General features: G+C 37.6%; 36 protein-coding genes and 1 tRNA gene. All 37 read left to right on the top strand.

Annotation, left to right across the window (positions count from 1 at the left end; genetic code table 11):
* Positions 1–848: ADP-ribosylglycohydrolase family protein (locus tag J7K93_12225; protein MCD6117776.1), on the top strand; the 848-nt coding region annotated here is incomplete at its 5' end.
* A 25-nt stretch (positions 849–873) separates the two neighbouring features.
* Positions 874–1,068, top strand: coding sequence for a hypothetical protein (locus J7K93_12230; protein ID MCD6117777.1), 195 nt, complete (start codon positions 874–876; stop codon positions 1,066–1,068).
* Between the two features lie 88 nt (positions 1,069–1,156).
* Positions 1,157–3,175 carry an ADP-ribosylglycohydrolase family protein gene (locus J7K93_12235; protein MCD6117778.1) on the top strand — a complete coding sequence of 673 codons (2,019 nt, stop codon included), beginning with the start codon at positions 1,157–1,159 and terminating at the stop codon, positions 3,173–3,175.
* Positions 3,176–3,228: 53 nt separating this feature from the next.
* Entirely contained in the window at positions 3,229–5,463 is a 2,235-nt protein-coding gene (locus tag J7K93_12240; GenBank protein MCD6117779.1) for a hypothetical protein, read from the top strand.
* The gene (locus tag J7K93_12245; protein MCD6117780.1) at positions 5,435–6,250 is read left to right on the top strand and encodes an SUMF1/EgtB/PvdO family nonheme iron enzyme; all 816 of its coding nucleotides are present in this window, start codon (positions 5,435–5,437) and stop codon (positions 6,248–6,250) included. Before J7K93_12240 ends, J7K93_12245 begins: the two co-directional genes overlap by 29 nt.
* 276 nt (positions 6,251–6,526) lie before the next feature.
* On the top strand, positions 6,527–7,483 hold the full coding sequence (locus J7K93_12250; GenBank protein ID MCD6117781.1) for a sugar-binding transcriptional regulator: 957 nt from the start codon (positions 6,527–6,529) through the stop codon (positions 7,481–7,483).
* Between the two features lie 194 nt (positions 7,484–7,677).
* The gene (locus tag J7K93_12255; protein ID MCD6117782.1) at positions 7,678–10,419 is read left to right on the top strand and encodes a hypothetical protein; all 2,742 of its coding nucleotides are present in this window, start codon (positions 7,678–7,680) and stop codon (positions 10,417–10,419) included.
* Between the two features lie 35 nt (positions 10,420–10,454).
* Complete coding sequence (gene deoC / locus J7K93_12260; GenBank protein MCD6117783.1) at positions 10,455–11,843, top strand: deoxyribose-phosphate aldolase; 1,389 nt, start codon at positions 10,455–10,457, stop codon at positions 11,841–11,843.
* A 9-nt stretch (positions 11,844–11,852) separates the two neighbouring features.
* On the top strand, positions 11,853–12,500 hold the full coding sequence (locus tag J7K93_12265) for a hypothetical protein (protein MCD6117784.1): 648 nt from the start codon (positions 11,853–11,855) through the stop codon (positions 12,498–12,500).
* Between the two features lie 253 nt (positions 12,501–12,753).
* Positions 12,754–13,065, top strand: coding sequence for a BMC domain-containing protein (locus J7K93_12270; GenBank protein MCD6117785.1), 312 nt, complete (start codon positions 12,754–12,756; stop codon positions 13,063–13,065).
* A 34-nt stretch (positions 13,066–13,099) separates the two neighbouring features.
* Positions 13,100–13,399, top strand: coding sequence for a EutN/CcmL family microcompartment protein (locus J7K93_12275; protein ID MCD6117786.1), 300 nt, complete (start codon positions 13,100–13,102; stop codon positions 13,397–13,399).
* A gap of 93 nt (positions 13,400–13,492) precedes the next feature.
* Positions 13,493–14,947 carry an aldehyde dehydrogenase EutE gene (locus J7K93_12280; protein MCD6117787.1) on the top strand — a complete coding sequence of 485 codons (1,455 nt, stop codon included), beginning with the start codon at positions 13,493–13,495 and terminating at the stop codon, positions 14,945–14,947.
* Entirely contained in the window at positions 14,947–15,594 is a 648-nt protein-coding gene (locus J7K93_12285; protein MCD6117788.1) for a BMC domain-containing protein, read from the top strand. The genes J7K93_12280 and J7K93_12285 overlap by 1 nt, the downstream gene beginning before the upstream one ends.
* Positions 15,557–15,841: an ethanolamine utilization protein EutN gene (locus J7K93_12290; protein MCD6117789.1), complete on the top strand. Its 285-nt coding sequence runs from the start codon at positions 15,557–15,559 to the stop codon at positions 15,839–15,841. Before J7K93_12285 ends, J7K93_12290 begins: the two co-directional genes overlap by 38 nt.
* Complete coding sequence (locus tag J7K93_12295; GenBank protein ID MCD6117790.1) at positions 15,838–16,119, top strand: EutN/CcmL family microcompartment protein; 282 nt, start codon at positions 15,838–15,840, stop codon at positions 16,117–16,119. Before J7K93_12290 ends, J7K93_12295 begins: the two co-directional genes overlap by 4 nt.
* A gap of 215 nt (positions 16,120–16,334) precedes the next feature.
* Positions 16,335–19,292 (top strand): carboxypeptidase-like regulatory domain-containing protein, encoded by a 2,958-nt coding sequence (locus tag J7K93_12300; GenBank protein ID MCD6117791.1) that lies wholly within the window; start codon positions 16,335–16,337, stop codon positions 19,290–19,292.
* A 65-nt stretch (positions 19,293–19,357) separates the two neighbouring features.
* Positions 19,358–21,355: a hypothetical protein gene (locus J7K93_12305; GenBank protein MCD6117792.1), complete on the top strand. Its 1,998-nt coding sequence runs from the start codon at positions 19,358–19,360 to the stop codon at positions 21,353–21,355.
* A 50-nt stretch (positions 21,356–21,405) separates the two neighbouring features.
* On the top strand, positions 21,406–22,428 hold the full coding sequence (locus tag J7K93_12310) for a PorV/PorQ family protein (GenBank protein MCD6117793.1): 1,023 nt from the start codon (positions 21,406–21,408) through the stop codon (positions 22,426–22,428).
* A 215-nt stretch (positions 22,429–22,643) separates the two neighbouring features.
* Complete coding sequence (locus tag J7K93_12315) at positions 22,644–23,645, top strand: multidrug DMT transporter permease (protein MCD6117794.1); 1,002 nt, start codon at positions 22,644–22,646, stop codon at positions 23,643–23,645.
* A gap of 66 nt (positions 23,646–23,711) precedes the next feature.
* Complete coding sequence (locus J7K93_12320; GenBank protein MCD6117795.1) at positions 23,712–24,971, top strand: DUF4185 domain-containing protein; 1,260 nt, start codon at positions 23,712–23,714, stop codon at positions 24,969–24,971.
* A gap of 63 nt (positions 24,972–25,034) precedes the next feature.
* A complete protein-coding gene (locus J7K93_12325) occupies positions 25,035–26,033 on the top strand; it encodes a hypothetical protein (protein ID MCD6117796.1) in 999 nt (332 codons plus the stop codon).
* A gap of 54 nt (positions 26,034–26,087) precedes the next feature.
* Complete coding sequence (gene rbsK, locus J7K93_12330; protein ID MCD6117797.1) at positions 26,088–27,008, top strand: ribokinase; 921 nt, start codon at positions 26,088–26,090, stop codon at positions 27,006–27,008.
* Between the two features lie 62 nt (positions 27,009–27,070).
* The gene (locus J7K93_12335; GenBank protein ID MCD6117798.1) at positions 27,071–29,356 is read left to right on the top strand and encodes a hypothetical protein; all 2,286 of its coding nucleotides are present in this window, start codon (positions 27,071–27,073) and stop codon (positions 29,354–29,356) included.
* Positions 29,328–30,143: a formylglycine-generating enzyme family protein gene (locus J7K93_12340; GenBank protein MCD6117799.1), complete on the top strand. Its 816-nt coding sequence runs from the start codon at positions 29,328–29,330 to the stop codon at positions 30,141–30,143. Before J7K93_12335 ends, J7K93_12340 begins: the two co-directional genes overlap by 29 nt.
* A gap of 221 nt (positions 30,144–30,364) precedes the next feature.
* A complete protein-coding gene (locus J7K93_12345; GenBank protein MCD6117800.1) occupies positions 30,365–33,811 on the top strand; it encodes a fused MFS/spermidine synthase in 3,447 nt (1,148 codons plus the stop codon).
* 45 nt (positions 33,812–33,856) lie between these two features.
* Positions 33,857–33,935, top strand: a tRNA-Met gene (locus tag J7K93_12350).
* Positions 33,936–34,243: 308 nt separating this feature from the next.
* Complete coding sequence (locus J7K93_12355; GenBank protein MCD6117801.1) at positions 34,244–36,670, top strand: PAS domain S-box protein; 2,427 nt, start codon at positions 34,244–34,246, stop codon at positions 36,668–36,670.
* 5 nt (positions 36,671–36,675) lie between these two features.
* Positions 36,676–38,022, top strand: a complete 1,347-nt coding sequence (locus tag J7K93_12360) for a sigma-54-dependent Fis family transcriptional regulator (protein MCD6117802.1) — start codon at positions 36,676–36,678, stop codon at positions 38,020–38,022.
* 308 nt (positions 38,023–38,330) lie between these two features.
* Positions 38,331–38,696 carry a response regulator gene (locus J7K93_12365; GenBank protein ID MCD6117803.1) on the top strand — a complete coding sequence of 122 codons (366 nt, stop codon included), beginning with the start codon at positions 38,331–38,333 and terminating at the stop codon, positions 38,694–38,696.
* Between the two features lie 42 nt (positions 38,697–38,738).
* A complete protein-coding gene (locus tag J7K93_12370; GenBank protein ID MCD6117804.1) occupies positions 38,739–39,104 on the top strand; it encodes a response regulator in 366 nt (121 codons plus the stop codon).
* Positions 39,105–39,143: 39 nt separating this feature from the next.
* Entirely contained in the window at positions 39,144–41,198 is a 2,055-nt protein-coding gene (locus J7K93_12375) for a PAS domain S-box protein (GenBank protein MCD6117805.1), read from the top strand.
* Positions 41,199–41,562: 364 nt separating this feature from the next.
* Complete coding sequence (locus J7K93_12380; GenBank protein MCD6117806.1) at positions 41,563–42,762, top strand: HD domain-containing protein; 1,200 nt, start codon at positions 41,563–41,565, stop codon at positions 42,760–42,762.
* Positions 42,763–42,785: 23 nt separating this feature from the next.
* The gene (locus J7K93_12385; protein MCD6117807.1) at positions 42,786–43,622 is read left to right on the top strand and encodes a response regulator; all 837 of its coding nucleotides are present in this window, start codon (positions 42,786–42,788) and stop codon (positions 43,620–43,622) included.
* 12 nt (positions 43,623–43,634) lie between these two features.
* Positions 43,635–43,952: a hypothetical protein gene (locus J7K93_12390; GenBank protein MCD6117808.1), complete on the top strand. Its 318-nt coding sequence runs from the start codon at positions 43,635–43,637 to the stop codon at positions 43,950–43,952.
* Positions 43,945–44,619 (top strand): response regulator, encoded by a 675-nt coding sequence (locus J7K93_12395; GenBank protein MCD6117809.1) that lies wholly within the window; start codon positions 43,945–43,947, stop codon positions 44,617–44,619. Before J7K93_12390 ends, J7K93_12395 begins: the two co-directional genes overlap by 8 nt.
* Before the next feature lie 2 nt (positions 44,620–44,621).
* Entirely contained in the window at positions 44,622–45,866 is a 1,245-nt protein-coding gene (locus tag J7K93_12400) for a PAS domain S-box protein (protein ID MCD6117810.1), read from the top strand.
* Positions 45,867–45,876: 10 nt separating this feature from the next.
* The coding region (locus J7K93_12405; GenBank protein MCD6117811.1) for a sigma-54-dependent Fis family transcriptional regulator at positions 45,877–47,054 on the top strand (1,178 nt) is incomplete at its 3' end.

Consider the following 47,054-nt stretch of genomic DNA (forward strand, 5'->3'; position numbering starts at 1 on the left):
AATGGGGCGATACTGATATCTGTTGCGCCTTGTCTGATTTCAATATCGATGCCAAAATGAACGGGGCGTACATTGCCATGGGTCTGCTGTACGGCGAAGGCGATTTTAAGAAATCCATGGAAATCAGCACGCGCTGCGGAGGCGACTCTGACTGCAATCCATCAAACTGTTCGGGAGTGATGGGAATTATCCTCGGCTATGACCGTATTCCGGCTGAGTGGACCCGGTATATTGATGACATCTCGGATTCGACTTTTATCTATACCGATTACTCATTCAATAAAGCAGTAGAGAGAACCCTGCACTATGCGAAAGAATTGATTATTAAAAACGGCGGCAGAATTGAAGACGGGAACTGTTATATCAAGATTCAGAAACCCAAAGCAGCAAAGTATGAGAAATCCTTCCCCAATATGAAGCCCAAATTTAAAGTGACCATTGAAGATGAAAACTGCTGGAAATGGAAGGGAAACTGGAAGGTAATCAAAGAGCCCATTGAGTGGGGTTATAAAGAACCGCAGATGCAGGCCTCGGAGAAAGGTTCTGAAGTAGATTTTACATTTGAAGGTACCGGTGCGGTGATTATGGGGAGGTTTGATAAAGACTGCGGTAAAGCTGATGTGTATGTGGACGGTGAATTCGCGAGAACTATTGACAACTACTATTATGTGATGAAATGGGGTGCGGGAGACGGCTGGCTTAACGGCGCACATCTCTTTCATGTAATTAATCTGGATCACGGTTCCCATACGATCAAAATGATCATTAATGGAGAAAAGAACGAAAAATCTTCAGGCACGAAACTGAAAATCGCGAGGGCAATTGTTTATGATCAAATAAATAAATGAGATGTAAAATGGAAATAAGATACATGTGATTTTGTTTTTACTGGTTCCTTCCATATTTGCGCAGGACAGGGAAAAAGTAATTCTGTATTGTGATTTGGGAGATGATATAGATGAAAGTAAAAAACCCAACAGCAGTATTGGTATGTATATAAATGAAGATGAATTTATAAAAAGAATTATGAAAAGGTATTTGAATCAGAATTTTTATCGAAATAATTGATTAGAATGCACTGGATTTATTACTGCCAGGGGCCCTTATCTTTGAAAGTAAATAGCGGATGTAATAAAATAAAAAACAGGAGACTATTATGAAGAATCAACATAATTTGAGATTCAGAAGTACGTTTCATATGAATTATAGTTTTTTGTTTCAATTTTGGCAAAAAGTGCTGTTTGTTTTCATTCTGCTGTTTGTGGCAGTAACATCAGTGTCTAATGTCCAAGCGCAAAATTCTGTTGTTAAGGAGCGGCGTTTAAAGGTTAGTGATTACCGTAACAAGATGATGGCCGGCTGGCTCGGCCAGATGGCAGGTGTTGGCTGGGGGGCTCCCACAGAGTTTCGTTATCAAAGCCGTATTATTCCGGAAGGTGAGGTACCTGCGTGGCAGCCCAAAATGGTAAATGTGTGGGACCAGGACGACCTTTATGTTGAAATGACATTCCTGTGTTCCCTTGAAATGTATGGTTTTGATGTATCAATGCGCCAGGCTGGTATTGACTTTGCCAACAGTAAGTATCAACTATGGCATGCAAATAATGCCGGCCGTATTAATTTACGTAACGGCATTGCACCGCCCGATTGCGGCCATCCGGAATTCAATAAACATGCGGATGACATTGATTATCAGATTGAAGCCGATTATTCAGGCTTGATCGCACCGGGACTGCCCAACACTGTTATAGCTCTTGGTGAGAAGTTTGGGCGTTTGATGAATTACGGAGACGGACTGTATGGCGGCCAGTTTGTGGGAGGGATGTATGCCGAAGCTTTTTTCGAGAATGATCCCTTAAAAATAGTTAAAGCAGGGCTTAAATGTATTCCATCAGGCAGTCAATATGCAGAGGCGGTTAGAGATGTGATAAACTGGCACCAGAAGAATCCTGATGACTGGCAGAAAACCTGGCAGCTTATTAATGAAAAATATCACGATAATCCGGACTATCGGCGATTTTCCTGCGCAGGGAAGGAGAGTAAATTTGATATTGATGCCAAACTCAACGGAGCATATGTTGTTATGGGATTGCTTTATGGAAATTGCGATCTTGATCAAACTACCATTATATCGATGAGATGTGGTCAGGATTCCGACTGTAATCCCTCAAGCGCTGCCGGCGTAATTTTTACTACCGTTGGTTATGATAAACTTCCGAAGCGTTTTATATCAGGGTTGGAACGGGATAAGAAGTTCAGTTATACGGAATATAATTTCCCCATGTTAATTGATGTTTGTGAGAAACTGGCCAGAGAGACTGTATTACGGGCCGGTGGACGTATTGAGAAGAATGATGATGGAGAAGAAATATTCGTCATTCCGGTTATGGAGGTCAAACCCGGCAGCCTTGAACAGTGTTGGGAACCCGGCCCAATTGCAGGCACACGTTTTACCAGTAAAGAACTCCCTCAGTTACAATGGAGATGGTTTTTCAGACTGGCTTTGTGGCTGTTACTTGTTCTGGCCGTATTCGCATTAAAGGAAAACCGTAACCTGAAGGCTTTTTGGATTGTTGTTCCACTGATAACAGTGTTGGTTTTGAGAGCAATTTTTAGTCAACTCATACCGTCCGACTTTTTTAAAGAGGGTATTGATCCGGTTCTAATCGTTAGCTTTTCAATAGGAATAGGTCTGTTGTTTTTACTTGGAGAAAAAATTGCACGATTCAAATGGATTGTTCCTTTTGGCTTGGCTATTGTGGTTTTTGCTGCAGCGGGACTCATTGGGACAATGGACACTTGTAAAGGTTTTTATGATGGAGCAGCAAAGACATTTTTTGCAACTTATTTTTCCTGGGCAGCGACACTGCTGTTGGGGGTAACATTCACATCTTTTCTTTGCCGTAAACGGTATAGTAATAAACGTTTTCTTCTTTTTATGCTGATGTGGACCATAATCTTAAAAATCATTTTAGATACAGCCGTTGCCGCCAGTACATGGGGTTTTGCTATTTTATCTGCATATTTTATTTGGATACTTATTCTTAGTTTTGTGATGGGTATTGTACAGTATCTGTTTATGCTGCCTTTCTGGATACTGGCATTCAAAAATAAGATTTATAATCAACGATTTCGAAATTATCTCAAGTTGCCGGAAGATAATCAGTCAAAATAATATGTTTTTTTGAGTATTATTAATGGAGCTTTTTTTAGACCGGAGAAATTAAAATGAATAATAAGTTATATCTGGTTTGTTTAGGAATTTTAATAGGAATACACACCCTTTCATTCGGTGCTGATGTGAGAATTAAGGCAATCCCCAATGAATCGACACCCAGAACAATTATACTTGAAAATGATAGTTTGTCCATGACCATTTCACTGGATTGGAAGCTGAGTGTTAAGTCCTTAAAATTCAAAAAGAAAAATATTGAACTGATACAATCAAATACGCCCATGCCTCTTATTGGTATTGAAAACCAATGGACTCTTTTTAATGTAGGATTTGGTATACGGAACGTTTCAATTCAACGAAATAAAGAGTTTTCTACTGTACTTATTCATGCATACTCCAATTATCTGGAAAATCCCTTCCACATTTTCGTACAACTCAGCATTGGTGAGACTCCGGAGATCAAAGCGAAGATATGGTTGGTGGATCATTTTAAAAAGGGCTTTTCAGACATTTACAGAGGTGGTAAAACAACTGTTGTTCCTGGAATTCCGTGGCTGTCTTTTATCTCGCCTAATCCTGGCGGAGTAAGGAGAATATTATACCCGACAGGAGATGGGTATTTACTCACAAGTGTGTCTGAAAAGCTGATGGGAAATTATCACCCTGTGCATGAATGGGAGCGTCCTCCGGAGCCCGGGCCTGTGAGGTTGCACTTTATTGAAGGAGGACCTGAGATACCAACGACTGTTGAATTCCCCAAACTTGATATGGGTGTTTTTGTCTATCGAGAGAAATCGGATATTCCATGGCACTTTGGCTCTATAGAAAAAGCTCTCTGGCCGTCACACATAATGCAAGTAGCCAAAGGCGATACAATACATATATTTGAAGGTATTCTTGGAATTTTTGAAGGTGATTGGCATAAATCATATACCTGGCTAAAAAACCGCATTAGAAATAAATTTGATTTTACATATTACAAAAGGCCAGGTTACAAGAAATTCCGAAAGGATTTTCTGGCATATTTCTCGTTTGCCTATAATCATATGATTTATGATCCTTGGGAAAACCGTTTTACACCTGAAAGATTCCTGAATAAAGCAAAGCGTGAATTCGGCGGAATTGATCAATACTGGTTCTGGCATTCCTACCCGAGAGTCGGCGTAGATCCAAGAGATCAATTTGACCTTTATTATGATCTGCCGGGAGGTATAAAAGGATTTAAAAATTTTGTTGCCACTTTCCATTCAATGGGGACCCATGTATTTTTACCTTACAACCCATGGGATGTAATTCGGAAACGAAAAGATATGTATAAAAAACAGGCTGAAATCCTGGGCGCTGTTGATGCTGATGGGCTGCATTTGGATACTATGGATAAAGCGAGTCTTTCTCTTCGCACCGAGATTGATAAGTACAACCCTGAAGCACAGTTTGTCACTGAGGGCAGGCCGTCCATTGAAGGTTTGCAATTTACAACAGAAAGTTTTGACCATCCGGGCCATTCCCGCACTATGCCTGTTGTAGATCTTTTACGGTTTATTATTCCTGAACATCAGGTATTTAAGATTGTGAGGTGGGACCGCAACCGCAGGCCGCTGATTTATAACGCCCTATTCAATGCCACCGGATATGCGGTATGGGAAGATGTTTTTGGAGAGATGAATTTACCGCCGTGGGACGAAAATATTTTGATCAGCCGATACAATCGCATTATGCACGATTTTGTCCGTGCAGTCACCTCGAATAATGTAATGCCCCTCATTCCAACTTTGCGAAAGGATCTTTTTGTAAATGGATTTTTTACTAATGAAATGTACCTTTACACACTGTATCAAACACAACGTGACAGCGTATCTCATTTCTTTGATAACCGTATGATTGGTCCTTTGTTTTGCGTAAACTTACCTGACGATTGGCATATTGTTGATGTGTGGAACAAACGGCCTGTTGAAATTCGAAAGATCAAAGGGAAAAAATGTGCTTTTTTACCACAGGAAATGCCTGAAGAAGCAGGTTGCTTTGTGGCAATGCCCAAGAGGATACAGGTATCGCAAAAGAATGGAAAATGGATTGCCCAAATACCAGGAGGTACATCAGGTACACTTGAATTAATCGGCATTGATATTACAAAAAGAAACATTAAAGGTCCTGAAGTAACTGCCGATAGTCTGCTTATATTTGATCTGAATAGTGTTAAAAAAAGTACTGATGGGTATGTAATGATCCAATATCGCAATGACAATAAGGAGGTGAAGGATGTTGCGCTGGTCAAAGTTGGTTATTAATAGCAATCTTTTGATTGCCCTTTTGTTTTTCTACACTCTCCCGTTAAAGAGCCAGAATGCACCAAAAGAGATGGTGCTTGTACCAAGAACAAAATTTCATTTTATTCAGGTCAATCGATGGCGTGAGGGGCTGCAATTATTACCTTATAAAGAAGGCCCTATTGGTGATGCCTATGTTGACGAATATGAAATTCAAATTGATTCATTTTATATTGATAAATATGAAGTGACAAATAAAGAATACAAAGAATTTCTTGATAAGTCAGGTTACAAACCAAAATGGCCGATGAATTTTCTTAAACATTGGAAAAATGGTAAAATTCCGAAAGGAAAAGAAAATTATCCAGTTGTTTATGTTGACTATTGGGATGCAGAGGCTTACGCAAAATGGGCGGGCAAAGACCTTCCCACTGAAGCACAATGGCAATATGCTGCTCAGGGTACAGATGGGCGCATTTTCCCATGGGGGGATAAATGGAATCCGAAAAAGGCCAACGTGAATTCGAATGGTACGAAACCCGTTGGTTCCTATCCAAAAGGAGCAAGTCCGTTTGGTGTGTTGGATATGGCAGGTAATGTGGCGGAGATGACTGATAGTTTCCAAGATGATGGCTGGCACTGGTTTTCTTATATTCGGGGAGGCAGTTGGTTTCAATCATTCGGAAGCTTATGGTACATGGAAAATGGCGTTGTGACCAACCGGCAGCGATTAAAATTTTGGTGGTTAAATCCTGGATTTAACCGTTCATCAGCTATTGGATTTCGTTGTGTTAAAAAAATGAGATAATATCTAAGGCTAAATCCAGGTAATAAATGTTATAGTTAGTGAAAAAGGATTAATTGTATTATATCTCCCGTCTTTATGGTTACATCTATTATAAGGCAACGACTAATTTATGAAAAAGTTCAATTCCTCTAAAGTTACTTTATTTATGAGTCAATGCGCTCAATGCGCGGGGGCCGGAATATTAATTTTTTGCTTGACAAATGGAAAAGTATTTTTTATATTATTCCTGTTGTGAACAGAATTTCAACTTACAAGAACAAATGATCGCTAATAAAAATGCCATACGTAACAAAAGAAGATGAAGAACTAATAGAAATCTCCCGACTTTATTATGATCACAATTTTAGTCAGTTAGAGATTGCAAAAAAGTTGGGTATTTCACGGCCAGCTGTTTCTCGTTTGTTGCAAAAAGCCCGAGACAAAGGAATAGTTAAAATAAAAATATGCGATCCATCTGATCATGGGACAAAACTTGAAAATAGAATTAAGGATAAATTCAAATTAAGAAAAGTAATTATAGTGCCTAATGAAGGTGTGGACACAAAAGTGATTAAGCGGCGTTTAGGTGAAGCAGCAGCAAAATATTTGGATTCTTTATTAACTGAAAATATTATTCTTGGAGTGTCATGGGGTACAACCATGAGAGAAGTTATTAAGTATTTGAAACCGCGGCCAATAAAAGGAATGATTGTTGTCCAATTGAACGGAGGTGTTGCAAAAGCAGTATATGATACTCATTCCAGTGAGATTGCAATGAAGATTGGGGAGAACTACCATGCAATACCTTTTCTGATGACATTGCCTGCAATATTTGATGATAGTTCTCTAAAAAAGGCTATTATGAATGATAAAAATATTTCTCACCAATTGAAGTTGGCTAGTCAAGTTTCGGTAGCGATGTTTACAGTGGGTGCTTTTAATCGTGAATCCGTTTTAGTGTTGGCAGATTATTTTGAACCTAATGAAGTTAATTATTTGCTAAAAAAAAGAGCAGTTGGTGATATCTGTTCTAGGATTATTGATGAAAATGGAAAAATTTGTTGGAAAGAGTTAAATGACAGAACCATTGGAATTGAAATCGAAGAGTTACGAAAAAAAGAATTTTCTATTGCAGTTGCTGGAGGTAAGGAAAAATTAAAGGCCATTTATGCAGCGTTACTTGGAAAATATTTTAATGTGCTAATCACAGATGAATGGGTTGCTACTGAAATATTAAAATTATCGAGCAATTAATAAATATTCTTAGTCACAGGAGAAATATAAATAAGAGGTTATTGTTTATTTGTTAAATTAAAAGAAAAAGGTATAATTTTTTTTAAATTAGAATGAACAAATGTTTTTGAGTGCTGAACATATGTAATGGATATAATTTTGAAATTGTAAAATTAATTTAAGAATCGAGATTTATTGTTCGTGAGGTGGCCAAGATGAAAAAGTTAGTATTAATAATTTCAGCTATTTCTATTATAACTAATTCATTAAATGCTGTACAGAAAAAAGATAGAAGCAATTTATTTAGTTCTGATAAGATACGGTCATTTACTGGAAAAGATCTACAAACAATTGCATTTCCTATTGGTGGAGTAGCAACTGGGAATATTCTATTAGGTGGCAGAGGCGACATTCATGGACTTGAAATTTTCAATAAACCGGCTAAGAGTTCGACCACCGGATTCGGAAATTTTTTCTCCATATGGGTTAAGAAAAAGGGAGAGAAGCCTGTAGCAAAAATATTAGAACGACAATTACTCCCTCCTTATACGGGTTGGATGGGAGTCCCAAGGAATCAATTTGGCGGAGTTTCCAGATTTAAAGAAGTTATATTTAAGGGGGAATATCCTTTTGCATATCTTACTTACAAAGATGAGACCATTCCTATAAAAATAAATCTTGAAGCTTATAATCCATTTATCCCTCTTTCTCCGAAGAGAAGTGGTATTCCTGCTGCAATATTTAACTGGAAACTCAAAAATCCAACAAATTCTTCTATAAAGGTTTCAATCGCGTTTACTATGCAGAATCCAATACAATCGGGGAATAAGAAAGATTTTGATTTTTACAATAATTTAGACATTGGAGACGACATAAATGAATATATCGATGATGGGGTAAATAGAGGAATATACATGTATTCTAACAGTAACAAAGAAAAGGATCTGGAATTTGGGAGCCTTGCTTTTGCTACAACTAATGAAGATGTTGATGTTCAAACAAGGTGGTATAGGGGTATCTGGTTTGATAAGGCACATATTTTCTGGGGTGATTTCACAGACGATGGACGTATCAGGAATTATACTGAAAAGGCCAGCTCAAAAAATAATAACACATTCTATTGGAATCCAAAATCTGATGTCGCAACTGTTTTAGTATCAATTGAATTAAGGCCGAATGAAGAAAAAACAGTTCCTTTCTATTTTAGTTGGTTTTTTCCGAATAGAAAAGAAATCTATTCTATTGGTGCAACAGAATCATCAATATTTAGAAATTACTATACTACCCAATTTAAGGATGCGTGGGATGTTCTTAGATATCTAACTCAAAATATTAAAAATTTATATAAGGATACTAAAACTTTTCATGATATTCTTTTTAGTTCTTCCTATCCATCGTATGTGATTGATGCTATAACTTCTCAAATGTCATCACTTAAAACGAATCTTGTAACGCGTGATGAAAAGGGACAATTTTATGGATGGGAAGGGTTGACAGATAACGCAGGGTGTTGTTTTGGGAGCTGTACACACGTATGGAATTATGCACAAACTTTAGCTTATCTATTCCCTTCTCTCGAAAGAAGTATGCATGAGATAACATTACTCCATGATACATTTAATAATGGTTATCAACCGTATCGTACTATATTCCCGCCTGAAAATAGGTGGTTTCATTTTCGTCCTGCAGCTGACGGGCAAATGGGAAATATTATCACAACATATAGAGAATGGAAACTTTCGGGTGATACTGATTGGCTAAAAAGTATTTGGCAAAAGGTTAAAGCCTCACTTGAGTATGCATGGAAAGGTGTTGGAAAGGTTGAGGAGAATTTGGAATGGCAGAAAAATGGTGCTGCATTGCCATGGGACCCAAACAAAGATGGTGTTATGGAGGGGCAGCAGCATAATACGTATGATGTCGATTTTTATGGACCAAATACCATGGTTGGTGCAACTTACTTAGGTGCATTAAAAGCAGCTTCGGAGATGGCAAAAGCTGTGGGTGAAGATGATAAGTCAAAGGAATACATCAAGCTTTTCCAAAAAGGTTCTAAAAAATATGATAGACTTCTGTGGAATGGGGAATATTATTCTCAGAAGGTTGATGTTCTTGATGGACTTAAGGTCCCAAAGGAGTGGCAAACTCCTAATACGGATGGAGAGATTATACCAAAGTATCAATATGAAAAGGGTTGCTTATCGGATCAGTTAATGGGCCAGTACCTGGCTTTTACGACTGGCCTTGGTTATTTATTCAATAAAGCCCATGTTGATCAAGCTATGGAATCGATTTTTAAATACAATTTTCGAACTGATTTTAATAATTTCTCAAATGTTCAACGCATATATGCTCTGAATGATGAGAAAGGACTTCTTCTTTGCACATGGCCTAAAGGTAACCGACCTGTACTTCCTTTTATCTATTCTGACGAAGTTTGGACCGGTATAGAGTATCAGGTAGCGAGTTCGTTGATTTACACGGGGCATATCGAGGATGGATTGACAATAATTAAGGCCGCTCGTGACAGATATAGTGGTTTTAATAGAAATCCATGGGATGAAATAGAATGTGGACACAATTATGCGAGAGCAATGTCGAGCTGGGCGATAATGCTTGCTCTTTCAGGTTATCAATATGATGGTGTTAATCACGTTATTTCATTCTCACCTAAAGTCAATAAAAATGATTTCAAGACATTCTGGTCATCAGGTAAGGGTTGGGGTGGTTTCACCATTAAAGACCACACTGTTACTGTAAAAGTGGAGTATGGAAGCCTAAAAATATTGAAATTGGGAATTTCAAAGGATTATAATTTCAAATCAATAACAAGTGTTAATGGAATATCCAAAAATGTGCGAATAAGTTTAAAAAAGAAAAATTGTCTATTATATGTCTCTTTTGAAAATCTTGTAGAACTGAAAAGGGGCGATCATTTATCAATTGTGTTTAAATAATACTCAATTAATGCTGATGAATAGGTTCAAGGAATATGTCTGAAAAAACAACATTATCAATTGCCATCGGATCGGATCATGCAGGCTTCTCATTAAAGGAAGTGCTGAAATCATATCTTATAGCGAATGGCTATGAGTTATTTGATTGTGGTACTTATAATAAAGATTCCGTCGATTATCCAAAATATGCATATGCTGTTGCTAAAAGGATATCCGATGGTAAGGCTCAATTTGGAATTATTGTTGATGGATCCGGTATTGGATCTGCTGTGGTAGCAAATAAAGTACACGGTATTCGTGCTGCGATGTGTTATGATCTTTCCACTGCAAAGAGTGCGCGTGAGCACAATGATGCGAATGTATTAACATTAGGTGCAGGATTGATCAGCTCAACATTGGCTAAACAAATTGTTGATGTTTTTTTGTCAAGCAAATGTACTGTTGAACGCTATTTGAGTAGAGTGAAGATGGTAGATGATTTAAACGCATGCATTAAACAGAATTGTAATTTTGAGGACACTGTAAGTCTTCAAAAAAAGGAGACAAATTCATTGGATTTAACAGATCAAGATATTGAGCGCGTTGCGGATAAAATTAAAGATTTTTTAGAGGCTCAGAAAATTAGTCTATACAATAGCGCAAATGTTGCTTTTAAGCAAAGTGTAGATAATGACCATGATACTGTACGCAAATTTATTAACTTGGGTGTTGAGAGGATATCAAATAGTCCTGGGATAACAAATATTCCACGAGACATTGCTAAGTATATTGATCATACTTTACTAAACCCTGATGCAACGATTGATGATATTTTGAAATTATGTTCAGAAGCAAAGGAATTTGAATTTGCTTCGGTTTGTATAAATCCAACATATGTCCCACTGGCTGCAAAGGAATTGGCAGGAACACATGTCCATGTATGTGCAGTTGTTGGGTTTCCGCATGGAAATCATATGCCTGAGATAAAAGCTCATGAGACACGTCGAGCTATTCGTGATGGTGCTAAAGAAATTGATATGGTTATTAATATTGGAGCATTAAAGAATGGTAATGAAGAATTATTATACAAAGATATCAGGATGGTTGCTGAAGCTTGTGAAGATGGAGGTGCTTTGAGCAAAGTTATTATCGAAGCAGCATTGCTGACTGACGAAGAAAAAATAATTGCTTGTAAAGTAGCTAAACGTGCGCGAGCAAATTTTGTAAAGACTTCTACTGGATTTGGCCCGGGAGGTGCGACTAAGCATGATGTAGAATTAATGAGCCGAGTTGTCCGTGATTCAGGGATGGGAGTTAAAGCTGCTGGGGGAATTAAAACTATTGAAGATTTTAATGAAATGATTACAGCAGGTGCTACAAGAATAGGTGCGAGTGCGGGTGTTCAAATTCTTGAGCAAGCAAAAAATATTACAGTTTCTGAGTGAGTTTGTATAATAAAATTAAAGGGAGGTTATGTTTTGGTTGATCTACGTGCTTATATTTTTTTAGATAGCATCCAACCCCAATATGCAGCATTTTTAGGAACTATTGTGAAAGGATTTTTACCAATTGCCGGAATGGCTTCACTTTATGTTGAAATTTCTCCCGGGATTGAGATTAATCGTGTAACTGATATTGCATTAAAATCAACAGATGTTACACCAGGAATGCAGATTGTTGAAAGGCTTTACGGATTATTAGAGGTTCATTCATCCTCCCAAGCAGACGTTCGTCAAGCAGGTAATGCTATTTTGGAGGCATTGGAATTAAAAGAAGAGGAACGGTGGAAACCGAAAATATATTCCAGTCAAGTGATTCGTTCTATTGATGATTACCAGACACAGCTGATTAATCGAATGCGCCATGGGAATATGATTGTTCCAGGAGAAACTCTTTTTGTAATGGAGGTTCAACCTGCAGCTTATGCAGCTTTGGCTGCTAATGAAGCTGAGAAAGCTGCAGATATCAATATTTTAGAAGTAAGGGCATATGGTAGTTTTGGAAGGATTTATCTTGGTGGGAAAGAACGGGATATTGATGTCGGCTATCGGGCTGCTATTAAGGCGATTGAGGATGTCTCTGGAAAAGAAATGAAAAATTAATAAAGAGAATTTTTGTCCAAATTTAAGAGAGACAAGGAAAAGAAGGATTCCTCCCGATTAAAATCGGGACGGGAATAACATGAGGGAGGGGTGTCATTCCTGAAATTTTCAATCAGGAATCCAGGATTGGGCTAAGTGTCTATTCCTAAATAAATTTGATTAAATGTGGTTGTGATTTATGAATAATGCAGGTTAGTAAAGATGGAAAATTTATTTTTTTGAAGAGAACAACAAATAATTTGGAGGTAATGAAATGGCTGAAGCATTAGGTATGATTGAAACCCGGAGTTTTCCTGCAGTAGTCGAAGCAGCAGATGCAATGGTAAAAGCAGCAAAAGTAGAATTGGTTGGTTATGAAAAGACAGGAGGCGGTTATGTTTCTGCAATCATTCGGGGTGATGTTGCTGCTGTGAAAGCCGCATGCGATGCAGGTAGGGCAGGTGCCTCAAAAGTTGGTGAGATCGTTGCAATCCATGTAATTGCTCGCCTTCATGCGAACGTTGATATTGTTATGCCACTTGGCCGCATGGAGAAAAAGGAGAAAACAACTATAAAGCGGTCTTAGTTTATATGCAATAAATAAAACCATAGGAAAAACGATGATTTTAGCAAAGGTAGCGGGTACTGTTGTTGCAACTCAAAAAGAGCCGAGTATGGAAGGACTGAAGTTTCTTTTATTACGTCAGATAGATTTAGATGGTAAAAAAACAGGTGGTTTTGTAGTAGCAGTAGATGCTGTGGGGGCTGGCATTGAAGAAATTGTACTCTATGCCAGTGGGAGTTCTGCAAGACAAACTATCATGACAGAAAAACGTCCATGTGATGCTGTAATCATGGCTATTGTTGATAACTGGGAGGTTGAAGGCCAGTTGAAATATAAAAAGGGTGTTGATGACTAAATGTATTGACACTTAACATATGTCAGATTATAATATTTAATTATTCAATATGATGCTGAATAAACATTTTTGATGATTATGAGGAATGTTGATATGTCTTCCTTGACGGAAAAGCAGGTTGATACTGTAGCCCGACGTGTACTCGAAAGGTTACTATATACCAGTCCTGATGATAGATTAAATTTGCCTAATAAGAAAGATCTTTCTCAAAAATATTCGTCCTTATCAGGCATATTTTCGAAAATAAACGAGGCAGTAGCTGCAGCCGGACAAGCTCAACGCCAGTTAATGCAACTTTCATTGGCAAAACGAAATGAGATAATCAAGAATATCCGGCTTAAAATGTCTGAACATGCAGAAGAATTAGCTCGGAAAGCGCATGAAGAGACAGGTCTTGGACGTGTTGAAGATAAGATTTTAAAGAATAAACTTGTTATTGAGAAAACTCCAGGAACCGAAATATTGACAACTCAGGCGTATTCGGGTGATCGCGGTTTGATGTTGATGGAATTGGCGCCATATGGTATTATCGGTGCTATAACACCTGTAACGAATCCTACTTCAACGATTATTTGTAATACGATTGGTATGATTGCGGCTGGGAATGCTGTTGTCTTCAACGTACATCCATCTGCAAAAAATGTAAGTATTGAAAATATTATTCTAATTAATGAAGCGATTTCTGAAGCAGGGGGGCCATGCAATTTAGTCACGGCAATTTCTGAACCGACAATTGAAAGTGCACAGGAATTGATGAAACATTCAGATGTTCGTTTACTTGTTATAACAGGTGGTGCAAGTGTTGTAAAAGCAGCCATGACAAGTGGAAAGAGAGCAATCTGTGCAGGGCCTGGGAACCCTCCTATTGTTGTGGATGAGAGTGCGGACATAAAGCAGGCATCCAAAGATATATTACTGGGTGCATCTTTGGATAACAATATTATCTGTGTCAGTGGAAAAATTTTGTTCGTAGTAGAAAGTATTGCAGATAAACTTATTTCAGCACTTAAAAATCAGGGTGCTGTCCAACTAAGTAAAGAACAGTTTACGCATCTTGAGAAGATTATTTTTGCGGAAAACCATGGACCTCGAATGCATGCGGTTATGGAAAAAACACTTATTGGAAAAGATGTTCAGGTTATATTATCGAAAATTGGAATTAATGTAGATCAGGATGTGCGGTTAGCTATTGTGGAAGTCCCGTATGAGCATCCATTGGTTTGGACCGAACAGATGATGCCAATTCTTCCGATTGTGAGGGCGGAAAGTGCCGATCAAGCCATTGATATGGCCAAGGAAGCTGAGGGTGGATTACGCCATACAGCCGTGATGCACTCCAAGAATCTTGACAATTTGAGCCGTATGGCACGGGAAATGGACAGCAGTATTTTTGTGAAGAATGGACCTGCAGTTGCCGGTTTGGGTTATGGGGGCGAGGGGTATTGCTCATTTTCAATAGCTAGTCCTACGGGAGAAGGGTTGACAAATCCAAGAAGTTTCGCTCGTGAACGTCGTTGTGTATTAGTAGACCATTTTAGGATAATATAATGAAAGTATACCCTGCAATAGCATTAATCGAATATTCAGATATTCCTATGGGAATTCTATGCAGTGATGCAATGGTTAAACACTCTCCAATTTCAATGATTAAGACTGGTACTGTATCTCGGGGTAAATTTTTGATTTTGATTGGGGGCAGTGTTGCTTCTGTGGAAGAAGCGTACGAAGAAGGTGTAAATAGAGGAAAATCTTTCCTTTTGGATTCTCTATTTCTGCCTGATGTGCATAGACAAGTCTATGATGCGTTGTTAGGGAACCGCACTGGATGTATTGGGGATGGCATAGCTGTTTTTGAGACGAAAACAGTGGCAACAGTGATTCGTTCATCAGACGCAGCTGTTAAAAGTGCAGATGTAGACATTATTGAAACCCGAATGGCTGATTCTTTGGGTGGTCAAGCATTTACAATATTTACGGGGAAAGTAGGGGATCTTGAATCAGCTATTCGGATTGCTCAAAGATCAGCTGAAGAATTTAATGCTTTGTGTAGCTATTCGATTATCCCCAAATTGCATCCAGAGATCGCTAAGCAAATTGATGTATCAACACGATTTTCAAAAATTGAAAGTTTATTTATTAAAGATGGAGAGATAAATAATGTTATTGGGAAGGGTGATAGGAACTCTGACACCTAGTGAAGTTTATAAAGGATTAAAAGGAGTTCCTATGCTCATAGTTCAACCATTAGATAAACAGCAGAAATCTGCCGGGTCACCTTTGGTTGCAGCTGATTCAACAAGAATGGCCGGACATGGTGAGCTGATTTATTATGAAGGTGGACGAGAAGCAGCGTTAGCACTGGATCCGTGGTTTGTTCCTGTTGACCATACGATTATTGGAATTGTAGATGATGTGCACTTGTTAAATTTGGAGGATACATGATCCTGGGACAGGCCTGCGGGGTTATATACTCTACAATTAACCATCCTTTTTATGACACTAGGCGGCTTCTCATTGTTGATCGTTTAGATCCAAAAGGCCGACCAACCGGCAAATATTTAATTGCCGTGGACACTGTAGATGCTGGTAATGGGGAAATTGTATTAGTTATCGATGAGGGAAATTCAGCCCGTCAGATTGTAGATGATTCCAATGCACCAATTCGTTCTATAATCGTTGGAATTGTTGATCATATAAGTATAGATATAGATAAAGTATGAAAAAGTTGATTTGTGTTATTAACTATTTGACTTTTTTATTAAAGGAATATTTATGTATAAATAAATAAAGAATAAAATAATTTCATATCAGAAAAGTTAATTTAGGAAATAATTGACAATTAGTTGTAAGAAAAGAAAGGAGGTACCAATTGTGCTTTGAATGCATTTTTTAAAATTTGGAAAATGTATCTAAAAAACAAAAGGAGGAGGAACAAATGAGGAAGAATAGTATTTTTAGGATGGAGATTATTTTTTTGACAATAATTTTTCTTATTATTATATCCTCGAGCTTGTATGCTGCAACGACAGGTAAGATATTTGGAAAAGTGACAGATAAGGGAACAGGAGAGCCTCTTATAGGGGCTAATGTGCTAATTGTTGGTACATCCTTGGGAGCAACCACTGATAAAAATGGAGAATATTTTATTATTAATATTCCTCCTGGTATTTTTTCGGTTAGATGCTCTTATATGGGTTATAACCAGGTTACTCAAACAGAAGTAAAAATTTATGTGAGTAGAACAACTTATTTGAATTATGAATTATCTCAATCAGTTGTGAAAGGTCAAAGTGTGACTATCACAGCTAAACGACCAATTGTTGTAAAGGATCTTACAGCCAGTGAACAGGTTATAACAACAAATGATATAGATAAAACCTGGGCAAGATCATTTGATGAAGTGATATCAACGCAGACAGGTGTATTTGGCGGCCACTTTCGTGGCGGATCGAAAGTTGAAACTTCTTATTTATTGGATAATGTAAGTTTGAACAGCGGACTTTTATCTGATAATTATCAAGGTTTAAATACAACTGCTCTGCAAGAAATTGCTGTCCAAACGGGTGGATATAATGCTGAATTTGGGAATGCCCAATCTGGAGTTGTCACTATGGTGTCTAAATCATCAGAGAAGGGGATTCACGGTACATTCCTTAGTCGTATGCGTCCTGCAGGAAAGTATCACTGGGGGCGTAATATCTACAGCCATGAAAATTATGATTGGGCAGGCCATGGCCTTGATTTTTGGACTGAAGAATCTCTTAATCCTCAGAGTCAATATTTCGGTCAGAATCCTAATAATCTACTTGCTCAATGGCAAACTCAAATGACTCCAGACCCAATTCAGGGAAAATATGCAGAGCGTCCTGAATATGAGACGGAATTTACAATTTACGGTGCTGCAAATTCTAAAATAAGTTTTTTGTTATCCGGGCGATACAAACGGGGGGTCAATATTTTTCCACAAATGACAGCATATAATCCGGAATATAACTTTCAGGGGAACTTGGAATATAAGCTCAATAAAAATATGAAATTGAAATTTAGTGGAATATACGGTGGTTATGAAACTTGTTCAAATTCACTTTCAAACTATAATACTTTGGAAAATTCACAAGAAATTGCTTGGTTACCATTTCCACAAGCAACCGATCCTTACCACTGGTTTAAAATTAATATGCCCGGTGCCTGGCATTTCTGGCCGGAATTGAGAAAAACACAGAGTTATTCTTTGAAGTGGACACATGTACTTAATCCAAAAACTTTTTACGAAATCAATTTCAACTATCTGCATGATAATATGGATAAAACTGACAGAGATAACCTTTTCCCATGGTCTATCAGGACAGCAGATAATAAATGGGATTTTGATGATGAAAAATTCGGTATGCTTGGTATATACGAATTAGAAGGCTATATCCATTTTAATGTGTGGTTTGATAGTAAAGTTTATAGTATCAAAGGTGATCTTACAAGTCAAGTTAATAAAAACAATTTGATTAAGACGGGTTTTGAAGCCAAGAGTTATGATTTTGCTTATGATCATGCAATGTCGTCCTATGAAGGCGGTAGCCGCTGGAACTTGATGAATATTTTCAATGGTAAACCCTATGAAGGTACATATTACGTTCAGGACAAACTTGAATTTGCAGGAATGATTATTAATGCAGGTATTCGAATGGATTTTTTCAATCAGAAACGTAATGCACCTAAAAACATGTTTGATCCTCTGGCTTACGAGTCGACAACTCCTGGTAACATTACTCCATGGTATCCTGGGGAACCGGAAAGGGAAAAGACAAAAACACAATTTGCTGTAGCTCCCCGTTTAGGGATTTCTCATCCTATCAGTGAAAATACGGTGTTACACTTTAATTATGGCCATTTTTATCAAAGGCCTTCATGGAACAAAATGTTTGGATTTCCATATATCAGTTATACAGAGGATAATGAAGTTCTGCGAAATCCTTATGATCCCAATACTATAGCTTTTATGGATCAATGGCAGGGTTTTCTAGGTAATCCCAAAATGGGATATGAGAAAACAATTCAATATGAGATTGGAGTGGATCAGAATATTGCCAATTTATTAAGGCTGGATATAACAGGTTATTATAAAGATGCCAGTGATCAAACAGTATTTAGGGAAGGTACTTATTACGATCCATACTACGGGGATCTAAATACTTGGACAACAGTTTACAACGCTTTGAACCAATATAATATCCCACTTATGGTCTCTAACTGTGCCTATGCTGATATCCGCGGATTAGAAGTTAAAATGGATACTCGTTTTAAGTTTCCCCTCAATTTTAACTTTAGTTATGATTTAAATTACACAACAGGAGGAGTTGTAGGATATGCTACCCTTTATGAATTAAATTCAGGCGTAAATTCACCTCAGGGTTTTGCAGGGCGGAAAAAACCGTGGAACAGCAATAACAAATTCAAGGGTATAGCCAATTTGTATTTTCCATCTGGATTCGGACCATCCATTGCAGGATTTAAGCCGTTGAGTAATTTTAATGTAAATTTATATTTCGAATACTGGAATGGTCAGCAGTATACTTATCATGGACCGGGAGATGCATCAACGGAGCCAAATAACATGCGCTGGTTTGCTCATTACAGAACGAATTTGAAAGTAGCAAAAAGAATCCAGATTCTGGGCATTCAAACCGAATTGAGTATGGATATCCGAAATCTTCTTAATAACAAAGATCTGAATTTGCTGTTTGGTAATGATATGACATTTTATCAAGAGAATCCAGATCTTTCACTTGAAGAAAGGCTACCAAAGAATTGGTGGTCAGGTGAACCAAATAAGTGGGTTTGGTATAGTTGGGCAAATCTGCCACGACAAATTTACTTCCAATTGAAAGTCGATTTTTAACATTAAAAATGGTTGTTAATAAATTGATAATATGACATTTAATTGTTAAGTAAAGGAGAATCAGCATGAAAATGAACAAAAATAAATATAAAGGTTGCTGTAAGTACAGCTTCCTTTTACGGGTAAAAATTCTTTTCCTTATGTCTTGTCTGGTTAGTACTTCGTTTGCACAAGTAAATTGGGATAAGGCATCGCTAACACGAGGAAAAGTATGGCTAACTATTATGAATTCTTGTCAGTGGGGTAATCCTGTTAATCCACCTTCCAAGTTTTATTTATTAGATTATCCCGGATATAGTACAGGTGCTAATCTTTGGGACCATATGTCCTATGCCTGGTCTGGCGGGTACACGATTTATGGGGAGAGAAATGGAGCTGCAGCTGCCTATACAATTGGTACTGCTTTTTATTCATCATCGCAGTATGTTTACCCAACAGTTGCATCATCTCTAACTAAAAATTATAATCTGGAAGATCCCGCAATACCTGCAGAAGAAGTTGCTTCAGGTGCATCACATGTGATCGATCTAAACGTGGATGTATCCCATAAAAGCATGGTATGGAGTTTTCCAAAATATGATGATTTTATCATCCATGAATATACAATCACAAATACAGGTAATACACCATTGGACAATCTTTATTTTGGTGTGCGTGTTGCTTGCTGGCCCACTATGAAAGGGGACGGTGCTATTATTGGTAATGGTAATTTTAGTTGGAATATTGATAATAAATACGGTTGGAATGAGAATTACGATTTTTACTATGTCTATGATGGCTGGTCTTTCCGGTGGGAAGATGAAGCGCCGCTTAATTTTACTTTTGGTCCCGGACCGGAAACTGGTGATATAGGTGATCCGGCTGATCTTTTTGATCCTAATGCACAAACTCACGAACTTCTTGCACCTGGATACACGGCTATCGTCTGTTTGGATTCTGCTGGGGCTAATGTTTATCAGAATATTGGACAATTTTTAGGTCAACAACCACCATTTGCAGGTCAGGTTGACCCTGAAGATATTGTTCCTCGTCTCGGGACCAATACACCTTCTGAAATTCTGGAAAAAATTACACATCAACAGCCGCGTTTATCCTGGGATGATGCACATGCACAGGGAGTAGAAGGCGGAAGTAAATATTTAAGAATGCCTGAAGTTATGATCACATGCGGGCCCTATAATGATATTCCCCCTGGTGGATCTGTAAAAGTTGTATTTGCTGAGGTTTTGGGTGAGATGGATAGAGCTAAGATTGTCCAAGGTGGGGTGGAGAATGTAAAACTTCTAGCAACAAAATCGAAAGCAGCTCTTTTTGAGAATGTGAAAAATTGTTTTGAATTGTATCACAACGGATATCAGATAGATGATCCACCACCGATGACACCAACGAACGGGGAAAATAGTCTTACACTAACTCCGATTGGCGGTGGTGTTAAAATTGCATGGCCACCTATTCCGGATACATATACAGATCCTGTTTCAGGAGTCAATGATTTAGAAGGATATAGAGTATATCGTTCAAATTATTTTGTAATCGGACCCTGGAAGCTTATTGCAGATATTAAGATTGAAGATGCAGCTGTTGAAGATGGAATGGTTTCTTATTCAGATGAAGGTTTGTCATTGGGTGTTGGTAATTATTATACAGTAACGAGTTATGATACCAATGGGAATGAGAGCGGAAAGGTTAATGCTAACCGATATCCCGTTTATCCACTACGTCCGCCAAACCCAGACTTTCCTAAAAAGGTGTATGTGGTTCCAAATCCATTCCGCCAACACAGTGGATTAATTGGTTCAGGTGAAGAATTGAGAATGGAATTTATTGGTATCCCGGCACAGTGCACGATTAGGATTTATACTTTAGCTGGTGAATTGGTAAGAAAAATCGAACATGATGATGGTAGCGGGTCCCAATCATGGGGTAGTATTCTTGAATTGGATTATCAAGTGAATAAGTGGATGATGTATGTAGCACCTGGGGTTTATGTTTATCATATAGAATCAAATGTTCCAGAACATAAAGGTGAAACTTACATTGGTAAATTAGCAATTATTAAGTAATGGGACATTAATGATCAAAATACCAATTTTATCCCACAGGAGGAACAAAGATGCAATATAATAAAAAAACTATCATATTCATCAATGCTACCCTCGTCTTTCTTATGGCCATTTCAGGATTGTATGCACAAAGTGGTATTGATCCTTATAAGATTGAACGTGTTGGTTTGACAGGGTGGCAATTTTTAAAAATTCAAAATGATGCTAGATTCGCAGCAATGGGTGGAGCCTTTACTGCTGTTTCTCATGGTGATGCTGGATCAATATTCAGTAATCCGGCAGCTTTGACTGATGTTGATAATTTGGATTGTTTTATCAGCAATGTCAATTGGATTGCTGATATAGGATATAGAAATGCATCAATTGCTAAACGGTTAGGCAGGATAGGCGTGTTCGGGCTTAGCGTTGCCATAGTTGATATGGGAGATATTGATGAAACTATAAACAGTCCTGTTATTGGAGAAAATAGAACTGAAGCTGTCGTTACTGGAAATACTTTTAGTGCAAGCGATTTTGCGGTTGGATTGTCTTATGCAAAAAAAATTACTGACCGTCTTTCCATTGGTGGTAATGTAAGATGGATTCAGGAAAAGATTGCGGATGTTAGTATGCAAAATGTATCTGTCGATTTTGGTACAATCTTTCATACTGGATTCAAGAGTTTGCGATTTGCTATGTTGGCACGTAATTTTGGACCCGATGCTCACTTAGTTGGATGGTCCGAAGAATACCAATCTGAGGCAGTTGATGTTCGTATGCCACTTGATTTTCGTTTAGGAATGGCTATGGACTTTTTTGATACTGAAGGTAGTAATCAGCTATTAACAATTTCCTTAGATGGCAGTCATCCTAATGATGGCCCAGAAAAGATAAATTTAGGCGGCGAATATACTCTTGCAGATATTCTTATCCTTCGAGCAGGTTATCGTTTTAATTATGATGAAGAAAATTTTTCTTTTGGTGGCGGACTACAGTACAAAATAGGTGAAGTATCAGCAAAGATCAATTATGCATTTGTTAACTTTAGCAGATTAAAGCAAGTTCAAATGTTCTCTTTAGGCTTTTCTTTCTAAACTGGAAAAGAGGCCAGTGAGTGGTTTTTTCTTAGCTGGCCTCTTTAATTAAAATGACCTTATCTATCTAAATATAATTTAAAATATTGTGACAGGCGGAGAAAAAAATACATGAAAAGAAATATCATTTTATTTTTTATATTTGCCTGCTTTATTAGTGTTATTTTGTGAGTTCAAGGAGTAATTGCAACTGTTAGTAAAAAGAGAGGTTAATTATGTTTGTATTACAAAGTTATCTACCAGCGGTAATTTTTTGTGTCATTACTATGTTTTGCTGGGGATCTTGGGCTAATACTCAGAAGCTGGCAAAAAAGGAATGGCGTTTTGAACTTTTTTATTGGGATTACACGATCGGTGTTTTATTATTATCCATTGTTTCAGCGCTTACTTTAGGAAGTATGGGATCAGTCGGAAGAAGTTTTTTCCAGGATATAGCTCAGGCTGATTTCAACAATATACTATCAGCAGCTATTGGGGGAGCTGTGTTTAATGCTGCAAATATCCTTTTGGTTGCTGCTATTGCTATTGCAGGCATGTCTGTTGCCTTTCCCGTAGGGATAGGATTAGCCTTGGCATTGGGAGTTGTTATTAATTTTATTGCAACACCACTCGGGAATCCAATACTCCTTTTTGTAGGGGTGGCATTAGTAGTTGCAGCTATTTTTTTTGATGCTGCTGCCTATAAAAAAATACCTGGTCAATCTGGAAGTGTCTCAACTAAAGGTCTTGTTCTTTCTGTTTTATGCGGAATTCTGATGGGATTCTTTTATAGATTCGTAGCGAGAGCTATGTCAACAGACTTTGTTAATTTGGAAGCAGGGAAACTGAGTCCTTATACAGCTGTGTTCTTTTTCTCTGTAGGAGTGGTTGTCAGTAATTTTGTATTTAATACCATAATTATGAAAAAACCATTTGTTGGTAAGCCGGTTCCATTTTCTGCTTATTTCAAAGGCGGATTTCGCATACATCTAATTGGTATACTTGGTGGCATTATCTGGAATATTGGAATGTCCTTAAACATAATTGCATCAGGTCAGGCAGGTTTTGCGATTTCCTATGGACTGGGACAGGGAGCCACGTTGGTAGCGGCACTCTGGGGCGTATTCATTTGGAAGGAATTTAAAGCAGCGCCAAAATCAGCAAATAAACTCATAGCACTTATGTTCTTTTGTTTTGTTATCGGTTTAGGTCTTATTATAATTTCAAGGTTGGCTTAATTTTTTATAAAAGAGCATATTGTTATAACATTTTAATCTTATCTATGATAAGTATCAGGGAAGAAAGTGATACTGCAAAAAAGTTTGAGTTATTCAATAGTTGTTTTATTTGTGATTATTCTATGCAATTGCTCTGTGCAATCTTTAGATGAGGATAATTCAAACTTAAATTATATACCACCAATTAGTGATACACGGGATGTCTTTGTACTATCCCGTGCTACTAAAATTTGTCAACTCGTAGGCGATTGGGATCGAGAACGACAAGAGCCGACGCTCAATCAAACAGGGATTAGGTATAATCTAGATATGATAGACCTCGGCGTTCCATTTATACACAAAGGTCTGACGTATATTCTTTTTGGTGAAACATGGATAGGTGCTTACGATGCTATAGCCTATACGAATGATACTACTCCGGAGGATGGTCTCCAATTGGATTTCATCCAAAATGAAGATGGACATTTCAGACCCGTAAGTATTCCTGGTGTAAGTCTGGGGGCTTTTGAAGCGCTATTGGAAGGGGTGAGTATAGGGGGGCGTATGTACATCTATGTAAGTACAGATAATTATAAGTATGGTGTAGGGCCTGGTTATGAGTATTCGCGTTCGGTCTTGGCGGTATCTGATGATAACGGATATACTTTTACTTATTTATACGACTTATCAACATTTCCAAATGGGCATTTCATCAATGTTTCAATTGTAAAAGTGGAAGTATCAGCATGGGAAGGTTTTCCGGATTCGACGGGTGTCGGCTTGGTTCTATTTGGCTCTGGAAAGCCCGCACAGAGCAATGTTTTTCTTGCTTTTCAACCTGCAGAGCTGATTGAAGACCCATCGAGTATATGGTATTTTGCAGGTTTGACTGATTCTGGTGAACCAACCTGGAGCAGCCAAGAACAAGATGCTAAACCGCTCTTTCTTCAACCATGTGTGGCATCAATATCAGTTACATACAATCGTTTTATTCATAAATGGATAATGCTCTACCCCTGCCTTTTCCCAGAAAGACCCGATTATCTGCGAGGTATCAATATGCGAACCGCGGATTATCCATGGGGTCCTTGGTCACTTCCGACAATCATTTTCCATCCATGGGAGGATAACGCATTAGGTAGCTACATGCATGTGAGTTGGGAGTATGCTGTGATGGATTCTGTGCATGATCCTGGCAGGGAATACGAATGGGGTATTGAATACGGTTCCTACCAATATGGGATGTTCGCGACTGGAGATTCCGCTACGACAACAATCTATTTTAATATGTCCACTTGGAATCCGTATACTGTTGTATTGATGAAGACTATTTTACAAAAGTTGTGAACTAACCCAATTTTAGTTATTATTTTCTGATTGTTTAAAAAGAAGGGTGAAAGGAGTTGTGAAATGCGAAAGAAATTGTTAATTTTTATAGTAGTATTATTCATTTTTTTATTAATTCAGCCTATGCAAGCACAACAGGTCAAGATGGAGAAAATAAATTACGGAGGCTGGCCAAATTGCATTCAATTGAGTAATAATGAAGTCGAACTTGTAATAACTACAGATGTCGGCCCTCGTGTTATCAGATATGGTTTTGTCGGTAAACAAAATCTTTTCAAAGAGTATGCAGATCAAATGGGCAAAACAGGTGGTAATGAGTGGCGTATTTATGGTGGACATCGTCTTTGGCATGCACCAGAATCAAAACCACGTTCATATGCACCAGACAATGAATCAATTAAATATGTCTGGGATGGTACAACATTGATTTTAATACAGCCCGTCGAACATTCAACCGGGTTTATCAAAGAAATAGCGATTACACTTGACTCAAAAGGAACTCATGTTAAAGTTGAACATACTCTTATCAATAAAAATCTTTGGACGATCGAGACAGCACCCTGGGCAATGTCTACAATGGCAGAAAATGGTCGGGCCATTTTCCCTCAGGAGCCACTGTATCCCTATCCGGAATATCTGCCTCCGGCGAGACCAATGGTTTTATGGCATTACTCTGATATGGGTGATCCAAGATGGACATGGGGTAAAAAATATATTCAATTACAACAGGATCCCAAAGCAACCGGACAAGTTAAGATTGGATTAGGCAATACTCTTGGATGGGCAGCTTATTGTCTTAATGGCCAGGTTTTCATAAAACGTTTTCCTTATGTTACTGGAGCAATTTATCCTGATTTTGGAAGCTGTAACAATGAGACATTTACTAATCAAAGTATGTTGGAAATAGAGACTTTGGGTCCTATTGTGAAAATATTGCCAGGGGGTAAAACAACTCACATAGAACATTGGTTTCTATTTAATGCAAAGATCAGGAAAAGTGAAGATTCAATTGATAAGAATTTACTCCCTTTAGTTGAACAAACAAAAAAATATATAAATTGATGGGTCAGAGTTATTATTTATTTAGTTTTGATTTTTTAAAAGGAGATGTTAAAAATGAATAAATCGAAAATTATTGTAATAGGAAGTGCAGGTGTTGATTTAACAGTTAAACTTGAAAGACTGCCCAAACCAGGTGAGACTATTGTGGGTGGTACTTTTAGTAAAGCATATGGTGCTAAAGGTGCAAATCAAGCTGTTGCTGCTGCGCGACTTGGAGGGAATGTCACATTTGTTGCAAACATGGGTGCTGATGATTACAGGAAAGAATCCATAATAAATTTTCAAAATGAAGGGATGAACACAGAATTTATCACCGCTGATAATGAATATCCTACAGCAGTCGCTTTTATTTTTGTTGATAAAAAAGGGGAGAACGCTATAGGAGTCGCTTCTGGTGCCAATATGAATTTATCAGTAAAAGATGTTGAAAAAGCAAAGGGCGTTATAGCAGATCATAATGTGATGCTTTTACAATTAGAAACTCCTGTTGAAACGAACAGGTATTCCGCACGTTTAGGCAAAGAATTCGGAATTATGGTCATATTAAATCCAGCTCCGGCATTTCCATTAGATGAAGATTTATTGCGAATGATTGACGTATTGACACCCAATGAAACCGAAGCTGAGATTTTGACTGGTATTAAAGTCATAGATGAAAGTAGCGCTAAACAAGCTGCAGACATGTTAAGAAAAAAAGGTGCAGCCAATGTAATCATCACCATGGGAGCACAAGGGGCTTTTCTACTCACGGATGTACATTCGGGAATGATATCGAGCATTAAAATTGATGCGGTAGATACCACAGCGGCTGGAGATGCATTTAACGGTGCCTTAGCCTTTGCGTTGTCAAATGGAGAATCTCTAAAGGATGCTGTTAAATTTGCAAATATGGCAGGGGCTTTTGCAGCCACTAAATTAGGAGCACAACCATCTATGTCGAATCGAGAAGAACTCCGTAAATTTGCAGGTGTTTGATATTTTAAGTTATATCGTATTGATAGAATGTAAAATAATGGTTTGAGAAAAGGGAGATTACAATGGAATCTAAAAGTAGGAATATTTTCACTCGCTTCAATTATTTTATAATTTTTAACATTATACTCACTATATTCGTAATCCCTTGCTTTTCCACGGTGAAAGTTCAAGCAATCCCAAGTGAAAATATTCCAAATGAGATAATAATTGAAAATGATAGTTTGTATATTCATATAAGCTTAGACTGGAAACTTTCAATAACATCATTTAAGTACAAACCAAGGGGTATAGAATTAATTCAACCTGGTTATCCCATGCCGCTTGTTGGGATTGAAAATAATTGGTCTCTTTATAACTGTGGTTTTGGGATTCGAAATGCTAAAATAACCAAAACTAAAGAAAAAGTTGATGTACTTATTCATGCCTTTTCCAATTATTTGGAAAATCCATTCCATCTTTTTATAAAACTTACAGTTCGAGAACTTTCACAGATAGAGGTAAAAATATGGCTGGAGAATCGCCTGATAAAAGGTTTTCATGATTTATATCGCGAAACTGATGATTTGGTCCCGACAGGCATTGTTCCCGGTCTGCCGTGGTTGCCTTTTTTGTCACCAATTCCAGGCGGAGAAAGAAGGGTCTTGTATCCAGCACAATCAGGATATGTGCTGACCAAAGTGACAGAGAGAATGATGGACAAGTATCATCCTGTATACGAGTGGGAACGATCATCCGATCCTGAATCAGTTAGAATGATGTTTAATGGGGCAAGGGCGGAACCTAGCGATCCGATGATTCCGACTATTGTCGAATTCCCTGCGATAGATTTGGGTGTTTTTCTGTACAGGGAGAAATCAGATCTTAAATGGCGCTTTAATTCAATCGAAGAAGCTATGTGGCCGTCTCAATCTATGGGTATTAATAGAGGGGGCAGAATTAATATTTTTGAAGGTGTGCTTCGTGTTTTTGAGGGCGACTGGCATAAGGGATTTTATTGGTTTAAAAATCGTTTTCGAAGTCGTTTTGATTTTACAAATTATAAGAGACCAGGAAATGAAAAATTCAAGAATATGTTTCTTGGTTGCTGGTCTTTTATTTATAATCACAACATTTACAATCCTGTTAAAAACCAATTTACTATTGGTGAATACCTGAAAAAAGTTAAATATGAATTTGGCGGTTTCGATCAGTTTGTTTTTTGGCATTCTTATAACCGTGTTGGTGTGGATCCAAGAGATCAGTTTGATCTTCTTCAGGATTTACCAGGAGGAATTGATGGTGTGAAGAGGTTTGTAAATACAGCACATGCAATGGGAACAAAGGTTTATCTACCATTTAATCCTTGGGATAAAATTCGGAAACGAAAAAATATGTACAGGAGACAAGCTGAGGATTTGGGGACTGTAGGTGCAGATGGACTATTCTTGGATACAATGGGTGGAGGAGATCAATCATTTAGAAAAGAAGTAAACAAATATAATCCGAGTGCTCAGTTTCTTTCTGAGTTTAGACCTTCATTTAAAGGGCTGCAATTTACAACATCTCATTACAATGAAAATTTTCAAATATGGCCGATGAATACCGTTGATCTGTTGCGTTTCGTATTACCAGAACATAAAATCTATAAAACAGAACGACTGCAACGAGACAGGAAATACCTGATATATAATGCGTTTTTCAATGCCACTGGTTATGCGGTATGGGATGATGTGTTTGGTGAGATAAATGTTCAAACATGGGACGAGAAAATATTAATTAAAAGATATAATGAAACGATGCATAATTTCGCATATGTATTTGAAGGAGATCGATCTATGCCTCTGGTACCTAGTTTGAAAAAGGGTCTCTATATAAACGGTTTCTTTAACGATGGAATTTACATTTATACTCTATTGGTACCTGAGCGTAAAAATATTTCACGATGGCTGGATACTCGCATAATCGGACGCATTTTCCAGATTAATATCCCAGACAATTGGCATTTAGTAGATGTGTGGAATAAACGACCGGTTGAAGTTCGAATTGAGAAAAATAAAAAATATGTTTTTTTACCTCAAGAAATGCCCGATGTTGCAGGATGTATAGCAGCTATGCCTAAACTAATTGATGTAACAAAGAAAAACGGAATTTGGACTGCTAAAATAACTGGTGACCTTGCAGGTACACTTGAACTTATTGGTTTTGATGGTACATTGCAAGACAAAAAGAATTTAGAAGTTAAAGCAAGCGAATCTCTGACCTTTAATAGAGATTCAGTTAAAAAAAGTACTGATGGGTATGTAATGATCCAATATCGCAATGACAATAAGGAGGTGAAGGATGTTGCGCTGGTCAAAGTTGGTTATTAATAGCAATCTTCTGATTGTTTTTTTGTTATGCTGCATTCTCCCTTTGAAAAGTCAGGATGCTCCAAAAGGAATGGTACTTGTGCCCGGAACTAAATTTCATTTTATTCAGGTCAATCGATGGCGTGAGGGGCTGCAATTACTACCTTATAAAGAGGGACCTATTGGTGACGCCTATGTTGAAGATTCCTGGGTAGATTTGGATAGTTTTTACATTGACATTCATGAAGTAACGAACAAACAGTACAAAGAGTTTTTGGACGCTACAGGTTACAAACCAAAATGGCCGATGAATTTTCTTAAACATTGGAAAAATGGTAAAATTCCGAAAGGAAAAGAAAATTATCCAGTTGTTTATGTAGACTTCCGGGATGCACAAAAATATGCTGAGTGGGCAGGTAAAGCATTGCCGACTGAAGCACAATGGCAATATGCTGCTCAGGGTACAGATGGGCGGATTTTCCCATGGGGGAATAAATGGGATCCGAAAAAGGCCAACGTGAATTCGAATGGTACGAAACCCGTTGGTTCCTATCCGGAAGGAGCAAGTCCGTTTGGTGTGCTGGATATGGTAGGGAATGTGGCAGAAATGACTGATAGTTTTCAAGATGATGGCTGGCACTGGTTTTCTTATATTCGTGGAGGCAGTTGGTTTCAGTCATTTGGTAGTCTTTGGTACGTGGCGAATGGCATTGTGACCAATCAGCAAAGAGTGAAATTCTGGTGGTTAAATCCTGGATTTAACCGTTCATCAGCTATTGGATTTCGTTGTGTTAAAAAAATGAGATAATATCTAAGGCTAAATCCAGGTAATAAATGTTATAGTTAGTGAAAAAGGATTAATTGTGTTATACTAAAAATTAACCTGTAAGCTAACTTAGTGTTGTTTGCAATTTCGGGATTTCCTAAATTGAGCCTTAAAAGGAGTAAATCTTATGGTTTTTCACAAGAAAACGCCATTTGACTGGTAAGACAATATTTTCCAGGCATAAATAGGGATATATCAATATCATGAAGAAGTTCAAACATTATCATTATATAAGAACATCTCATCAAACTTTGAGCAGCAGAGTAAACGGTTTAAATTTTCTGAAGCCCTCTATTTTTTTAGGGATCATTATCACGGTGTTATTTTTTATTTCCGGCCTGACAGGTCTTATCTATGAAGTAACCTGGACAAGAATGTTTACTTCGATTTTCGGGAATACCACGTATGCTGTTAGTGCAGTGCTTGCCGCGTATATGGGTGGTTTAGCTCTTGGAAGTTATGTCATAGGGCGGTCCATTGATAAAAGGCAGAAGTTATTAAAGATTTATTCCCTCCTGGAGCTGGGGATTGGTGGCATGGCATTATTGATGCCATGCCTCTTAAAAGGATTGAATGATGTCTATGCTCTTCTGTTCCAGAATTTTAATCCCCCGGCCGCATTATTGTTAATCATTAAAATAATCTTCTCGTTTGCCGTTTTATTAATACCCACATTTTTAATGGGAGGCACCCTTCCTCTTCTAAGTAAATATTTTGTGAGGCAAAAAGAAGAAATCGGTAAAAAGGTAGGTCTGTTATATGCTGTAAATACTCTGGGAGCCATGTGCGGTTGTTTTTTAACAGGATTTTTACTTCTTGAAATTTTTGGAATAAATAAAACTATACAAATCGCAGCGTTGGTGAATATTTTTCTGGGTGTTATATTTTTCTTGCTGAGCATGCATTTTGACTCCAAGGGAGATTCTATTGGATACCGGAAAGAACCGGAATTAATCAAGACAGAGCAGGTTAATTATAAAATTATTGGTTTATTAATTGTCGGATTTGGACTGTCTGGCTTTATTTCTCTTTCCTTTGAGGTTTTGTGGAGCCGTCTTCTCGTGTTCAAACTCCATACAACAGTCTATGCTTTTTCAATCATGCTGACGACATTTTTAGCAGGCCTGGGCTTGGGAAGTCTTTTATTTACACTCCTTGAAAGAACCGGAATTATTAAGAACCATTTCAAAGTTTTTGGATTTATTGAGGCGGCAATTGGTATTTTGGGGCTTTCATCCATTTTCCTTTTCGGCAGATTTGAATCCATCTCCAATCTTTGGGAAGCCCTTACGTGGCGTGACCAGATATTCAAACAGATGTTTTTATCGGGTTTGATTATGATCGGCCCGACAATTCTTATGGGTATGACTCTGCCCCTTGTTACCAGAATCTATACAAGGAGCATAAACCATGTAGGGGCATCTCTTGGAAAACTTTATTCAGTGAATACCCTGGGAGGTATTTTCGGCTCCTTGATAACCGGGTTTTTTCTGGTTGAATGGCTGGGGACACAAACATGCATAGTCGTGATTTCTGTGGTGGCAGTATTGCTGGGATCAATAATTATTGCAGTTATTCCATGGCGTCGACATGAAAAGAAAGGGTTATTTAAAAAAGAGTTGATTCTCCCTGCAATGCTCTGGATCCTGGTTATTATTATGTTATTAATTTTGCCGGCAAATATACTTTTTCAGTACTATAATATCGGAGAAAAACAGGTTGACAGCCAGGTCAAGATTCTCTATGCTAATGAGGGAGTGGAGTGTATCACAACCGTTCACCGTTATCCTGATGGTAACAGGGTTATTTCCACAGGGTCAATGAATGTTGCTGGTACGGATTTTACGTTAAGGACTACCCAGAAACTGCAGGCTCATATTCCCATGCTGCTACATCCAAATCCTAAAGATGTTCTGCAGGTTGGTTTTGGGAGCGGAGAGACCAGTCATATCCTGACGACCTATGAAACAGAACATGTCGATATCGTTGAAATTTCAAAAGGTGTTCTCGAGACATCAGCTCATTATTTTGCTGATATTAATCAGGATGTGATTCATAATCCTAAGTTCAGAGCGATTATCATGGATGGTGCAAATTATGTGGCATTAACAGATCAAAAATATGATCTGATTTTAAACGATTCAATCTGGCCTTTTTACTCAGGAAATTCAGGACTTTATACCAGAGAATATTTTGAAAATGGCAGAAAGCATCTGAAAAAAGGGGGAATCATGACCAGCTGGCTCCCTGTAGAGATGCCGGAAGAGAGTTTTAAATCATTGCTTTATACGTTTCATTCAGTATTCCCGCATGTTTCAATTTGGATGGCAGTCACACATTACAATAAACATGCTCTCATAGTCGGTTCCGAATACCCGCTGCATATTGACATGGCTGTCTTTTTAAAGAGGTTTAGACAATTTGCTCAAGATGATCTGAAATTGGTAAATTTAAATGACCCGGTTTACTTTTTAGATGCGTTTAAGATGGATGAAAGAGGATTAAATGATATAGTAAAAAAAGCGGATCTCCACACCCTAGACAGACCTGTCCTGGAATTCGCGCCCCGGTTTAAAAATCCCGGAAAGGACAGGGCGAGATCATATGAGTTAATCATGAGAAATACCACTTCACTTCTTCCCTATATTAAAAATAATCAATCGTCTGCTAAACAGGCAACAAAAATGTTAAAAGAATTAAAAATAGTAAACGAAGCCACAAAACACCTTATGGCGGGTCTTGTGATGAGAGATCGTGGTGAAGGAAATTTTCTTAATGAATTTCAGAAGGCGAAACAATTAGTCCCTTCTCACCCTGGTGTTAAATATTTAATGAATGAATTAATGAATTTTAGAAATGTTGATGTGTCCAACATTGAAAAAAGCGATTTTAATACTCTTATTCGGCAAGGAAAAGTATTACTTGAAAACAGGATTTACGATAAAGCAGCAGTTGTGTTTGAAAAAGCTGAAATGTTAAATCCTAAATCTTCCATTGTACATTATAATTTAGGTGTTGTCTATTATCATCAAGGTCTGTTTTCCAAGGCTCTTTCTCAGTTGAATGATGCTTTACATGTCCGTTCTGATCATGCGTCATCTTATAATATGCGTGGGCTTGTTTTCTTTGCAAAAAATCAGAGAAAACGTGCTATATCTGATTTTTCAATGGCATTATCGCTTGATAACGATTACTGGCTTGCTTTGAATAACCGTGGTATTGCTCATGCTTCTGAGGGAGAGTTTGAAATGGCCTTGAAAGATTTCAGCAGAGCAATCAAGCTTAAAGAGGATTATGCAGAAGCATATTTTAATCGAGGTTTGCTTTATCAAACAAGAGCAAATAGATCTGACAATTTAAAGGAAGCTGAATTTAAAAAAGTGATATCAGATTACACTAAAGCTATCACTTTAGATCCTGATTATGATAAAGCCTACAGTAACCGTGGAATGATATATGCTATGGAGGGACAATTTGCTTTAGCAATATCTGATTTTGATAAAGTTATTGAACTTACTCCGGATCAGGCAGATGCCTATTATAATAGAGGGTTGGCTTATTATTTATCAAAAGATACCTTAAAAGCCAGAAGAGATTTCAATCGTGCGATTCAACTTGATTCTGAATATAAAAAGAAGATGCCGTATTAAATATTTGATTAATTATTATGGACTATTAAGTATGTCAAAAAATACCGCGGGGTGGAGCAGCTGGTAGCTCGTTGGGCTCATATCCGGCAGCTGCCGGACGGAGGTTCGAATCCTCTCCCCGCTACAAATGAAACCCCGCAGAGAATGTGGGGTTTTTTAATGGGGGAATGAAGGAATAAGTTGTCGGGCTAAAATTCAGCAAACTTATACCCTTATATCATTGTATTTCTATTCTCGATTTTTTATATTTTACTTGCTTTAATATAAACATCTTACTATATTTATATAGAAACACATTCCAAAAGAATATCAAAAGTCTATGTTAAATGCAGATTACAGTGGAATCAGAGGATTTTTAAAAGGGTTATCTTGGCAAATGCTCATACCCGGATAGTAAAGGAAATATCTTGATCCCGGAAAAGGAGTAAAATTATGGACCCAAAACCTGTAATACTTGTTGTTGAAGATGAGCGGGTTGTAGCTGAAGATATTCAGAGAAGCCTTGAGCAAATGGGATATAGTGTACCTGCAGTATCAGCTTCCGGTGAAGATGCTATTAAAAAGGTCGAACAGTATCATCCAAATCTGATCCTTATGGATATTGTCATTCGCGGTGATATGAACGGTATTGAAACTGCTGAGAAAATAGTCAGCAAGTATGATGTCCCCATAGTATATTTAACAGCATATGCCGATAAAAAAACTCTTGAGGAAGCAAAACAGACAGGGCCATTCGGGTATATTCTTAAGCCGTTTAATAGCAGGGAATTGAAAAGTACCATTGAAATGGCAATATACAAGCATGGCATGGATCAGAAATTACGCGAGAATGAAGCCTGGCTTTCAACAACTCTCCGCAGTATAGGAGATGGAGTAATTGCAACTGATGCAGATGGTAAAATCCGATTTATAAATAAGATCGCTCTTGAGATGCTTGGATATAAGAACGAAGAAGTGGTTTCCAGAAAAATTAACGAAGTTTTTAAATTTATTGATAAAAATAACGGCAATACTCTAAATAGTTTTACAGCCGAGAGTTTGAATTCGGGGAAGATATATTTTTTAAAAAGCGGAGCAATGCTGTTAAAAAGAGATGGCTCTACAGTGCCTATTGATGGGAATTCTTCTCCTATATTGGATGAAAGAGGAAACATCATAGGAGCGGTTAAAGTTTTCCGTGATATATCTGCACGTCTTCAGGCAGAAGAAGCGATACGCCTTTCAGAAGAAAAATACAGAACACTTTTTGAAACAATTGCTCAGGGGGTACTCTATTATAATAGAGATGGGAAAATAATTTCAGGCAACCCTGCAGCAGAAAAGATACTTGAGGTCGATGTAAACAACATATATGGAAAGAGTTTATGGTCAGCCGGATTTACTCTGATCAAGGAGGATGGGACTGTTTACGATGAGTCTCATGATCCAATTGCAGTAAGTATTAAAGAACATTATACAGTGCTTAATAAGGTTGTTGGGCTGGTGAAAGACGGTTCCATTATAAGATGGCTGCTGGTTGATGTAACTCCTCAGTTTGACCACTCAGGAAACAGGCTGGTATCTGTTGTAATGAGTTTCTCAGATATAACAAAACGTCGTGAGGCTGAACTTGCCCTTCACAATAAAAATATTCAATTAAGTTCTCTTGTACATCTTGCTCATGAGATATCAACAACACTTGATATTGAATCAATATTAAAGAAAACACTTGATGTACTTATTGAAAAAACAGAATTTACTTCCGGTTCGATATTTATTCTGAATAAGGACAGGACAGACATTGATGTGGAAACCCATAGCAGCGCATCTCCCAAAGCACAGAATAGAATAAGGGAGCTTTTTCTTGATAAAAATTCATTTTATCGCAGATCTCTTCTGCATGGGCATACCAAAATTTATCCCCTGAGGCAGCTTATTGCCAAAGATCCGCAATATTCTGAGGATGAATCGCTTAAGAAAAGATTTAATCAATGCCTTGTTATACCTATTCAGATAGACTCATATATTGAAGGCTCAATAAACCTGATAGGAAAAGTCAAAAATCTGCCCATTGATTTGTCAGATGATTTTTTCTCAAGTACAGGACTGCACCTCGGGCTCTCCTTAAAGAATGCAAAGCTGTATGAGGAGATAAAAATAACCTTAAAACAGTTAAAAGAGACTCAGAACAAATTAATACAGTCCGAAAAACTGGCCGGCCTTGGCGCTTTGGCAAGTAATATTGTACACGAGATAGGCAATCCTCTTGCTGCAATTGATAATTCCATACAGGTTCTGCAGAGAAAACTTCAGCTTGAGGGAAAGCTTAATGAATTAATGAATATTATATCATGGGAGACTGAAAGATTAATCAGAACTATCAATGAGCTAAGGGAATTCAGTAAACCAAAGAGATTAAACTTTGCCAAAAGTGACTTGCGGCAGGTGATTAAAAAAGCAATATTTGTATTAAATCAGGATGTTGAGTTGATTTTCGGCAAGAAGATTATTTATAGCCCTCCAAAGGAACTGCCTGATATCCATATTGATCCTGATGCGATTGAACAAGTTGCAATTAATTTAATAAAGAACGGATTGCAGGCAGTAAAAGAGGGAGGTGTAGTAAAGGTTTTTCTTAATAAAAATGGTAAAGTGAAAGATCCGTGTGTGATCTTAAAAGTTGAGGATGACGGAGAGGGTATTGCTGTAGAAAATTTTGAAAATATTTTCGAACCATATTTTTCTACAAAGGCGAGGGGGATGGGATTGGGAATGCATATTGTAAAAACAAACGTTGAACTTCATGGAGGTTCTATAAAGATTGACAGTAAACAGGGCCAGGGTACTGCTGTTACAGTATCAATTCCTGTTAAGAGGTAAAAAGTATGGCCTACATTTTAATAGTTGATGATGAACGAAATATAAGAAGGTCTTTACGTGTGGCGATTGAGGACTGGGGCCACAAAGTAGATGATACAGGAGCGCCAAAAGAGGCTGTTGAGAAAATTCAGGAAAATGATATTGATGTTGTTATTACTGATCTTATTATGGGTGATGTTGACGGCATTGAACTTTTAAATAAAATAAAACAGATCAGCCCTACAACAGAAGTTATTTTGATGAGCGCTCATGGCACAATATCAAGAGCAGTTGAAGCAATAAGGCTCGGTGCAATGGATTTTATTGAAAAACCATTTTCAATTGACAGGCTGGAGATGGTTCTTGAGAAAACCCTCGCTAATATGGAATTGAAAAAAACCGTGCGTCTTCTTCAAAAAGTTCTTTCCGATACCTATCCTTTTGAAGATATAGTGGCAGCCAGCCCCTTGATGAAGAATGTTATGCATCAGGTCGCAATGGTATCAAAATGGGATGTACCGGTTTTAATCCGCGGTGAAAGCGGTGTTGGCAAGGAATTGGTCGCTCTCGCAGTACACCACTTGAGTGAACGTTCAGGGAAGCCATTTGTTCCGGTCAATTGCGGCGCTTTTCCTGATACGCTTCTTGATAGTGAATTGTTCGGCCATGCAAAGGGGGCATTTACAGGTGCTTCGGTCAACAAGAGAGGATTGATTGAAGAAGCTAATACAGGAACACTTTTTCTCGATGAGATTGGTGAGGCTCCTGCTGCATTCCAGGTAAGGCTTCTTCGTTTTCTTGATAACGGATTTTTCCGAAGAGTAGGGGAAGTTACTGAACGAAACAGCAATGCACGGATTATTGCAGCCACAAATCGGAATATTGAGGATTTAATTAAAGAGAAGCTCTTTAGAGAAGACCTTTATTTCCGGCTTTCTGTTGCAGTTATTGAAATTCCTCCGCTGAGGGAGAGGCGTGAAGATATCCCTGTACTTTGCAAAAGATTCCTTGAGAGTTATGGGGAAAAAATGGATAAACAAGGCGTTACAATTCATCCTTCTGTTTATGCCCTGTTTGCTGAATATGGGTGGCCTGGTAATGTCAGAGAGCTGGAGAATACAATTGAACATTCCATGATTGTTGCACGGCAGAGCAAGATAACTATTGATGACCTACCTCAAAAACTTGTAAGGCTTGTTAAACAAAATTCAGGTATAAATATTAATGGAGATCTTGAATTGAAAGAGGTTGAAAGAAGATATATAATATCAATTCTTGAAAAGACCGGAGGCAATAAAAAGAAGGCAGCTGATATACTCAATATATCAAGGACCACCTTGATATCAAGGCTAAAATCTTACGGAATTACATAAACTCCTGAAATTCTGCTGTTATTTCCATTTATAACGATTGTTATTGTAATATAATTGTTATATCCTATCAAAGTAAAATGATTTACATGTTTCTGCAATAGTATCCTGTATTAAACTTTAAACACTTATCTCGCTGTTTTGTCGTAATTTGAACACTTGTTGTAAGTGTTGATTATTAACAATTACGCTATATAGAAAAACCCTCATTGAAACAGGCATATATTGTTTGAAGTTTTCCGGTTTTATCTCTGGCATAAAAATTGATATATATTTTACACTACTATTTCCAAATAGAGGGAGATCTGCCTGTGAATCATATATTAATTGTTGATGATGATGTAAATTTTAGAAGGTCGCTGATAATACAACTTGAGTTTGAAGGTTTTGAAGTTAAAGGATATGAAAGCTGCCAGCAAGCTTTTTCTTTTCTAAATCAGAATAAAAATAAGACACATTTCCCTGATGTAATTATTACTGATATAAGAATGCCTGATATGAGGGGTGATGAATTTGTTTTGAAGATGCAAAATGAATATCCTTCAATACCTCTAATCATGATATCAGCTTTTGATCCGCCTGATCCTGTGAGAAATTTTCCATTCCTGCACAAGCCCTTTAAAATTATGGAAATGGTAGATTTGATCGCAAATGTAGGGCAAAATGAAAACCGCTAACCTGAACAATGCGGGGGAAAATCTGTCAGAAAGGAGAGAAAAGTGAAAAGAGTGCTGCTCGTTGATGATAGTGAAAATTTCCGCCGGTCACTTTCAATTGGGCTCGAAGACATGGGGTACACTGTATATGAAGCTAATAACGGAATGGAGGCACTTCAATTCTTAAAAGAACGGCAAGTGGGCGGCGATATAATCGGAAATGTTATTGTTGATGCGAGAATGCCCGGACTTGACGGTTTTTTACTTTATGATCAAATTTCTGCAATGGACCCATCTGTTAATGTTGTGATATTGTCAGCACATTCATATCCCAGGCAGGAAAGTAAATATAATATTTTAACTAAACCTATTGCAATCAACGATCTGATTGAAGTAATGGAGCAAAATGTTTTTGTAAATCACGGATAATCAGGATAATTATCCGGAGGTGTGTTCAGGAGGGAATTAATGGGTAAATACGGGGAACAGAATAATAGTATAATGTTAAACGAAGAAACCAATATCTCGACAGATCCATTGATTGTCTTTGCCCGCAGGTATGAGGCATTTTTTAATTCTACTACGGACGGAATTGCAGTGTTTGCTCTGAGCGGCGAAATTCTCGATGCAAATAAAAAAATTCTTAAATTAACGGAATATACTTACGATGGTATAGTATCGAAAAAAATTAAGTCTATTTTTACAGGCAGCAGCCTTAATAAAATACAAAAAAAGATAGGCCAATTAACTGAAAGCAATACTCTTGATTATCCTGTTGAACTTACACTCATAAGCCGTTCCGGCCGTGAATATATTGTTGAAGCGAATTTAAATTTACTGAAAGACCAGTATGGTTATGCAGAAACGGTCTTAATGCTTTTAAGGGATATAACAAGGCGCAAGAATGCAGAAAACGAGCTATTAGAAAGAGCGGAAGAACTCCAGAGAGTTTTTGATGCTGTGCCTACTATTCTTGTTGTACTTGATGAGCACAAAAGAATCAGAAGGATCAATAGTACAGGGACAGAAGTCAGCGGGTTCCCTGAGAAATTTGCACTTGGCAAAAGAATAGGTGAAGTGCTTCAGTGTTCCAAACATTTTAAGTCCAAACGCGGATGCGGTATCGGGCCGTTATGCAGAAGATGTTTAATAAATGAAAGTATTAACCGAGCTCTCAAAGCAGGAGAGAGAGTCATAGGTATTGAGGAATCAATTGTAAAAGAAACTTCGTTATCGTCAAGTTCTTATTATAGAATAAATGTAATCCCGCTTGAGAGTAATAACAAACGATGGGCTGTTTTATCACTGGAAGATATTACAAAGAGAAAGAATGCCGAAATTGAAGCTATAAGGCTGAATGACAGCATTACCCGGGCTAATATTGAATTAAAAGAGTCACTGGAAAAATTGTCAAGAAGCCAGTCACAATTAGTAGAATCACAAAAACTTGAACAGATAGGGCTTTTGGCATCCGGCCTGGCTCACAATCTTAAAACACCTCTTGGTGGCATAAAAGGGTATGCGCAGTTGATGGCACTTGATAATGGCGAGACGCATGAAATAAAAATGATACTTGAAGAAGTAGATGTAATGGAAAGTATTATTGATAATTTAATGGTAAAAAGCAGGCATGATCATGATACTAAAGAAGAACGAATCAATCTTAATGAATTAATCAATATTGAACTGAAATTCCTTGAATCTAACATGTTTTTTAAGCATCAGGTTAAAAAGACAATAGAGCTTGATACCAGCCTCCCTGCAATATTCGGAATTTATACTCATTTCAGCCAGATACTTATGAATGTTATAGGCAACAGCCTTGATGCAATGCATGACAGTGATGAAAGAAAGCTTTTTGTCAAAACCAGACATGATGATGAAAATATTTACATTGAAGTGTCGGATACAGGATGCGGGATTCCCGATGAGATAAAAGGGGATATTATTAAACCATTTTTTACAACAAAACCGTCTCCGACAGAAGCTGAGGAAGATGAACCCTTTGGAACAGGGCTTGGGCTCAGCAGTGTAAATTATTTTGTTCATCAATACGGCGGAAGTATTTCTATTGACAGCAGACTGGGAGAAGGGACAAAAGTTACAATACAATTCCCTTTTCACAAGGATCTTTCTTTAAGAGAAACTCCACGTATTTTAATTGTTGATGATTTAAGTTCACTGGTTGATATATTAGTACAGGTTTGTCAGAGTATGGGGCTGGAAGCTTACGGAGTATCGACCGGAGAAGAAGCTATAGAACTATACAAAAAAATTGAACCGGATATAGTTGTTTCAGATCTTTGCATCCCGGGAATGTCAGGGCCTCAGCTTGTAAAAGAGATTAGAACCTTAAATTCTAAGCAGCGGGTAATTTATGTTACTGGATATTATGACAATCCTGACTATAAAACATGGCTTTCACATGAGATGCAGATGCCGTCAATTAATGCTGTACTTAAGAAACCTTTCCCATTGGAATACTTTAAAGATATTGTTCAAAGAATGATTACCTGCGCCTGATATTTGTGAGTCTTTGAGGCGTACAGGTTTTTTAAAAGAGGGGGAAGTGTCTTTTGATGGGGGTAGGTAAAAAATAACCGGTACTGGTACATATTTTCTTTTTTATTTGTTGATTCGGTAGAATTAGATACTGTTTATTAATGTTTAAATTTCGAATGCGTACTTTAGTCTACTAATATGATTTATAAGGGGTTAAACAGTCTTATTTTATCTGCAGAATTGTAAGACAAAATTAATTGATTGAATAGTGCCTGATTTGTACGAGCAGTAAAAATGGTTCTATTTTTGCTTTAAGAAATATGTGTTTTGTATATTTTAACCGGCAAGTATTGCAGAGGAATTGGTAAGGAGGATAGAGAGAGAGTTGAGACAGTACCTTGTAAAAAAGTTAAAACCCGGAATGATCTTAGGCCAGCATCTTTACAGCTATTTTGGCGGAAAAAGAACCTTGCTTCTGGGAAGCGGAATTGAAATTTCCAGACAGGTAATTACAAAGCTTAAACAAATGGGATATAAATCAATATATATCAGCGAAAAGGGTACAGAACACATTATTCCTGAAAATCTGCTTGCAGACGAGACAAGGGATATGGCGATGTCTGCTATATCACTTTTTTATGATGATATGAGAGAGGCTGTGTCCCACCTTACTAATAAAAACCAGATTCCCATACATAAGATGAGGGATGACCAAATCAGGATAAACCCCTCATCTCCTGCGCTGTTGAAAAGAGTTATCCATGATATGATTCACGACATTTATCTTTTTGGCAAAAATGCTGATTATGAACCTATTATAGGGATTCCTCAAAGCAATGCTTTGCACAATCATGTGCTTAATGTAGCATTAATATCTATATTAATCGGAGGCCAATACGAATTTTTTGAGAACGAACTTGTTGAGCTTGCAATGGGAGCTATACTTCATGATGTCGGAAAAGCAGCAATGCCTCAAATCTATAGTAAACAGTACTGGCAGTTGGGCGTAGAGGAGATTGCACTTTACAAGCTTCATCCTGTCCTTGGAGACAGGCTCTTAAACAAAAGCCGGTCATTTACTGAAGTTGAGCGGCAAATGATTATGCAGCATCATGAAAGGCAGGACGGAAACGGGTTCCCAATGCAGTTGAAAGGGAAAAATAAACCTCCGATTCGCGAGAAATTTATTCTGCCCAATACAATTTTCAGGTTTGCAGAGATAATCGCAGTTGCTGATACATTTGAAAATTTAATTTCAGGCAATTTTTATAAAAAATGGTTCTCTCCTGCAGAAGCACTTGCAGAATTGTCGAGAGAATCAGGAACCGGGCTGAATTCGTCAATTGTTGATACACTATACAAAGTAGTAACCAGATTCCCTGTAGGGTCAAATGTGAGAATAATAAGACATCCTGATTCTAAAATAACAGGGTATTATGGTGTTGTTGCAGTACCGGACAGCAGTAAATCCGGAAATGTAGAAGTTATACTGATTGCGGATTCGTATTTAAAACCGATTTCTCCGAAGCCGGTGTCTGTGGATACCTCTAAAAATGGCAAAGGGGAACTGCAATTTATCTATTAATGATTTCGAAGGATAATATGGTAATGGAATCTTTAAGAGAAAAAGAGGAATTTTTTAACAAGGCCAGGATCATTCCGTATTCAATTGTACTTGACAGCTTAAAATCGATGCTCCGTTCAATTTCTGTTGAGTATGGCGATGAAAATATTTTCCCGGATAATATTGTTATATCTTTATCTACTGTTGATAGAAAATCAAGGGCAAAGGTGGAAGATGTTTTTATTGAGGAATTAACAAGGGATGTTATCCGATATATCAAAGTTGATTTTTCTGTTGATGTGACAAAAATTCAGCTTCAAATTAAAAGCGATAACAGACTGCTGCCGTTCCATTTCAGGCTTCAGGGGTACAGCGGAGATAAACTTCTTTACAGCAGAACACGCGAAGAGGAAGATATCGAAGTAAAAGATGAAAAAAGTGAATGGGATGCGAGTGATATATACAATGATGATAATGATTCGGGAAGAAGTATTCTGGTAGTGGATGACGAACCTGTCCTTTGTGCTATTCTTGACAAGATGCTTTCACGCTTGGGATACCATGTTGTAAGTGCTCATAATGGTATTGAAGCTATGAAAATTTTAGGAAGAATGAATATTGACCTTGTGATATCAGATCTGCGTATGCCTCAGATGGACGGCTGGATGCTTATGAAGCATTCAAAGGAGAAGTATCCTGATATACCATTTGTACTGATCACAGGGTATCATTCAATCCATACGGAAAACAGAGCCTCCCACAGCTCGGCTGACGGATATTTATCAAAACCGTTTTCACTGCATCAGATCAAATCTTTACTTGAAAATGTTTTAAGCAGAAAAGATGATACAAACACTACAGTGACTTATATACCCGGATAAAGGGGAAATATTATGGGAAATATACTTAAAAATACCGAGAAAGTTCAGGGGGACAAAACTGTACAGAATGTAAAAAAATGGGATGTAATATCAAAGAATAGAGAGAATGATGAGGGAGGCCCATTTGTAAGAAGAAGAAAAATTATTAAAGCACGTGAGGCAGTATATTCTTCTCTTAAGAAACAGCTGCCAAGCCTGCATCAAAAGAGTAATGAACCGATTGTTTCTTTAATAAGAGATGGTGATGAAGTAAAGGGGCTTGAAATAGTCTGTACCTGCGGAGAAAAAATTGTTGTAGATTTTACTTTTGATGATCATAACAATGGCTGATAAACAGAAATATGACAATATTAAGATCCCGCTGCTTGTGGTGGATGATGATCCGTTTCTGCGGGATGTTTTAAAAAGATTCCTGTCCCGAAAGGGATATGTTGTTGCCGTGGCAGAGGATGCGGATGAAGCCATAAGTTATTCGAGAGAGATACCGTTCAGAATCGCAGTTATTGATATTTTTATTCACGGTATGGATGGAATCAAGCTCGCAGAAGAACTAAAAAAAGCCATTCCGTCGTTAATCATTATTATCATGACGGGCCATCCGAGCCTTGATACTGCACTTACTGCTTTAAAACAGGGCGTTCAGGATTATCTGATAAAACCTTTTGCACTTGAGCAGATCGAAGAGAGTATTACGAGGTGTCTCAGAGAAAAAAAGATTGTTGAAGAAAATAATCAATTGAAAGAAAGAATTGAAGTCTTGGCCGGAAAAGTTGAAGAATATGAGAAAATATTACATCAGACACATGTAATTCATTCTCATCCGGTTGCTGATTTACAAAAACAGAAAGTACGGGGAGATGCTGTTTACCGTGATCAGAGTGTACAGAGCATACAGGAAAGATTAAAGAAACTTCTGCTTTTAAAAGAAGAAGGAATAATCCCGGAAGAAGAATACCAGCTAAGAAGATCTCAGCTTTTAAAAATGAGTGAGAAATAGGCATGGGACAGAAACAAAAAACAAGTAGTAAAAATTCTCTTGCAAACGCATTCGATTCCTTTAATATGCGTGTCTCTGATCTCGGAGATTCCTACAGGGAGTTAACAAACAAAATTGAGAAGCTCAATCTTGAGATATCAAAGAAAAATAGGCAGCTCGAAGATAATTTTTATGAAGTGAATAAACTGCGGCTCTTTTTTGATTCCATACTTAACAGTATGATTGATGGTGTTATTGTTGTTGATACTTCCGGTACTGTAGTACTTTTCAACAGAGGTGCTGAAATCCTTACCGGAGTTTCAGGTAAACAGACAATAGGCAAACACTACAATAAACTGTTTGACAAAAGTGTAAGCAACAGATTTTCACCTCTCTATACTTTAAGCAGCGGAAAAGCTCTGTTACTTGAAGAAAAAGAGATGCACATAAGTAACGGGAAAATACTTCCTGTAAGGTACAGCACCTCTCTTGTGCAGGACAGTAGTAATAATATTCTCGGGGCAGTGGAAGTCTTCAGTGATCTTACGAGAATAAAGCATCTTGAAGATGAGATGCAGCAGGTTCGTACTCAGACAGCCCTGAACCAGATGGCTGTTCTTGTATCACATGAAATAAGGAATCCGCTTGGAGGTATAAGAGGATATGTGGATCTTATAGCAGAATCTCTCGACAAAGATGATCCTATACGGAATATGATTGATCATGTGATTTCATCTGTAACTCTTCTTGATGAGATTGTATCAAAATTCCAGATTTATACAAGGCCGGTAAAACCGCACTTTGATGATGTTGAGTTTACAGAATTCGTTAAAGATGTTACTGAATTCTTTACCGAGAAAAAGGAATTTGTGAAGAGGAATATACGCGTAATTATTAAAAATGGAATAAAGAAGCCTGTAAATGTAAGGCTTGACCCGATTCTGTTTGAGCAGGTTATTATTTCAATCCTGGATAACAGTTTCAAAGCTATGAAGAATGGCGGGACTTTAAGAATCAATATTTCAAAGAACAATACCAGGCTCGCAGGGAATAGTGCGGTTTCCCTTACTATTTCCGATTCGGGCAGTGGCATGGAATCAGAAATTAGTAAAAAAGCATTTGTACCGTTTTTTACAACAAGGGAAAAAGGGCTTGGCCTCGGGCTTGCACTGGCAAAAAATTTTGTCAGTTTACACCGCGGGCAAATCTGTTTGGAAAGTGAGAAAAATATAGGAACTACTGTAAAAATATTTTTACCGATGGAGTGAGGAGAATAACATGCTTGACAGGAAGATTTTAGTTGTTGAAGATGATCCTATTTTGAGACGTTTTGTTAGTGATGTTCTTACAAGAAAGGGTTTTGAAGTAACATCAGCTGAAAATGGCATGAAGGCAATGGAAAAAATTCAAAAAAGTTCATTTCATCTCGTAATAAGTGATTTAAAGATGGAAGAGATGGACGGGCTCAGGCTTCTCGAAAATATAAAAAAGACCGTACCATCTACAGAAGTAGTTATTATTACTGCATACGGATCCGTATCAACAGCAGTGGAGGCTATGAAAAAAGGAGCTTTTGACTATATCACCAAACCAGTTGAATTGGAAGAACTTGATATTGTGATTGAGAGAGTTTTTCAGCATCAGAATCTGCTTTCTGAGAATAAATATCTGAAGGAACAACTTGTAAAAAGCGAAGTTTCAAGTAATATTATCGGAAGATGCGCGGCTACCCAAAAAGTTAAAAGTATGATTGAAATGGTAGGCCCCCTGGATTCTACGGTACTTATTCAGGGTGAAACAGGTGTAGGCAAAGAAGTTGTTGCCAATGCAATTCATAAAATGAGCACCAGGGCAAATAAACCGTTTATTAAGGTGAACTGTGCTGCTCTCCCGGAGACTCTGCTTGAGAGTGAACTTTTCGGACATGAAAGAGGAGCTTTTACAGGTGCAGTACAAAGATCAAAAGGAAGATTTGAACTTGCAGACGGCGGCACACTACTTCTTGATGAAATAGGTGAACTGGGATTCCAGGTGCAGGCCAAGCTTTTAAGGGCACTTCAGTATCAGGAATTTGAAAGAGTAGGAAGCGGGAAAAGTGTAAGTGTGGATGTGCGTGTTATTGCGACTACTAACAGAAACCTTAAGGAAGAAGTGAAAAAAGGGACGTTCAGAAAGGATCTTTTTTTTAGATTGAATGTGGTACCGGTTACACTTGTGCCGCTTAGAAACCGTAAAGAAGATATTCCGTTTTTTGTGGAGCAGTTTTTACAGCAGTTTAATGCCAAATATAATCGAGATAAAAAGATATCTGATTCAGCAATGGATCTTTTAATACAGTATGACTGGCCCGGCAATGTAAGGGAGCTTGAGAACAGCATTGAAACTGCAGTAATAATGAATCACGAAAATTTGCTGAAACCCGATAATTTTATGTTTCTTGAAGATCACAGAGACCT

It is taken from the genome of bacterium (genome assembly GCA_021158245.1).
Classification (GTDB): domain Bacteria; phylum Zhuqueibacterota; class QNDG01; order QNDG01; family QNDG01; genus QNDG01.

Bases quoted from the DNA above. Each gene is read 5' to 3' on its own strand.
- J7K93_12235 (MCD6117778.1), top strand. From the start codon at position 1,157: ATGAAGAATCAACATAATTTGAGATTCAGAAGTACGTTTCATATGAAT.
- J7K93_12240 (MCD6117779.1), top strand. From the start codon at position 3,229: ATGAATAATAAGTTATATCTGGTTTGTTTAGGAATTTTAATAGGAATA.
- J7K93_12245 (MCD6117780.1), top strand. From the start codon at position 5,435: ATGTTGCGCTGGTCAAAGTTGGTTATTAATAGCAATCTTTTGATTGCC.
- J7K93_12250 (MCD6117781.1), top strand. From the start codon at position 6,527: ATGCCATACGTAACAAAAGAAGATGAAGAACTAATAGAAATCTCCCGA.
- J7K93_12255 (MCD6117782.1), top strand. From the start codon at position 7,678: ATGAAAAAGTTAGTATTAATAATTTCAGCTATTTCTATTATAACTAAT.
- deoC (MCD6117783.1), top strand. From the start codon at position 10,455: ATGTCTGAAAAAACAACATTATCAATTGCCATCGGATCGGATCATGCA.
- J7K93_12270 (MCD6117785.1), top strand. From the start codon at position 12,754: ATGGCTGAAGCATTAGGTATGATTGAAACCCGGAGTTTTCCTGCAGTA.
- J7K93_12275 (MCD6117786.1), top strand. From the start codon at position 13,100: ATGATTTTAGCAAAGGTAGCGGGTACTGTTGTTGCAACTCAAAAAGAG.
- J7K93_12280 (MCD6117787.1), top strand. From the start codon at position 13,493: ATGTCTTCCTTGACGGAAAAGCAGGTTGATACTGTAGCCCGACGTGTA.
- J7K93_12285 (MCD6117788.1), top strand. From the start codon at position 14,947: ATGAAAGTATACCCTGCAATAGCATTAATCGAATATTCAGATATTCCT.
- J7K93_12290 (MCD6117789.1), top strand. From the start codon at position 15,557: ATGTTATTGGGAAGGGTGATAGGAACTCTGACACCTAGTGAAGTTTAT.
- J7K93_12295 (MCD6117790.1), top strand. From the start codon at position 15,838: ATGATCCTGGGACAGGCCTGCGGGGTTATATACTCTACAATTAACCAT.
- J7K93_12300 (MCD6117791.1), top strand. From the start codon at position 16,335: ATGAGGAAGAATAGTATTTTTAGGATGGAGATTATTTTTTTGACAATA.
- J7K93_12305 (MCD6117792.1), top strand. From the start codon at position 19,358: ATGAAAATGAACAAAAATAAATATAAAGGTTGCTGTAAGTACAGCTTC.
- J7K93_12310 (MCD6117793.1), top strand. From the start codon at position 21,406: ATGCAATATAATAAAAAAACTATCATATTCATCAATGCTACCCTCGTC.
- J7K93_12315 (MCD6117794.1), top strand. From the start codon at position 22,644: ATGTTTGTATTACAAAGTTATCTACCAGCGGTAATTTTTTGTGTCATT.
- J7K93_12325 (MCD6117796.1), top strand. From the start codon at position 25,035: ATGCGAAAGAAATTGTTAATTTTTATAGTAGTATTATTCATTTTTTTA.
- rbsK (MCD6117797.1), top strand. From the start codon at position 26,088: ATGAATAAATCGAAAATTATTGTAATAGGAAGTGCAGGTGTTGATTTA.
- J7K93_12335 (MCD6117798.1), top strand. From the start codon at position 27,071: ATGGAATCTAAAAGTAGGAATATTTTCACTCGCTTCAATTATTTTATA.
- J7K93_12340 (MCD6117799.1), top strand. From the start codon at position 29,328: ATGTTGCGCTGGTCAAAGTTGGTTATTAATAGCAATCTTCTGATTGTT.
- J7K93_12345 (MCD6117800.1), top strand. From the start codon at position 30,365: ATGAAGAAGTTCAAACATTATCATTATATAAGAACATCTCATCAAACT.
- J7K93_12355 (MCD6117801.1), top strand. From the start codon at position 34,244: ATGGACCCAAAACCTGTAATACTTGTTGTTGAAGATGAGCGGGTTGTA.
- J7K93_12360 (MCD6117802.1), top strand. From the start codon at position 36,676: ATGGCCTACATTTTAATAGTTGATGATGAACGAAATATAAGAAGGTCT.
- J7K93_12375 (MCD6117805.1), top strand. From the start codon at position 39,144: ATGGGTAAATACGGGGAACAGAATAATAGTATAATGTTAAACGAAGAA.
- J7K93_12385 (MCD6117807.1), top strand. From the start codon at position 42,786: ATGGAATCTTTAAGAGAAAAAGAGGAATTTTTTAACAAGGCCAGGATC.
- J7K93_12390 (MCD6117808.1), top strand. From the start codon at position 43,635: ATGGGAAATATACTTAAAAATACCGAGAAAGTTCAGGGGGACAAAACT.
- J7K93_12395 (MCD6117809.1), top strand. From the start codon at position 43,945: ATGGCTGATAAACAGAAATATGACAATATTAAGATCCCGCTGCTTGTG.
- J7K93_12400 (MCD6117810.1), top strand. From the start codon at position 44,622: ATGGGACAGAAACAAAAAACAAGTAGTAAAAATTCTCTTGCAAACGCA.